At 43.8% G+C, this 57,671-nt stretch carries 56 protein-coding genes and 1 pseudogene (2 of these 57 running past the window's edge); 24 read left to right on the forward strand and 33 right to left on the reverse strand.

Annotation, left to right across the window (positions count from 1 at the left end; translation table 11 throughout):
- From MgSA37_RS04410 to MgSA37_RS04445, 7 genes are all read right to left on the reverse strand, one after another.
- Positions 1-1,063, reverse strand: partial view of a beta-L-arabinofuranosidase domain-containing protein gene (locus tag MgSA37_RS04410; RefSeq protein ID WP_096350029.1) — the 5' portion only. Its footprint begins 971 nt before the window's first position; only the first 1,063 of its 2,034 coding nucleotides appear in the window; its start codon is at positions 1,061-1,063; its stop codon lies off the left edge, out of view.
- Positions 1,064-1,432: 369 nt separating this feature from the next.
- On the reverse strand, positions 1,433-1,663 hold the full coding sequence (locus MgSA37_RS04420) for a hypothetical protein (RefSeq protein WP_096350031.1): 231 nt from the start codon (positions 1,661-1,663) through the stop codon (positions 1,433-1,435).
- 19 nt (positions 1,664-1,682) lie between these two features.
- Positions 1,683-2,171, reverse strand: a complete 489-nt coding sequence (locus MgSA37_RS04425; RefSeq protein ID WP_096350032.1) for a hypothetical protein — start codon at positions 2,169-2,171, stop codon at positions 1,683-1,685.
- 78 nt (positions 2,172-2,249) lie between these two features.
- Positions 2,250-2,495, reverse strand: a complete 246-nt coding sequence (locus MgSA37_RS04430; RefSeq protein WP_096350033.1) for a hypothetical protein — start codon at positions 2,493-2,495, stop codon at positions 2,250-2,252.
- Positions 2,492-3,235, reverse strand: a complete 744-nt coding sequence (locus MgSA37_RS04435) for a hypothetical protein (RefSeq protein WP_096350034.1) — start codon at positions 3,233-3,235, stop codon at positions 2,492-2,494. Before MgSA37_RS04435 ends, MgSA37_RS04430 begins: the two co-directional genes overlap by 4 nt.
- A gap of 188 nt (positions 3,236-3,423) precedes the next feature.
- Positions 3,424-4,578, reverse strand: a complete 1,155-nt coding sequence (locus MgSA37_RS04440; RefSeq protein WP_096350035.1) for a trans-sulfuration enzyme family protein — start codon at positions 4,576-4,578, stop codon at positions 3,424-3,426.
- Positions 4,579-4,580: 2 nt separating this feature from the next.
- Complete coding sequence (locus MgSA37_RS04445) at positions 4,581-5,915, reverse strand: APC family permease (RefSeq protein WP_096350036.1); 1,335 nt, start codon at positions 5,913-5,915, stop codon at positions 4,581-4,583.
- A gap of 96 nt (positions 5,916-6,011) precedes the next feature.
- On the opposite strand from MgSA37_RS04445, the gene MgSA37_RS04450 reads away from it, so the two are divergent.
- Positions 6,012-6,653, forward strand: a complete 642-nt coding sequence (locus MgSA37_RS04450; protein WP_157750430.1) for a hypothetical protein — start codon at positions 6,012-6,014, stop codon at positions 6,651-6,653.
- A gap of 224 nt (positions 6,654-6,877) precedes the next feature.
- Positions 6,878-8,773, forward strand: a complete 1,896-nt coding sequence (locus tag MgSA37_RS04455; RefSeq protein WP_096350038.1) for a DNA topoisomerase IV subunit B — start codon at positions 6,878-6,880, stop codon at positions 8,771-8,773.
- 117 nt (positions 8,774-8,890) lie between these two features.
- Here MgSA37_RS04455 and MgSA37_RS04460 read toward each other — a convergent pair whose 3' ends face one another.
- The 3 genes from MgSA37_RS04460 to MgSA37_RS04470 all read right to left on the reverse strand — a co-directional run bounded on the left by MgSA37_RS04460 (position 8,891) and on the right by MgSA37_RS04470 (position 9,763).
- Positions 8,891-9,190, reverse strand: a complete 300-nt coding sequence (locus MgSA37_RS04460) for a HigA family addiction module antitoxin (RefSeq protein ID WP_096350039.1) — start codon at positions 9,188-9,190, stop codon at positions 8,891-8,893.
- A 9-nt stretch (positions 9,191-9,199) separates the two neighbouring features.
- Positions 9,200-9,301 (reverse strand): type II toxin-antitoxin system RelE/ParE family toxin, encoded by a 102-nt coding sequence (locus MgSA37_RS29665; RefSeq protein ID WP_096350040.1) that lies wholly within the window; start codon positions 9,299-9,301, stop codon positions 9,200-9,202.
- A gap of 147 nt (positions 9,302-9,448) precedes the next feature.
- A complete protein-coding gene (locus MgSA37_RS04470) occupies positions 9,449-9,763 on the reverse strand; it encodes a hypothetical protein (RefSeq protein ID WP_096350041.1) in 315 nt (104 codons plus the stop codon).
- A 95-nt stretch (positions 9,764-9,858) separates the two neighbouring features.
- Here MgSA37_RS04470 and MgSA37_RS04475 point away from each other — a divergent pair, with 95 nt between their 5' ends.
- Positions 9,859-10,347, forward strand: coding sequence for a cytidine deaminase (locus MgSA37_RS04475; RefSeq protein ID WP_096350042.1), 489 nt, complete (start codon positions 9,859-9,861; stop codon positions 10,345-10,347).
- Complete coding sequence (locus MgSA37_RS04480; RefSeq protein ID WP_096350043.1) at positions 10,344-11,006, forward strand: GDSL-type esterase/lipase family protein; 663 nt, start codon at positions 10,344-10,346, stop codon at positions 11,004-11,006. Before MgSA37_RS04475 ends, MgSA37_RS04480 begins: the two co-directional genes overlap by 4 nt.
- A gap of 109 nt (positions 11,007-11,115) precedes the next feature.
- Here MgSA37_RS04480 and MgSA37_RS04485 read toward each other — a convergent pair whose 3' ends face one another.
- The gene (locus MgSA37_RS04485; RefSeq protein ID WP_157750432.1) at positions 11,116-11,544 is read right to left on the reverse strand and encodes a nuclear transport factor 2 family protein; all 429 of its coding nucleotides are present in this window, start codon (positions 11,542-11,544) and stop codon (positions 11,116-11,118) included.
- Between the two features lie 197 nt (positions 11,545-11,741).
- Here MgSA37_RS04485 and MgSA37_RS04490 point away from each other — a divergent pair, with 197 nt between their 5' ends.
- Entirely contained in the window at positions 11,742-12,248 is a 507-nt protein-coding gene (locus MgSA37_RS04490; protein ID WP_096350045.1) for a YdeI/OmpD-associated family protein, read from the forward strand.
- A 25-nt stretch (positions 12,249-12,273) separates the two neighbouring features.
- On the opposite strand, the gene MgSA37_RS04495 is transcribed toward MgSA37_RS04490, so the two are convergent.
- From MgSA37_RS04495 to MgSA37_RS28090, 3 genes are all read right to left on the reverse strand, one after another.
- Complete coding sequence (locus MgSA37_RS04495) at positions 12,274-12,693, reverse strand: type II toxin-antitoxin system VapC family toxin (protein ID WP_096350046.1); 420 nt, start codon at positions 12,691-12,693, stop codon at positions 12,274-12,276.
- Complete coding sequence (locus tag MgSA37_RS04500; RefSeq protein WP_096350047.1) at positions 12,683-12,919, reverse strand: DUF6364 family protein; 237 nt, start codon at positions 12,917-12,919, stop codon at positions 12,683-12,685. Before MgSA37_RS04500 ends, MgSA37_RS04495 begins: the two co-directional genes overlap by 11 nt.
- 79 nt (positions 12,920-12,998) lie before the next feature.
- On the reverse strand, positions 12,999-13,160 hold the full coding sequence (locus MgSA37_RS28090; RefSeq protein ID WP_157750434.1) for a hypothetical protein: 162 nt from the start codon (positions 13,158-13,160) through the stop codon (positions 12,999-13,001).
- A gap of 226 nt (positions 13,161-13,386) precedes the next feature.
- Between MgSA37_RS28090 and MgSA37_RS04510 the strand changes: the two genes are divergently transcribed.
- The gene (locus MgSA37_RS04510; RefSeq protein WP_096350049.1) at positions 13,387-16,248 is read left to right on the forward strand and encodes a DNA gyrase/topoisomerase IV subunit A; all 2,862 of its coding nucleotides are present in this window, start codon (positions 13,387-13,389) and stop codon (positions 16,246-16,248) included.
- 615 nt (positions 16,249-16,863) lie between these two features.
- Here MgSA37_RS04510 and MgSA37_RS04515 read toward each other — a convergent pair.
- Positions 16,864-18,258: a voltage-gated chloride channel family protein gene (locus MgSA37_RS04515; RefSeq protein WP_096350050.1), complete on the reverse strand. Its 1,395-nt coding sequence runs from the start codon at positions 18,256-18,258 to the stop codon at positions 16,864-16,866.
- Between the two features lie 802 nt (positions 18,259-19,060).
- Between MgSA37_RS04515 and MgSA37_RS04520 the strand changes: the two genes are divergently transcribed.
- From MgSA37_RS04520 to MgSA37_RS04540, 5 genes are all read left to right on the forward strand, one after another.
- The gene (locus tag MgSA37_RS04520; RefSeq protein WP_096350051.1) at positions 19,061-20,113 is read left to right on the forward strand and encodes a hypothetical protein; all 1,053 of its coding nucleotides are present in this window, start codon (positions 19,061-19,063) and stop codon (positions 20,111-20,113) included.
- 799 nt (positions 20,114-20,912) lie between these two features.
- The gene (locus MgSA37_RS04525) at positions 20,913-21,389 is read left to right on the forward strand and encodes a hypothetical protein (protein WP_157750435.1); all 477 of its coding nucleotides are present in this window, start codon (positions 20,913-20,915) and stop codon (positions 21,387-21,389) included.
- 330 nt (positions 21,390-21,719) lie between these two features.
- Positions 21,720-22,100 (forward strand): DUF2784 domain-containing protein, encoded by a 381-nt coding sequence (locus MgSA37_RS04530; protein ID WP_096350053.1) that lies wholly within the window; start codon positions 21,720-21,722, stop codon positions 22,098-22,100.
- Positions 22,101-22,202: 102 nt separating this feature from the next.
- Positions 22,203-23,210: a zinc-dependent alcohol dehydrogenase family protein gene (locus tag MgSA37_RS04535; RefSeq protein ID WP_197706083.1), complete on the forward strand. Its 1,008-nt coding sequence runs from the start codon at positions 22,203-22,205 to the stop codon at positions 23,208-23,210.
- Positions 23,211-23,285: 75 nt separating this feature from the next.
- The gene (locus tag MgSA37_RS04540) at positions 23,286-25,481 is read left to right on the forward strand and encodes an apurinic/apyrimidinic endonuclease family protein (RefSeq protein WP_197706084.1); all 2,196 of its coding nucleotides are present in this window, start codon (positions 23,286-23,288) and stop codon (positions 25,479-25,481) included.
- Positions 25,482-25,503: 22 nt separating this feature from the next.
- On the opposite strand, the gene MgSA37_RS04545 is transcribed toward MgSA37_RS04540, so the two are convergent.
- The 3 genes and pseudogenes from MgSA37_RS04545 to MgSA37_RS04555 form a co-directional block, all read right to left on the reverse strand.
- Entirely contained in the window at positions 25,504-25,878 is a 375-nt protein-coding gene (locus tag MgSA37_RS04545) for a transcriptional regulator (RefSeq protein WP_096350054.1), read from the reverse strand.
- 16 nt (positions 25,879-25,894) lie between these two features.
- A pseudogene (locus tag MgSA37_RS29010) lies at positions 25,895-26,071 on the reverse strand (type II toxin-antitoxin system HigB family toxin); the annotation flags it as partial.
- A gap of 299 nt (positions 26,072-26,370) precedes the next feature.
- Positions 26,371-26,988: a hypothetical protein gene (locus MgSA37_RS04555; RefSeq protein WP_096350055.1), complete on the reverse strand. Its 618-nt coding sequence runs from the start codon at positions 26,986-26,988 to the stop codon at positions 26,371-26,373.
- A 255-nt stretch (positions 26,989-27,243) separates the two neighbouring features.
- On the opposite strand from MgSA37_RS04555, the gene MgSA37_RS04560 reads away from it, so the two are divergent.
- On the forward strand, positions 27,244-29,076 hold the full coding sequence (locus MgSA37_RS04560; protein ID WP_096350056.1) for a glycoside hydrolase family 35 protein: 1,833 nt from the start codon (positions 27,244-27,246) through the stop codon (positions 29,074-29,076).
- A gap of 312 nt (positions 29,077-29,388) precedes the next feature.
- Positions 29,389-30,156 (forward strand): hypothetical protein, encoded by a 768-nt coding sequence (locus MgSA37_RS04565; RefSeq protein ID WP_096350057.1) that lies wholly within the window; start codon positions 29,389-29,391, stop codon positions 30,154-30,156.
- A 203-nt stretch (positions 30,157-30,359) separates the two neighbouring features.
- Here MgSA37_RS04565 and MgSA37_RS04570 read toward each other — a convergent pair whose 3' ends face one another.
- The gene (locus MgSA37_RS04570; RefSeq protein ID WP_096350058.1) at positions 30,360-30,695 is read right to left on the reverse strand and encodes a hypothetical protein; all 336 of its coding nucleotides are present in this window, start codon (positions 30,693-30,695) and stop codon (positions 30,360-30,362) included.
- 104 nt (positions 30,696-30,799) lie between these two features.
- A complete protein-coding gene (locus MgSA37_RS04575; RefSeq protein ID WP_096350059.1) occupies positions 30,800-31,666 on the reverse strand; it encodes an aldose 1-epimerase family protein in 867 nt (288 codons plus the stop codon).
- A 162-nt stretch (positions 31,667-31,828) separates the two neighbouring features.
- Between MgSA37_RS04575 and MgSA37_RS04580 the strand changes: the two genes are divergently transcribed.
- The 3 genes from MgSA37_RS04580 (at position 31,829) to MgSA37_RS04590 (ending at position 36,392) form a co-directional block, all read left to right on the forward strand.
- Complete coding sequence (locus MgSA37_RS04580; protein WP_096350060.1) at positions 31,829-32,683, forward strand: GH25 family lysozyme; 855 nt, start codon at positions 31,829-31,831, stop codon at positions 32,681-32,683.
- Between the two features lie 120 nt (positions 32,684-32,803).
- Positions 32,804-35,611 (forward strand): TonB-dependent receptor, encoded by a 2,808-nt coding sequence (locus MgSA37_RS04585; RefSeq protein ID WP_096350061.1) that lies wholly within the window; start codon positions 32,804-32,806, stop codon positions 35,609-35,611.
- A 4-nt stretch (positions 35,612-35,615) separates the two neighbouring features.
- Entirely contained in the window at positions 35,616-36,392 is a 777-nt protein-coding gene (locus tag MgSA37_RS04590) for a GLPGLI family protein (RefSeq protein ID WP_096350062.1), read from the forward strand.
- A 136-nt stretch (positions 36,393-36,528) separates the two neighbouring features.
- Here the strand turns inward: MgSA37_RS04590 and MgSA37_RS04595 are convergent, their stop codons facing one another.
- Positions 36,529-37,419, reverse strand: a complete 891-nt coding sequence (locus tag MgSA37_RS04595; RefSeq protein ID WP_232010782.1) for a phosphatidylinositol-specific phospholipase C/glycerophosphodiester phosphodiesterase family protein — start codon at positions 37,417-37,419, stop codon at positions 36,529-36,531.
- 187 nt (positions 37,420-37,606) lie between these two features.
- Between MgSA37_RS04595 and MgSA37_RS04600 the strand changes: the two genes are divergently transcribed.
- Positions 37,607-38,191 (forward strand): Crp/Fnr family transcriptional regulator, encoded by a 585-nt coding sequence (locus tag MgSA37_RS04600; RefSeq protein ID WP_197706085.1) that lies wholly within the window; start codon positions 37,607-37,609, stop codon positions 38,189-38,191.
- 64 nt (positions 38,192-38,255) lie between these two features.
- Here the strand turns inward: MgSA37_RS04600 and MgSA37_RS29670 are convergent, their stop codons facing one another.
- The 3 genes from MgSA37_RS29670 to MgSA37_RS29680 are packed head-to-tail and all read right to left on the reverse strand — an operon-like array spanning position 38,256 to position 38,632.
- Entirely contained in the window at positions 38,256-38,429 is a 174-nt protein-coding gene (locus MgSA37_RS29670) for a four helix bundle protein (protein WP_375782351.1), read from the reverse strand.
- Entirely contained in the window at positions 38,407-38,496 is a 90-nt protein-coding gene (locus tag MgSA37_RS29675) for a four helix bundle protein (RefSeq protein WP_197706141.1), read from the reverse strand. Before MgSA37_RS29675 ends, MgSA37_RS29670 begins: the two co-directional genes overlap by 23 nt.
- The gene (locus MgSA37_RS29680) at positions 38,489-38,632 is read right to left on the reverse strand and encodes a four helix bundle protein (RefSeq protein ID WP_197706087.1); all 144 of its coding nucleotides are present in this window, start codon (positions 38,630-38,632) and stop codon (positions 38,489-38,491) included. Before MgSA37_RS29680 ends, MgSA37_RS29675 begins: the two co-directional genes overlap by 8 nt.
- A gap of 192 nt (positions 38,633-38,824) precedes the next feature.
- On the opposite strand from MgSA37_RS29680, the gene MgSA37_RS04610 reads away from it, so the two are divergent.
- The 4 genes from MgSA37_RS04610 (at position 38,825) to MgSA37_RS04625 (ending at position 41,744) form a co-directional block, all read left to right on the forward strand.
- Positions 38,825-39,541 (forward strand): pirin family protein, encoded by a 717-nt coding sequence (locus tag MgSA37_RS04610; RefSeq protein WP_096350063.1) that lies wholly within the window; start codon positions 38,825-38,827, stop codon positions 39,539-39,541.
- 96 nt (positions 39,542-39,637) lie between these two features.
- Complete coding sequence (locus MgSA37_RS04615) at positions 39,638-39,946, forward strand: response regulator (RefSeq protein ID WP_096350064.1); 309 nt, start codon at positions 39,638-39,640, stop codon at positions 39,944-39,946.
- 360 nt (positions 39,947-40,306) lie between these two features.
- Positions 40,307-40,879: an HD domain-containing protein gene (locus MgSA37_RS04620; protein ID WP_157750436.1), complete on the forward strand. Its 573-nt coding sequence runs from the start codon at positions 40,307-40,309 to the stop codon at positions 40,877-40,879.
- Entirely contained in the window at positions 40,866-41,744 is an 879-nt protein-coding gene (locus MgSA37_RS04625) for a YitT family protein (RefSeq protein ID WP_096350066.1), read from the forward strand. The genes MgSA37_RS04620 and MgSA37_RS04625 overlap by 14 nt, the downstream gene beginning before the upstream one ends.
- 160 nt (positions 41,745-41,904) lie before the next feature.
- Here MgSA37_RS04625 and MgSA37_RS04630 read toward each other — a convergent pair whose 3' ends face one another.
- Genes MgSA37_RS04630 through MgSA37_RS04640 form a run of 3 tightly spaced genes read right to left on the reverse strand, consistent with a single transcriptional unit; the run spans position 41,905 to position 44,680 of the window.
- The gene (locus MgSA37_RS04630) at positions 41,905-42,951 is read right to left on the reverse strand and encodes an adenylate/guanylate cyclase domain-containing protein (protein ID WP_096350067.1); all 1,047 of its coding nucleotides are present in this window, start codon (positions 42,949-42,951) and stop codon (positions 41,905-41,907) included.
- Entirely contained in the window at positions 42,951-43,337 is a 387-nt protein-coding gene (locus MgSA37_RS04635; RefSeq protein WP_096350068.1) for a response regulator, read from the reverse strand. The genes MgSA37_RS04630 and MgSA37_RS04635 overlap by 1 nt, the downstream gene beginning before the upstream one ends.
- A gap of 17 nt (positions 43,338-43,354) precedes the next feature.
- Complete coding sequence (locus MgSA37_RS04640) at positions 43,355-44,680, reverse strand: sensor histidine kinase (protein ID WP_096350069.1); 1,326 nt, start codon at positions 44,678-44,680, stop codon at positions 43,355-43,357.
- 184 nt (positions 44,681-44,864) lie between these two features.
- Here MgSA37_RS04640 and MgSA37_RS04645 point away from each other — a divergent pair, with 184 nt between their 5' ends.
- Positions 44,865-45,236, forward strand: a complete 372-nt coding sequence (locus MgSA37_RS04645; protein WP_096350070.1) for a pentapeptide repeat-containing protein — start codon at positions 44,865-44,867, stop codon at positions 45,234-45,236.
- A 250-nt stretch (positions 45,237-45,486) separates the two neighbouring features.
- Positions 45,487-45,726: a hypothetical protein gene (locus MgSA37_RS04650; RefSeq protein ID WP_096350071.1), complete on the forward strand. Its 240-nt coding sequence runs from the start codon at positions 45,487-45,489 to the stop codon at positions 45,724-45,726.
- A gap of 77 nt (positions 45,727-45,803) precedes the next feature.
- Here the strand turns inward: MgSA37_RS04650 and MgSA37_RS28545 are convergent, their stop codons facing one another.
- From MgSA37_RS28545 to MgSA37_RS04675, 6 genes are all read right to left on the reverse strand, one after another.
- Positions 45,804-45,956: a hypothetical protein gene (locus MgSA37_RS28545; protein ID WP_172885291.1), complete on the reverse strand. Its 153-nt coding sequence runs from the start codon at positions 45,954-45,956 to the stop codon at positions 45,804-45,806.
- Positions 45,957-45,959: 3 nt separating this feature from the next.
- Entirely contained in the window at positions 45,960-46,388 is a 429-nt protein-coding gene (locus MgSA37_RS04655; protein WP_232010783.1) for a DUF5655 domain-containing protein, read from the reverse strand.
- A 107-nt stretch (positions 46,389-46,495) separates the two neighbouring features.
- Positions 46,496-48,973 (reverse strand): ABC transporter permease, encoded by a 2,478-nt coding sequence (locus MgSA37_RS04660; RefSeq protein WP_096350072.1) that lies wholly within the window; start codon positions 48,971-48,973, stop codon positions 46,496-46,498.
- 131 nt (positions 48,974-49,104) lie between these two features.
- Entirely contained in the window at positions 49,105-51,531 is a 2,427-nt protein-coding gene (locus tag MgSA37_RS04665; protein ID WP_096350073.1) for an ABC transporter permease, read from the reverse strand.
- 118 nt (positions 51,532-51,649) lie between these two features.
- Positions 51,650-54,088: an ABC transporter permease gene (locus MgSA37_RS04670; RefSeq protein ID WP_096350074.1), complete on the reverse strand. Its 2,439-nt coding sequence runs from the start codon at positions 54,086-54,088 to the stop codon at positions 51,650-51,652.
- A gap of 117 nt (positions 54,089-54,205) precedes the next feature.
- Positions 54,206-56,632, reverse strand: coding sequence for an ABC transporter permease (locus MgSA37_RS04675; RefSeq protein ID WP_096350075.1), 2,427 nt, complete (start codon positions 56,630-56,632; stop codon positions 54,206-54,208).
- A gap of 411 nt (positions 56,633-57,043) precedes the next feature.
- Between MgSA37_RS04675 and MgSA37_RS04680 the strand changes: the two genes are divergently transcribed.
- Positions 57,044-57,671, forward strand: the beginning of a protein-coding gene (locus tag MgSA37_RS04680) for a glycoside hydrolase family 30 protein (protein ID WP_232010784.1). Its footprint extends 794 nt past the window's final position; only the first 628 of its 1,422 coding nucleotides appear in the window; it begins with the start codon at positions 57,044-57,046; its stop codon lies off the right edge, out of view.

Here is a 57,671-nt window from a genome sequence, read left to right on the forward strand (position 1 = left end):
GTTCCAGCGCATCCATATAGCGGGTATCGCCGGTAATGGCCATAGCTTCTTCCATCGAGTACATGGTTTCCACCACCGCGCAAAGTTCGGTTCCCTGCGTGGGCAGGTTGCCGTGCAGGTCCTCATCTGCGGAGAAGGCGCCCATCGGTAGGCCATTCAGCGTCATGATATCGCCAAAGCCGGTTTTCATGGCATTTAAATAGGCGGGGTTGCCGGTACGCTGGTAATTAAGCGCGGGAGCTTTTATGGCCATGCCTACATTAACGCCATGGCGGTGCATCCAGTCTTTGTCATCCTGGTGCGCGGCGGCGTTGATGGCCCAATTACGGCCGGCAAACCATTCGCTCCATGCAAAACATTGTTTATCCAGCAGGTCAGCTAAAGCCAGCAGGCTTTTGTCCGCCGTTTTTTGGTACAGCCATTGGGCCACTAAAATATTTTCGCTGCCACGACTTTCGGCCCAATCGCTCCATTTATTGATGGGGCAAATTTTAAGCGCCCGCAATTCATAATGAAAATACGCCGTCATAAATTTAATCACCCTTGGGTCGTTCGTTGCCGTATAATATTGCTGCATGGCTTTTAGCATCACCATTTTAGGCCACCAGTCTTCGCCTTTCTGGCAATTGGCAAGGTTAATAACCGCGCCGCTGTCGCGCTCTGCTTTCGTAATGGGCCCAAAATAACCGGATGGACGCTGGTGATCGATGGTCCAGTTAATATATTTTAAAACTTTGGCTTTTAAGGTGGCATCATCAAGCTGCCAGGCAAGGGGTACGGCGCCATCCAGCCAGTAAGGGGTTTCTTCCCAGCCATCGCCTTTACCGCCCAGCCAGCCGTTATCGTTTTTTAGTTTCGCATACACTTCGTCAAGGTGGCCTGTGGTGCCATCACGCATGATCTCCAGTTGGTCATTCAGCCAGCCACGCGGGCGGATAGCGCCCAGGGGAATTTCGAAATAGAGCGGCTTTGTAAAATGATTAGATACAATACTTTTAGGGGGGCGGATGAAAGACGTTAATCCCATCAATATAATAATACCCAAAGATGTTTTTTTAAGCATTGATAATGTCGGTTTTAAATTATTAAGTCGCCCAGGCATATAGCATGTATTCCATCCGCCAAATGCCATTTCTTTTTATGTAAACATACAAGCCTCCGCCCCCGCATAAGCTGCCGCAGTCATAATCCTTATAGAAAATGCAAACAGTGCTATTTCGAAGGAATATCGGTTTACTAAAGCTACAAATTTGCCCTCCATAATGTTTGTTTATGTATTGCCAGGCGGAAAATTGATTTGAATCTGCAAATAATTTTCTGATGGTATCGATCTTTACAAATTTCGCGCCTGTTAACAGGCCAGGTTGCCATGTAAAAGATTGTAAGGTAGAAAGTTGCTCATTTATATATAATTTCTCCGCCCTTGTAAAGCTCAATTTTCCTGGTTTTTTTTGTTTTTGCCTAAGTATAAGTAATTGTTCTCGGATAAGCTATCTATCGCCTTTTTAATATTTTTAAGGGTAGCCCCGCCCAATGAATCGGTATAGGTTATCCCCTTGTCGTGAATTACAGATCTTATAAACTTTATTGATGCAGGGTCATTTTGGGCGTTTACAATGTGAACTGACAATAATAAAACAGTAAGCAAAATAAAATACTTCATATTTTTTATTTAAATAGAGCTACTCCTGCAACTCAACCGAAGTTATATAATAGGTATGAGCGCCGCTGGTAATGGTGTCTTTAAAGGTGATTTGTAATTTACCATTTGCAGTGCTTACAACGCCCGGTACCTTTTGTGGGTTACCCGGGTAAGTCATGTAAATATTATTCCCTTTTTGGCGCCAGGTAGATGCCAGAGGCAATAACCCGGGAATGCCATAATTTTGTGCGCCATCAGCTTTTATATGAGTAGGCGTGATAAAACAGGTGTCGATTCCCGAATAATTCTGGCTCGAGGTAGAATCAGCATAAAAAGTTAAAGTATTATACCCCATACATGGGTATTGGGTAACCGTTGCGTTTACGCCAATGCCAAAATTGGTTTGGTATGAGTATAAGGTCCAGTTGCCTATAACGCTATAAGTAACCGACTTGACAGTCTTTTTCTCCTTTTTACAGGTAATCAGGAAAAGCGAAACCAGCAGGCAGGGTAATAATGTCTTTATCATGGCTTTAATTGGTTTAACAGGCCACAATTTAAGTATTATTTATTTAGAAATGTAAGACGGTGTTTTTATTTAACAGGGCTACTTTTTGTATCCAATCACCTTTAAAAATATGATGCTTCTGTGCGGTATGCCCAGTGTTTTACCCGGGGTAACGTTAAGATAAAGTTTAAGGTACCCGTCTGTTATCCCCTTCATGGCCTCGGTCATAGGTTTTACAAATTCCGGCATCATGAACGTAATTGATTTGCGGAAGGCAATGATGCCTTTTTCATCAACAAATGCGGTGTACTCATACGAGAAATCATCATATGCATGATGGATCACAATATCATAAGTTGGCGAAAGATAGGTATCGTATGATTTGCCGCCATCAACTTCGTCGGGTACTGCCTCTTTTTTACTGTTACATACTTACTTTTAGAGACCAGCACAGCAGGTTGCGTACAGGCAAAAGCGCTGTCGGGAATTTTTCCGGCAAGCATTGTTTTGTCTTTAATATAGAGGGTGTCTTTACGGCTCGGCCTCCACAATTTCAGCGTATCCGAATGCAGTACATTTTTGATATAATCGTTGGTATAAAAGGTCATAAAAACGTGCACCTTTTCATCGTCTATAATATTATCGTGCACATGCAGTACCATAAATTGTATGCTGTCTTTTTTGATATAGGTAAGTTTTAGCCAGGCCCAGGCCACGTTAAAAATCGAATCATGGTCAAACATGACCGGCGCATTGAGAAAGCGATTTTTTTTAGGACTGAAGATGGTAACCGAGTCGACAGATGGAAAAGTGATCCGCCATTCAGGCACCAGTTGAAATCCAACAGGACTAAAAGAGAGCCCGTTATCAAAACGCCGTTTAACTTCTGTAAATGGAATTCCCTGAATGGTTTTGAGCAAATTTTTAGTGCGGTTTGCTGCAGCGGCCTTTATGGCTTTTTCATTTTCCCTGTCCGATTCCATTTTTCTGAACTTGCTATTGCACCGGGCGGCAAACATCAAAATAAACGTAAATAGCAGGACTAAACTTGTGGTGATATAGCGCGTAGCAGATGTTTTATGCATGTGTTATGGGCAGAGCGTTATTAAAAACGCTAAAATAGTGTTTTTGTTTGATTAGGGGCGATGGTAAGCAGTTGATTGGGTTGATTAAGTGAGTGGTTGATTGGGCTAAATTATGGATAGAACCCGATCAGTTTGATTAAGTGATTGGTAATTGAGTTTTTGGGATATCAACCTAATCAACCAATCAACTACCCCAGCGCCTGCTCCAAATCACTGATCAGGTAATCCGCATCCTCTAAACCCACATACATGCGGATCAGTTGGTGGCGTGGGTTGTCGGGGCTATAATCTGCAAGGGAAATCCCTGCAATGGAGGGGATGATCAAACTTTCGTGGCCGCCCCAGGATACCGCCATCAGGATATGCCGCAGCCTGTCGCAAAAAGCTTCAATTTTTTGTACCGATGATTCTTTTAGCGTAAAACTAAACATGCCGCCGCAGCCCTGCATTTGCCGGTGTGCCAGCTCGCTTTGTTTAAACGTTGGGTTAAACGGCCAGATCACTTTATCAACCGCCGGATGTTTGGCCAGCCATGCTGTAACCACTTTCGCGGTTTCAAAACTGCGCTGCATCCTCAATGGTAAAGTGCGCAAACCGCGGATGAGCAGCCAGGCCGAATGCGGCGACAAAGTGGGCCCGATGTTCATGAATTCATGATCGAAGATCCGTTTGATCACCGCTTTGCTTCCGGTTAATACGCCGGCCACCACATCTGAATGCCCGCCGATATATTTGGTAGCCGATTGCGCCACCAGGTCAATACCCAGCCTTATGGGTTGCTGGTAAAGCGGGCCGCAATAGCTGTTATCAATCATGGTAAGGATGCCTTTTTCCCTGGCGATTTTGGCTATTGCCGCCAGGTCCTGCAATTCATAACTGAATGTGTTCGGGCTTTCCAGGTAGATCAGTTTAGTTTGTGGCGTGATGGCGTTTTTAATATTTTCTACGTCAGAACCATCAACAAAGGTGGTATGGATGCCAAACTTTGGTAAAAAGTTATTGAAGAGTTTGATCGTCCAGCTATAGGGGTTTTCAACGGATACCACATGATCGCCCTGTTTAAGCAGCGCCAGGATAGGTACGCTTACCGCCGCAATGCCGCTGCTGAATACCAGCGCATCTTCGGCGCCATCCAATGCCGCAAGTTTTTGCCTTAATATGGTTAAGGTGGGGTTTTGCCCGCGCGAATACAACAGGGCATCATACTCTTCGGCCAAAGCCTGCCTGAAATCACTTACCGTTTTAAAAGTAAAATTGCTGGTTTGGATAATGGGCGGCGAAACGGCGTTGAAATAGTTTTCGCGTTCTTCACCAAGTTCGTTCAGTATGTAGGAGATGTCCATGTTTATTCTGTTTGCGTTTTTTTATTCCAGGTGCAGGCGTAATAAATGACCAGGCCTAAAGCATATGCCGCCAGGCAAATGAGCGCGGCATACGGATTTTCCCTGAAAGTGATAAAAATATTTATGGTTACAAACCAATACGAAATAATAAAGATGACCGGCACCAGCGGAAACCATTTGATGGTATAAATGCCGGTACCATCCAGGTGTTTTGTTTTCTTCCGCAGCAGGAAGATAGCTACCGCCGCCATAGATAAGCCTATCGTATCAAAAAACATTACATACTTTAACATCTCGCTAAATTTGGCTACAAAGAAGAGAATGATGATAATAGCAGCGATAAAAAAACTCATCCCAAATTCCTGCACCTGTGTTTTTGGGTTTACTTTTTTAAATATCGGGGGTAAAATACCATCTTCGGCCATGGCGTAGTATACACGGGGATTGGCCAGCACGTTTACATTCACATAAGCCAGTACCGATAAAAAGATCATAATTGAAGTGATCTTATAGCCCGTCGCCCCAAATATCACCCCGATCATTTTAGCAGCTAAAGCAGGTGTTTTTTGCAACCCGCCAATGCCAAGGATGTGGAAGTAAGCATAATTAATAGACAGGTAAAGGATTATAACCGTTATTATGCCAAACGTAACCGCTTTGGGGATATTGGTTTTGGCGTTAATAATATCGCCGCCAAAGTTGATGGTTTGCTGGTAGCCACCGTAGGTGAAAAATACTGCCACAAGGCTCAGCCCGAAAGCAGTGATTAAACTACCGGAGTGGGGTACAATTGCTGTTTCTACAGGAACATAATTGCTTTTAAATACCGTAGTACAGATCAGCACGATCATACTCATTTTAAAAATGATCAGTACGCTTTGCGTGCGTGCGCTCATTTTAATGCCTAAAAAATTGATAACATATAATATGGCGACAGAGGTTATGGTGATGATCTTGGTGCCAAAGTCGTTTTGCATGTTGGCAGGTAATAAAAAAGGTTTAATATAATCGGCCCCAATAAGCGCCACCGCCGCAACTGATGCTGCATTACTGATCACCAGTACCCAATTGATCATAAAAGCGATGGCAGGGTGATAACAATAACTGAATACCTTGTAAAAACCGCCCGTCGCCGGGAACCTGGCGCCGATCTCGGCAAAGGTGAGTGCACCGCATAAACTTACCAGGCCACCAAATATCCAGGCGCCAAAAAAAATATAAACGTTTCCCGCTTTATTGGCTACATCGCTTGGGGTGGCAAAAATGCCCATACCAATTACTAAACTGATGACGATCATCGTCAGGTCAAAGCGGTTGAGTTTCGGTTTTATGCTCATTTATTTATGTAAATGTTAACTTTCTAAATTTATATTTTAATTTTGTTAAACTTGGTAATCCTGGTTAATTTGACTAATCTGCATATAAAGGCACTTATGGCAACTATTGTGGGGCAATTTAAGCAAATATTATTTACAGCAATATGCTTGCTTGTAGCTTCCCCGGTATTTGCCCAGCTAAGGCACAACCAGGCAACAATGATTAAAAAGCTGGTGCCAAATGAACAAAAAGCAAATTTTTACCATTTAGCCACGCAAACCAACGTTGTTTTTGATTGGCCAAAGGGCTTCGCAGAAGTGCAGGCGCCCGATGATGAGGATTTCTCATTTGATTTTGCGCTTGAATTACCCGGGCAGGACTTTGAGGTGTGGTACCGGCTAAAACCTGAAAAAGAAGATTGGGCAAGGTTTAAAGATAACCCGCAGGCTGCAAATCCCGATTCAATTTATAAAGCAGTTGGCAAAGCCACTGCAGCAAGCTTTTGCGGTGATGAGAAATATTTTGAGCGGAATATACCGCACAGCGTTTTGGCCAGGAATAATGCTGATGCCGGCAAATCGTACCTGTTAACTTTGCTGGATCTGCCGCAAACCAAGCATTATAAATACGCGCTGCTCATCGTCCTTCAAAAAAATCATACCGGCTCCATCGTTGCGGTTTGCTTCACCAACGAAAAAGGCCCCGAGTTTTTTAAAAATGTAAACAGGGCTACCAACAGCCTCCGGTTTAAGCCCTGAATGATAATGTTGAAAAGTTAATACACAGGATGGATAACTTCCGGGTGTAAGTGCTATTTTTGCCATGATGGGGATGTCATTGAGTCATTAGGTCATTAAGTCATTGACATGTTTGATAAGAATACCAGAATGAACGTCTTTCCGGAACGAAAGCCAGATCGACCGGAGTTTCCCGCTAACCAATGACCTAATGACGCAATGACCCAATGACTAATTAAAGAAACATGGCTTTACCTGCAGATTATAGTGATGACAGTATCCGGTCGCTCGACTGGAAAGAACATATCCGTTTACGCCCCGGGATGTACATTGGTAAACTGGGCGACGGTTCAGCTTACGACGATGGCGTTTATGTGTTGCTGAAAGAGATTATTGATAACTCCATTGATGAGTTTGTGATGGGCGCCGGCAGAACCATCGAGGTTACCATGAGCGATCATAAGGTAACCGTACGTGATTACGGCCGCGGTATTCCCCTGGGTAAGGTGATCGATTGCGTATCCAAAATCAACACCGGTGGTAAATACGACAGCAAGGCCTTCCAAAAATCAGTTGGTTTAAATGGGGTGGGTACCAAGGCAGTTAATGCGCTTTCCAACTCGTTTATCGTGCAATCTTATCGTGATGGGCGAACCAAAGTGGCTGAATTTGAGAAAGGTGAGCTGATAAGGGACGAACCTGAAAAGGAAACCACCCAACGCAATGGCACGGCCATCAATTTCTTCCCTGATGATACTATATTCAGGCATTACCGCTTTATCCCGGAGTTTGTGGAGAATATGATATGGAACTACGTGTTCCTTAACTCGGGCCTCACCATTAATTTTAACGGCACAAAATATTTTTCGGAGCGAGGATTGCATGATTTGCTTTCACGCAATACCGATGCTGATTCCATGCGCTATCCCATCATCCATTTAAAGGGTGAGGATATTGAAGTAGCCATGACCCACGGCCAGCAATACGGCGAGGAGTATTACTCCTTTGTGAACGGCCAACATACCACACAGGGTGGTACCCACCAGGCGGCCTTCCGCGAAGCGGTGGTAAAAACCATCCGCGAGTTTTATAAAAAGGAATTTGATGCTTCGGATGTGCGGGCTTCTATTGTTGCAGCGATAGCGATAAAAGTGCAGGAACCGGTTTTTGAATCGCAAACCAAAACAAAACTGGGTTCACAAAATATCGGGCAGGATGGGCCTTCCGTACGCGGCTTCATCAATGATTTTATGAAGAAGGAACTGGACAACTATCTTCATAAAAACCCCGCTGTTGCTGATGCGCTGCTGAAAAGGATCTTACAATCCGAACGGGAGCGAAAAGACATTGCCGGCATTAAAAAACTGGCCAATGAGCGTGCTAAGAAAGCTTCGCTGCATAACCGCAAGCTGCGCGATTGCAAAGTGCATTTTGACGATACCCACGAACGGAAACAGGATACCACCCTATTCATTACCGAAGGTGACTCGGCCAGCGGGTCTATCACCAAATCGCGTGATGTAATGTGCCAGGCAGTATTCAGTTTAAAAGGTAAGCCGCTGAACTGTTACGGGTTGACCAAAAAAGTGGTTTACGAGAACGAGGAATTTAACCTGCTGCAGCACGCGCTGAATATCGAGGATGGTTTGGATGATCTGCGCTATAATAATATTGTGATAGCTACTGATGCCGACGTGGACGGCATGCACATCAGGCTGCTGCTGATGACTTTCTTCCTGCAATTCTTCCCCGACCTGGTAAAGGCCGGGCATGTTTTTATTTTGCAAACACCGCTTTTCCGGGTCCGCAATAAAAAGGAAACCATTTATTGTTACAGCGACGAAGAACGACGCAATGCCATAGCCAAATTAGGCGTGAAGCCTGAGATCACCCGGTTTAAAGGTTTGGGTGAAATATCTCCGGATGAGTTCGGCTTATTTATAGGCAAGGATATCCGCCTTGATCCCGTGATCCTGAAAGATGCCAATATAAAAGGCTTGCTGGAATATTATATGGGTAAAAATACCCCTGCCCGCCAGGTGCATATCGTTGGCAACCTTAGGGTGGAAAAAGATGATGAAAGCATTAATCCGCTGGTAGCCGAAGTGGTGGAAAGTGTGGCTTTGCCTGTAGCGGTGTAGGATTAGATGGGCTGCACCCATCTTTGACATATTTCGCCCTTTCAGGGCTGAGAATCAATTTTTCTGACCCTGAAAGGGTCTAACATACCAACACAGGGCGAAGTTCTGTGTTGGATGCTATGCCGAATGCTTATAATCAAAAGGCTTTAAATTAAGCTCCCTGGTTTTTTCGGCTGCAAGCTGTAAATTAAATTTAGTTTGCATGTTAGCCCAAATATCGGCAGTTCCCCCAAATACTTTTGCAATCCTGAAAGACATTTCAGGAGTTATGTCTGATTTTTCATGAATAATTTTATTCAGACTCTGGCGGGAAATCCCCAGCATTTCCGCAGCATCCGTCACGCTTATTTCATTTGCATAAATAACCTCTTCACGTAAAATTTCGCCGGGATGTATGTTTCTCATTTGTCTTTTCATGGCGTTTATTTAATGATAATCAATGTAGTCAAGATCGTAAGCGTGTTCCCCAACAAAACGAAAAATGATCCGGTAGTTTTTGTTTACTTTGATGCTCCGGTAATCCTTCAAGTCATCTTATTTAAAAAACCCATCGGATTCAACATTATAATAAGCTATTCTTATTTTCCCGTCCTCATCTTTGATCATATCAATTTCTTCCTTCGAATCGTATTTAGTGCGATGTATTTTATAAAGGAATTTATATTCCGCGGAATTTTATGTCCCCTTAACTATTTTTGTCTGCCAATCTATCAGGCTGTCACTAACCATCTCTCCAAGCCTTTTTTGCGACCCGGTAAGGATAGTATTTAGTTTTTCTTTAGAAGCTGCTTCATAAAACTTTTTGCTGAACAATTTATAAACGGCAGCAGTATCGTTTTTCTTTGAATATTCGAAAAATTTATCGGCTACCTTTTCCGCATCTTTTTTATCGGCATCCCTATTGGTATAACTGCTGGTAAAATTGCATCCGTATAAAACAGCGAATAGTAAAATGGCAATTGGCAGGGATAAGCGTTTTAGGGATTTCATTTGAAAGTAATTAGTGTTTTAGATTATCAAAAATATGATAATGGATGCAAATAATCTGTATCTTGTATCCCCTTATTTTTTAAAGGGGCTGAAAAATGACTGACCACGAAATAAAAATAAATTTCAAAGCGTATAACTCTATTGATGATCTTGATAAACCTGCCCATGATCTTTGCCTTGAAGCGGTAAAGGCTTTGAAGAACTCACATTCACCCTATTCAAAATTCAGGGTGGGGGCCGCATTGCTTTTGCAGAGCGGTAAAATATTGCATGGCAGCAACCAGGAAAATGTGGCCTATCCATCAGGTTTGTGCGCCGAGCGGGTGGCGTTATTCAACTGGGGCGCCAATTATCCGGATGACCCTATCATTGCCATGGCGGTAACGGCCCATACCGATGAATTTGAAATTTTGCAGCCGGTAGCTTCCTGCGGCTCCTGCCTGCAGGTTTTGGCCGAATATGAAAAAAAACAAGGCAAGCCGATAGAAATTATACTATTTTGCGCCAAAGGCCCCGTATGGGTAATGAAAGGTGTTGAAACCTTCCTGCCGTTTTTATTTTTTGAGAAAAGATTGATATCATGAAAATCAAAGTTCTATTATTTCTTTTGCTGGCATTTGCCGCGGGCGGAAAAGTTCAGGCACAAACCGGTTTTCCGTTTGATAATGAGATTCGGGCATTTAAACACCAGGACAGTATCAGCTTCCCGGCAAAAAATGGCATTTTATTTATCGGTAGCTCTTCCATTCGCCTTTGGGACGACCTGGAAAAGCGTTTCCCAAAAGCGCCAGTCATCAAACGTGGCGTTGGCGGCTGCGAACTTTGGCAGTTGGTTGATTATTACACCCCCTATATCCTGTTCCCTTATCATCCCCGCAAAATATTTATCTATGCAGGCGAAAATGATATAGCCGGAGGCAAAAACGGCAAATTTGTATTTGATAAGTTTCAGCAGCTTTTTGAAATGATCAACAAAAAGTTGCCGGATGCAACGGTTTATTATATGTCGGTAAAAATGAGCCCGAGCCGGGCAAAATATTTTAAAGAAGTTGCGGTAGCAAATGATCTGATCAAAACCTACCTGGCCAATAAACCAAACAGCGTTTTCATTGATCTGAACACCATATTGCTTAAAACGGATACCTCTATGCCCGATTCCTCCCTTTTTCGTGCCGACTACCTGCACCTCAATAGCAAAGGATACGACCGCTGGCAGCAGGTGCTGGAGCCTTATGTTCAGTGATTAGCGATTGGAGATTAGAGATTAGTTGGAAAGTTGTAATGTGGAAAATATTGCAGCTTCTTTCGGTCTTTCTGACTTAAACTAATCTCTAATCTCCAGTCTCTGATCTCTAACTCACGAATACACTGTAAACATTGGTGATCTTCCAGCCATTGGCGGTATGTGCTATGGTGACGTAATTGCTCCGGGTGAAGTTTTCGAATTTCATATCTACCTTCACAATGGCAATGCCGGCATTGTTTTCAACAACGGTGGTGCTGGTGGTACATTGCTGTTCAACGTTCTTGTTGCTTTGAAAATAGTCGAGCATTTGTTTTTTGCCGAAACTAAGCACCTGTTTACCCCGAACCATGTTAAATGCGGCCGACTGATCCAATACTTCGTTTAAACCGGCTAATTTACCCCTTGTCATGGCGTCAATATAGGTGTTGATCGCATAGTTTTTGGTGAATTTACTATTGTCGTTTGTGTTTGCTTTTACGGCACCGCAAAGTGCAAGCATGGCCAGGCCAAGCATCATTGTTTTTAAAGTTTTCATGATATTATAATTTAAATTGTTGTGTTGATTTATATACTTACAAGACACAAATACTAATTGATTAGTTACAATAAAAGCGTCTTTAATGCTATATTTAACAGTTTTTAACAAGTCTTAAGTCGTTAGTCTAAAATCCTGAGTCCATTGTGGCTTTTTTCTTGACTCAAGACTTGCGACTTTAGACTCAAGACTAAAAAATGATCGACTTTACCACCATTATGCTGCAGTTTGCGGAGCAGGGCGAAAAAACCGGCTGGACCTATATCGAGATCCCTGCTGATATCGCGCAGCAACTGAAACCCGGTACCAAAACCTCCTTCAGGGTGCGGGGTATGCTGGATAGTTGCGCGGTTAACGGGATGGCCCTAATGCCTATGGGCGGCGGTGATTTTATTATGGCGTTAAAAGCAGATGTACGAAAACGTCTCCATAAAAACGCGGGCGCTATGCTGCATGTAGTGATAGAAGAAGATACCGACTATAAGGTTGAGGTGCCCGACGACCTGCAGGAATGTTTTGATTTTGAACCCGAAGCGCTGGATTTTTTTAATAGCCTGCCCAAATCACACCGCGATTATTTTATCAAATGGATAGATGGCGCAAAAACCAATGAGACGCGCGCAAAGCGCATTGTAAATACAGTAAACGCCATGTTGCGCAAGTGGCGCTACAACGATATGATGCGGGCGATGAAGAAGGAATAGTTTTTTATGCTGTTTGGTAAAAGCCCTAAGTCAACACCCGGATAAACTCGGATGGTGTCAGCACAGGCAAAACCGAAATACTGTCTTTTTGCAGTTGCTTGTCCCTCGAAATAAAATAATCAATTTTATGATGTATGGCTGCGTAATACTGAAGGGCATCTTCAATATCATCTATCTTTGAATGTAAAGCAACCAATGCTATTTCATGGGGTGCATCAATAACAGCTATATCTGCCAGAAAACTGATCAGTAATGTTTTAGCCGTTTTGTTCCCATAAGCTTTTGCTATCCAATAACCCACTATGTGTAAAACAGAGGTGGTTATAAAGGCATTTACTTTTTTAGTGGCCACCATATTTAATACTGCTTCGGCTTCGTCGAAATCCGGGCGTTTCAATGTATAATCAAGTAATATATTGGCGTCCAGAAATATTTTAACCGCCATGTTTAGGATCGTTATAATATAAATCTTTAAGGTCTGCCTTCGGGTCGATATGATGTTCGCCTAATTCTTTCACCAGGTCGATAAAGTTTTTTCGTTTCACAGGTCTCGTAATCTCTTTTAAATAGCTTTCAACCAGTTCGGAGATACTCGTGTGATGCTTCTCCGCATATTGCTTCGTGCTTGCTATCAGGCTTTCTTCTATCGTTAAGTTTAAACGGCTTTTCATAAATCAAATATACGCATAAATTTAAAACATGCGCATGATGCTGCATTTGGTCGCTCAAAAAATATTACAGCAAAAAATATCAATCTTTTATGTCGGCTTTGGTATCTTCACTTTCTGAATCGGGAAGGTCAGCTAATTCATCATCTTCACTGACTTGAAATTTTAACCCCATACCCGTTAATATAGCCTGTACTTCAAGCATATCTTCTTCTTTATCTATTTGTATTTTCAGTTTTGTCATATTATCAAAATTAATAAAATGGCAGGAGTGGTCACAATTTAAGCGGTAAATTCTGGCCAAAGTATAAACCCGCCAACTCTTTTTAATCGGCACATCTGAAATCTGCACATCTGCACATCAAAATATGTTGAAATGTCTCCGGGTGTTTAAAAATCCCCTCATCTAAAATCCGCACATCTCCACTATAACCTTTATCTTTACCCATTCCTAATTTTTTTTATTTAGAATGAGTGACGATCTGAGCGAAAATCAATTGCCTGCTGACCAAGACGATAAACTGCATAACATAACTTCACTCGACGGCCTGTACGAAAACTGGTTCCTGGATTACGCTTCTTATGTCATCCTCGACCGCGCCGTTCCGCACATCAATGATGGTTTAAAGCCCGTGCAGCGCCGGATCCTGCACTCGCTGAAGGAAATGGACGACGGGCGCTTTAACAAAGCCGCCAACGTTATCGGTAATACCATGAAGTACCACCCGCATGGGGATGCCTCAATCGGTGACGCCATGGTGCAGATAGGCCAGAAGAACCTGCTGATTGATTGCCAGGGTAACTGGGGCGATCCGGTAACCGGCGACTCCGCGGCAGCGCCACGTTATATCGAGGCCCGGCTCTCCAAATTTGCGCTTGATGTTGTTTTTAACCCGGACACTACCGACTGGCAGGCCAGCTATGATGGCCGTAACCGCGAGCCGATCACACTTCCCGTTAAGTTCCCCTTATTGCTTGCACAAGGCGCCGAAGGTATTGCGGTGGGTTTGGCTACAAAGATCTTACCTCATAATTTTATTGAACTGCTGGATGCTTCTATTGATGTATTAAAAGGCATTACGCCCAACCTGATGCCCGATTTCCCTACCGGTGGCATGGCAGATGCATCGGCCTACAACGACGGGCAGCGCGGCGGCAGGGTGCGTATCCGGGCCAAGATAGTAGAACGCGATAAAAAGACTTTAGCCATTACCGAGATCCCTTTCAGCACCACCACAGGCGGGCTGATGGAAAGCATTGTCGCGGCTAACGAAAAGGGCAAGATCAAGATCAAAAAGATAGAGGATAACACCGCTAACACAGTAGAGATTATTGTACACCTGGCGCCGGGGATCTCGCCGGATGTTACCATTGATGCCCTGTATGCCTTTACCGATTGCGAGGTTTCCATATCGCCCAACACCTGCGTGATCCAGCACGATAAGCCCCGCTTTATGAGCGTGAACGATATGTTGAGCGAAAGCACGCATAACACCCGCAGGCTGCTGAAAATGGAACTGGAGATAAAGCTGAAGGAACTGATGGAGAAAATATTCTTCAGCTCGCTGCTTAAGATCTTTATCCAGGAGGGGATGTACAAGCACCCCGACTACGAAACTTCAACCAATTTTGATGTGGTGGTAGAGGTATTGAACCGCTTGTTTACTCCGTTTTTTCCGCAGTTTTACCGTACTATTGAGCCGGAAGATTATAAAAAGCTGATCGATAAACCGATGAGCAGTATCACCCGTTTCGACGTAAAGAAAACGGATGAACAGATCAAAAACCTTGAAGGCGAGATAAAAGAAGTAAAACATCACCTGAAACATTTAACCGATTATACCATTGCCTGGTTCCTTAAACTGAAGGAAAAGTATGGCAAGGGCCGCGAACGCAAAACCGAGCTGCGCACCTTTGATAGGGTTGAAGCGGCACAGGTGGCATTGGCTAACGTGAAGCTATACGTAAACCGTGATGACGGCTTTATCGGCACCGGGTTAAAGAAGGATGAATTTGTTTGCGATTGCTCGGATATCGACGAAATTATTGTTTTCAGGGCCGATGGCAAATGCATGATCTCCAAGGTGCAGGACAAAGTTTTTGTCGGTAAAGAGATCATCCATGTAGCCGTATTTAAAAAGAACGACGAGCGCACCGTTTATAACATGATCTATAAAGACGGGCAAAGCGGGGTAAGTTATATCAAGCGTTTCTCGGTAGTAGGCGTAACCCGCGATAAGGAATACGACCTGACCAAAGGCACCAAAGGTACGCGGGTGCAATATTTTACAGCCAACCCTAACGGCGAGGCCGAGATCGTTAACATCCAGCTAAAGCCGCATAGCAAGCTCAAAAAGCTGCAGTTTGATGAGGATTTTGCCGCTATCGCGATAAAAGGCCGTGCTTCGATGGGTAATATCGTTACCAAATATCCTGTCAAGAAAATTTTACTGAAATCAAAAGGCGTTTCCACCCTTGCCGGGCGGAAGATCTGGTATGATGATATTTTAAAACGATTGAATGCCGACGGCCGTGGTAAGTACCTGGGCGAATTTGACGGCGATGATAAGATCTTAACCGTTTTAAGCACCGGCATTTACGAGCTCACCAGTTTCGACCTGAACAATCACTTTGATGATAAGATGATCCTGATCGAAAAATATAACCCGGAGAAAGTTTATTCGGTAGTGCATTTTGAGGGAAAATCAAAAAACTACCTGGTAAAGCGCTTTGTGTTTGAGAACACTGCCATAGGCAAACAAACCAGCATCATCAGCGATGAAAACGGCTCAAAACTCATCATTATTTCCGGCGCAAAAAGCCCGGTAGTAAAAGTTGACCAGCTGCGGGGTAAAGAACAGGCCCCCGAAACCGTTGAAATTGAACTGGCTACCCTGATTGATGTTAAAGGCATGAAAGCCATGGGCAACCGCCTGAGCCAGCAATTGGTGAAAAAGGTAGAGCTGTTAGCCGCTGGTGAGGAAGAAGAACCGGAAGCGATAGTTGACGACCTTGAAGGAGATGATCCCGGAGAATTAGAAACCGATAGAGCAATCGTGGATGATTCGGAAGCAGCAGAAACTGAGGAAGCCGCGGAAGAAAAGCCTGCAGCACCGGAAGTAAAAGCGCCAAAGCCCAAAGCTGAGCCAATAAAACCTGTTGCGGAAAAACAAGTAGAACCTCCTGCGAAAGCGGTGGAACCTGTTAAAGAAGAACCGGGGGAGCCCGCCAAAGAAGAACCAGCGCCGGCTCCGCATAAAAAAGTAGATTTTGAGATCACCAACCCTGATGATATCGAAATTGACGATAAGGGCCAGTTAGGTTTGTTTTGAGATAGATAAATCAACGCTGGTTTGATTTAAGAATTGGATATCATGTCGTATGCTCCCATGAGTCAATGTCATTAAGTTAAGGGGGATTTATTTTCTCAGAGCACCTTTAGGTGCCTGATATTGGTAGAAAATATAAAAGAAGGGATAGCACGCCGTCGGGTCAATGTCGTTAAGTTATGCAAGATATGCTCTAAAATTATTTTTTGCCCTCTTTTTTGCAGGGCAAAAAAGAGGGCAGATCGAGCGCAGCGATGATCGGGTGAGTTAACCCCGGCGGACACTACCACCAATGCGGGGCGGCGAGTCTACTCACCCCGACTGCGCTACGCTGGTCGCCCCTCTCTTCCGCCAGCGGAAAAGAGAGGTAAGACAAATATTTCCCTTAACTTAATGACATTGCCCACAGGCGGACTAACGCTTTGTAGCACGTTATTCAAACGTTATTTTTGCTGCGTCAGTGGCTACCCAATTCGCGAAGGGTAGCCACTGACGTGGCAAATTATCCTTGTATTTGGTTTCTACAAAGCGGTAGCCCCGATGGGGCAAAGATTTTTCTTCTTGAATTTACATTAAACTACTGGTCGAACGGATCGTATACAATAATCTGTCCTTCCCTTATTTCTTTTTCTTCAATTGCAGGCGGTATTTCCGTAATTTCTGGTGCATGTAGCCCCGGCGTTTAAGCGCATCCGCCAGCGAGGCCTCATTGGAATAATTGGGGTCAAATATTTTAGGCACGGCAATGCGTTGCGAACTGTAAATGCCCGAATGTCCGCTAAAAAAATAAGCCGTAAAACAGGCGACTGCAAATAACAAAGCATATTCGCCGCCAAACAGTTCAACCCCCATAAAGGTGCAGGCCAGTGGGGTATTGGTGGCCCCGGCAAACACGGCGATGAAGCCCAAAGCGGCAAACAAACCTACCGGGGCATTTAGTAAACCGGCAAGGGTATTGCCTAAAGTAGCGCCGATGTAAAAGAGTGGGGTAACCTCGCCGCCTTTAAAACCTGTGCCGAGGGTAACGGTGGTATAAACCGTTTTCCACAGCCAGCTCCAGGTATCGGCCCCGCCAGCACTAAATGCAGAAGGGATGGTTACCGCGCCGGGATGCTCCGCATCAACCCCTAAACTTAAATAATCGTGCTTGCCGATAAGCAGCGTAAGGCCGATGATCGCCAGGCCGCCAAAAACCGGGATCATCCATTTATATTTAAAAAGTTTAAGGCAAACGTTTTTAATCTCGTTTACCATGCCTGCAAACAGGAAACTGGCCAAACCAAAAGCCGCCGAAGCTACAATTACCTTGCCCAGCAGCAGCATATCAAAATGCAGGTAGCCGTTAAGCGCATTGGTAGTGTGTGTAAAGGCAGCAATATGGTATTGCACATGGGTTACGTGCCAGGCGCCGACCGTTATATCAGCCACTACGGCGGCTATTAAAGCGGGCAAAAGGGCGTCGTACTGGATCCTGCCGATGGTTAACACTTCCATGGCAAACACCGCCCCGGTTAAGGGTGTACCAAACACCGCCCCGAAACCTGCCGCAATGCCGGCGATGAGCACCATGCGCATATCTTTCCCCTTCAGTTTAAACCAGCCGCCAAACATGGCCGCAATACTGCCGCCAATTTGCACCGCTGTCCCTTCGCGACCGGCAGAGCCACCAAACAGGTGGGTAATAATGGTAGTGCCTAAAATAACGGGCGCCATTTGTTTGGGCACGCCGCCGCCTTCTTCGTGGATCTGTTCGGTAATCAGGTTATTGCCTTTTTCGGACGATTTGCCAACCGACTGGTAAATAAAATGGATGAGCACCCCCGCCACCGGCAGCAAATACAACAGCCACGGATGACCGAACCTGAAATGGATAGCCGCGCTTAACAACCACAGGAAAAACGCCACCACGCTCCCAATTGCAATGGCTATGGGCACCACCAGGACGGTCCACCGGATGAGGTGTTTAAATATGGCGAAGTGTTCTTTTAAGGGGATGGAGTTGTTTTCAGTCATGTTTGATGCAGAAAGCCGGGGTACCCGGCCGGTGTATTTTTGTATGATTTTGTACGATTTGCATTTTTCACCTGCAAAATAATAAAATCAACAGCAATATTGAGGGGGTGTGATTGTTTTATTGTTTTATTGTTTTATTGTTGTATTGCTGTATTGTGGTATGGTGTGATACAGCGATACAGGGCGATACAAAAACGTTACAGCATGTCATCCAAACAAAAAAGTTGTCATTTCGACCGTAGGGAGAAATCTTAAACGCCATGCATCCGGACTATGCAGGGTGGTATTGTCAAGGTGTATAAGATTTCCCGCTCGCGCTCGAAATGACAAAGTGGGGGTGTTTGTATTGTTGTATCGTATACTGGCGATACAAAAACCATAAAATACATCAATGATGAACAGTAAGCGCGACGGGTGTCATGGTGAGGTTCTCGAACCAGGGTGCGGTGGGTTGACGAATGCCAGGTAGAAGATGATCCCGTATGCAAGGCGGTAATGCATTGGAGGGCTAAGGCCTTTGCGCGCTATGGTTCCCTTCGATTCACTCAGGGCAGGCTTCGCCTCACCATGACACCCATTTGTATTGCGTTGCATTGCCGCATCGTGCTATGCCGAAACAAGTTCGGCATTACATTCTTATCTATTTTCATCTCCGCAGATTCGGGCGGCGGACCTCTGCACTGCAATATGCCAAGGGAATCTTCTGAAAATATGGCCAACTCGCAGCTATTAAACTAAAATAGGCGCTTTGATGATTTTTAAAATTTGCCTATATTTACACCAAACTTTATCCAAATAAAATATGAATTTGAAACACTTTCATCATGTACTAATTTGCACAATATTTCTTTTTACAGCTTGTTCAAAAAAACAAACACCAAGCCCGGAAACTAAAACCCCAACAACTCCAATAACTGATACGGTTGTGTATGCAGCCGGCTATGTTAACAATAGTGCCGGTAATAAGGTAGCTACCTATTGGAAAAATGGCACTCCTGCTACGGTGGTAAATTCATCCTCTCCTTCATCGCTAACTTCCATAGCCGTTTCCGGCACTGATATTTATGTTGCCGGTTTTTATACTGCTGTTAACGGCTATCAGGTTGCTGCGGTTTGGAAGAATGGTGTTGTTACCAAACTTACCGATAGTGTAGCTAATTGCGGCGTTAATGCTATGACTGTGGTAGGAAACGATGTTTATTTAACCGGCTATATTTCTGACCCCAGCGGAAAGACAACTGCAACTTTCTGGAAAAATGGCGTAGAAACATTGCTTGACAGCAGTCCCAATAAATCATTTGGCCAGGGTATAGCAGTAAACGGAAGTGACATATATATTTCAGGTTACATAACCAATAATTCGGGCCTTTCTTTGGCGGTTTACTGGAAAAATGGCACGGTTACAGTTCTTGATTCTTCAACTGGTTCTGGGGCGCTGGTTATAGCAACATCCGGGAGCGACATATATGCAGCCGGTTACGCTGTTAACAATACCCCATTCTACCTGATGGCTACTATCTGGAAAAATGGCATCCTGCAGGCACTTGCCGGGGGGCCATCCTACTCTTATGTCTCCGGCATAGCCGTGCAAGGAAATGATGTTTATGTAATAGGTAATACTTATCCGCCCACAGGTAATACTAATACGGCACTTATCTGGAAAAATGGCAAAGAAACGCCGTTGACAGATGGTTCGTTATATTCATATGCTAACGGAATTACTCTTTTAGGCAGCGATGTATATATTGCCGGTGATTATTTAGGCGGAAATGCGGTGTATTGGAAGAATGGAGCGCCGGTAAAACTCGCTAACGCCAGATCTTCTGCAAATAGTATAGCTGTTGTTGTTCAATAAATGGATTTTCGTCCTCGCATGGTCACCTCAATGCTATTAAGTTAAGAAATTATGATTTTTTTGATTGCGCCGTCAGGTGCAAAATATTGGTAGAAAAATAGATAATAAACGAAAAGCGTGCCATCGGTACGCAACAATTGAAGCGGCATTAGCGCTAATGCATTGCGTTAGGTTCCGTACCTATGGCCAATGTCATTAAGTTAAGGAATTTTAATATCGAACACCCAATGCCGAATATTGAATAATGAAGTAAGAAACTTCGAAATTCGACATTCAAAATTCATTATTCGATATTAATTCCCTTCACTTTTTCCTTAACTTAATGACATTGACCTATGGCACGGGAATATCTGATTATTTTTTTCTACCAATATTAGCCCCCGATGGGGGCCGGTCACCTTAACTTAAAAGCATTAATGGTCACCTGAAAGAGACCCTGCGTAGCCGTCAAATAAATGGCAATATTAGGGGAGTGAATGTTTATTGTGAAATGGTGCGCCCGCAAAAACCTGCAAAATGCCTCACCATGACACCCCTTTTTGTTTTGCTGGATTGTTGTATCGTGCTGTATTGTTAGATTGTTGTATTGTTGGATTGTTGTATTGTGTGATACGGCGATACAGGGCGATACGCCTCTCCTGTCATCCCGATGTATATCGGGATCTCACATACCGGGCAGCTGTCAGGTGTGCCAACATGCATTGGCGGGTTATGTATCTGCGGGCTACCTATCAGTTGGCTACCTGTCCGTGGGGTGCTGAAACAAGTTCAGCATGACATTCTTTTTTTATTCATAACTTTGGATAAACCTTTCTTTAATGGACCTTTCATTCATTCCCAAACTAAAGTTAAACTTCAGTATTACCCAAACAACCAGTATCACACCAAAACAACAATTAGTTTATTAGTAGCAGAATTAGAGGACAGAGAATATAAGATACTTGATGAAACCAATAACAGCCTGGTATTTTATAGCAGCGCCTGGAGGCTCAGATGGAATTTCCAGCGTAATATTGCACTAAATGGCGGCAATGCCGATGTCGGGATTTCTCAAGACGGCAACGCCATAATTTTTAACTATTACGTTGACTTCTTCCCTTTGTCTCTATTGGCAACTTTTGCGGTAATTTTAAGTATTACCAACCGCGATTATTATGCGGCTTTGCTTGCTGTTTGCATTTGCATTTTAAATGGTGTAATATTAATTGTCCGGGCTAAATGGGCAGCTAAAAGAATATTAAAAAAAATACTCTTCCGTCCCCGCAGGGTCTCCTGAAAGGGACCCTGCGCAAGGAGATGTAAGAGCAACGCAGGGTCCTCTGCGAGAGACCCTGCGGCGACGCCCCCCTTTTGCTAAATCCCTTTTCTCGTCCGTTTATAAATTGACCCAAATTTGCTGTTTTTGTGAAGTTATTCTTTCATAAGTGCCTCATTTTCAATATTACGATGGTGTCCCAGGTGTCCCAGGTGTATTCTTGTATTCATGTGGTTCACCTGGTTTACCGTTGCCCGGCACTGTATCCTTGTATCGAACCATCCAACCATACAACCCTACAACCATCCAACATTAAAATAAAATCACTAATTTGTGATGCCAAAATAAACTATGGACCGCTTACTTGATGTGCTTTTAACCATTGTGCATTGCCTGATTATCGGGTTTAACCTGTTTGGCTGGGTGTGGAAACCGCTGCGCAGGGCACACCTTATTTGTATCGGCATTACGGCTGCCTGCTGGTTTATCCTTGGCATTTGGTATGGCATTGGCTATTGCCCCGTTACCGACTGGCAATGGCACATTAAAGAGCAACTGGGCGAACATCATCTGCCGGCCTCGTTTATCACTTATTATGCCGATAAGATCAGCGGCAGGCAAATTGATGAAACGCTGATCAGCAATATTACTGCGGCAAGCTTTTTTCTTGTAGCAGCTGTTTCGGTTTACCTGAATTTTATAAAAAAGAAAGCAACAAGTTCGACGCATTAACCCATGTTTTTTATCAATTGGGGTTGATTTCCTGTTGAGCGAAAAGAGGCAGGCCGACCGAATATTTTAGTATTTTTATGGTCATCTAACTATAAAAAATCAATGGAAAAACTACCGGAAAAAATGCGGGCAATGGTATTCGAAAAACCTGGTGAACCGCTGCACCTTAAAGAGGTGGCTATACCAAAGCCAGGCCCAAACCAGGTATTGGTTAAAGTAATAGCCTGCGGCGTTTGCCGTACCGACCTGCATATTCTGGATGGGGAACTGAATAAACCCAAACTGCCGCTAATACCGGGGCACGAAATTGTAGGTTCGGTAATCAAAACGGGCGACCAGGTTTCGGGGATAAACGCCGGCGATTTAGTGGGCGTACCCTGGGTAGGCTACACCTGCGGGCATTGTAAATACTGCAAAGCCGGGAAAGAGAATTTATGCGAAAATGGCGAATTTACAGGCTATACCGTAAACGGCGGCTATGCGGAATACACGGTTGCCGATTACCGGTATTGCTTTCATCTCCCGCTGGCGCATTCAGGGCCCGAAGCGGCGCCATTGCTTTGCGCCGGGCTCATCGGGTACCGCTCATACCGGATGGCCGATCCTTCGGCGGTTAATATAGGGATGTACGGCTTCGGAGCTGCAGCCCATATCCTTATCCAGGTGGCCAATCAGCAGGGAAAAAAAGTATTTGCATTTACCCGGCCCGGCGATACGGTTTCGCAGCAGTTTGCGCACAGCCTAGGCGCCTTTTGGGCAGGGGATACCAGCCAAACGCCGCCCGAACAACTGGATGCGGCTATCCTGTTTGCCCCGGCCGGCGACCTGGTGCCGAAAGCATTACAGGTGTCGGATAAAGGCGCGTCCATCATCTGCGGCGGCATTCATATGAGCGACATCCCGTCTTTTTCGTACGATTTGTTATGGGGCGAACGGATCATCCGCTCGGTTGCCAACCTGACCAGGAACGACGGGCGCGATTTTTTTGAACTATTGAAGAACATTAATGTAAAAACCGAAACAGAATTTTTTAAACTTGAGGATGCCAACCAGGCGCTTGATAAACTGCGAAAGGGCGATATTAACGGTGCTGCTGTTTTGATCCCGTAAAAGGCTGTCGACCTGAAGCATAAACTTTAAAAGAAAACCGCTAATTTGCCTTGCATATCCTTTTAAAAATAGAACATGAATTTAAAGACAATAGGCTTAGTATGCATGTTTACTGCCTTTTTTTGCCAGGGGGCAACTGCGCAGCCCTTGCCGGTATGGAACAATCCGACCCAAAAAACAAATACCGGCGACTGGCTCATTACCCAACCGGCGGCAAAGGCGCAGGTTTTTACCAGCAATAACGGCCGCGGGGTTATCCTGTACAATGGCCTGCTGAAACGGGTTTTCAGGATAAGCCCTAACGTGGCCTGTATTGACTATGAGAATTTAAGCAACGGCCGCCAGTTGCTGCGTTCGGTTAAAGCCGAAGCCCGGCTAACCATTAACGGGAAGGAGTACAACATAGGCGGCCTATATGGGCAAAAGGAAAACGCCTACATCCTGCCTTCGGGATTGGATAAACTGAAGCCCGGTAGCAACGATTTTCAGTTTGTTGATTATACTGTTAATTCCATCGAACCATACCTTGACTGGAAAACCAGGTTCTGGATCCCCGCCATGCCCAAAGCATCGGGCAAAATGATCTCGTTTAGGTACAAAGCCCAAGCGACCGAACTTGCCGGGCTGGAAGTAAAGATGAATTATGAGCTGTATGATGGGATCCCGCTGATAGAAAAATCGCTTACTATCGAAAATAAAGGCGGAAAGGTTTTTAAGATCAACCGCGTAGTGAACGAGGTATTGGGCATGGTGGAAGAGGAAAGCGCCGTAGTGGGCAAGCCGGAGGACATGAAAAAGAACCAGGGTATTTACTTTGAAACCAATTATGCCTTTAACAATGCCATGCGCTATGCCCTGAGCGACCAGGTTACCCACTGGAAGGTGGATACCGCCTATACTTCGCAGGTAAATTACGACCTGCAGACACCCTGCCTGTTGGAGATCTACCCGGAGCAGGGTCCGGGCGTGGAGTTACAACCCGGCGGGGTATTTAACTCCGTCCGCACCAATGAATTGCTGATGGATAGTTACGATAAGGAGCGGCGTGGGCTTATGGTTCGTAAGATGTATCGGGTCATTGCTCCCTGGACGACTGCCAACCCTATTTTTATGCATTTGGTTAGCAAAAATGATGAGGATGTGCGCAGGGCGGTCGACCAGTGTGCTGCCACCGGCTACGAGGCGGTGATCCTGAGTTTTGGCAGCCATTTAAACATGGAGGATACCAGCGCGGCCAATTTAAAACGATGGAAAGAACTGGCGGATTATGCCCATAGCAAGCGCATCCGGATAGGGGGCTATGATTTGTTTAGTTCGAGGAGGATCAGTGACACAGATGACGTTATCGACCCAAAAACCGGTAAACCCGGCGGTGCGCTGTTTGGCAATGCGCCATGCTTCGGCAGCAAATGGGGACTGGCTTTCAGGGATAAGATTAAAAAGTTTTTTAACGAAACTGATTTTGATATTTGGGAGAATGACGGCCCGTACCCCGGTGATCTGTGTGCCTCAACCACCCATCCCGGTCATAAAGGGTTGGATGATTCGCAATGGCAGCAAATGGAGATCCAAAAAGAGCTTTACCACTGGCTAAACAGGCGGGGCATCTACATTAACGCGCCCGACTGGTATTTTTTGGATGGTACCAATAAAATAGCCATCGGCTACCGCGAAGTGAATTTTTCGCTGCCGCGGGAGGATCAGAAGATCCTGAACCGGCAAAATATTTACGATGGCACCTGGGAAAAAACACCATCGATGGGCTGGGGCTTTGTACCGCTAACCCGTTACCAGGGCGGCGGCCCCGAAGCGGTGCTGGAACCCTTAAGCGGGCACCTGGATGATTACAAAGCCCTGATGATGGAATATTATGGGTCGGGCGTGCAGGCCTGTTACCGCGGCCCAAGGCTCTACGATACGGAACAAACCAAACAAACGGTAATAGGGGTGATCAGCTGGTACAAAAAATACCGGGAGATTCTGAATGCAGACATTATCCACCTGCGCCGTGCCGACGGCAGGGATTGGGACGGGATATTGCATGTAAACCCTCAGTTAAAAATAAAAGGATTGGCAATGCTGTATAATCCCACCAATAAAGCCATCACCAGGCATATCCAATTACCGCTTTATTATACGGGTTTAAAGCTTAGCGCAACCATCCGCCAATTGGAAGGCCCGGCAAAAGTATACCGGTTGAACAGGGATTATAGTGTTGGTATAGCCTGTACTATCCCGGCCAATGGGTATACCTGGTTAACGATAGAATAGGCGTGCAATAAATTTTAAGATTTTACAAATGCTGCAAAATAAAATCAGCATCTACTTTTAATTCGGTGTACACCGCTTTCAGGAAATCTACATCGGGCTTTTGTTTGCCGTTCAAAATGAGCGAGAGCTTTGCATCACTGATTTTTAGCTTTTTTGCAAGGCTTTTTTGTTTTAAGCGCATTTCGTACATCTTCATCTCAATCATCCCGGTAAGTGTTTTAGGCGCTTCAACTATATATTTTTGCTGTTCGTATTGCTGTGCAGCAAGTGCCAGTTGCCTTATTTCTTCCAGCTCCTCTTTCGAAACATTATTGCTTCCTTTAGCCATCAGGCCATCAATTTTAGCCATTACGGTAGTGTAATCGCTATCATCATTAATCACTTTATTATGTTCCATAATAATAACTGGCTCCTTAAACCTGTGAACAATCTTTTAATTTATCATATGCCGCATGGGTGCCAATAAAACGTACATAAACCGTTCTGAAATCAAAAAATATCATTGCAACCAACCTGTATGTATTTCCTCTTATATTAAAAACATATCTATCATTCCCCACTGCATCAACTGTGTTAAACATTTTCTTTACGTCATGGTAATTTTACCAATCGGCCATCAGAACTAACCGGTACCAGTTATTTAATGCATCTTCTGCATCGGCGTGAGCCTCAAAATAAGAACGAAGCGTACCATAACTTATCAAAATCATAGGTGGTAAAGTTTGACAAATATAAAATTTAGATTTATTAAAAACAATTTAGATTTTCTAAAAAATAGATATTGCATAAAACAGGTAAACCGTTTAACAGGTATAGTGTAATCAGGGTTCATAAAGTAATCGGGTTTAAATTCTTAGTTCTGCATTAAACCCTTTTATCTATGAATAGCTTAGCCCCTGATAGGTGTTTGCACCCGTGTAGTTGGCGTTGTTGCCGCCGTAGCCTGCTTGTTTTCAGTGGCTTTTAACGTTGCGTATACGCCCGAACTAACGCCCAGCAGAATGAGGTTATTGGCAGAAATAACGGGGATAACATGATCAGGGTTAAAATGACCGCTAAGGTTGATCAGTACATTGATGATAAACCAGATGCCAAAAACAAGGTTGAACACTACCGTTTGAAAACGATGTACATTTACCCCGTTTTTATCCGATAAAATATCGAGGAAGAAATTATCGCCCTGCATATCCTGTGCAAGCCCGCTTATATTAGGATTGGTTTGATCGCTTACATCAATTAAAGTAGCGCCAATGGTAGTTGCCGAACTGATGCCGAGCAGATAAAGTGTGGACGCATCGAATGTTGGCGCCGTCCCTTTTGAAATAATAATGATACTGATGAAGGACGTAAGTACAATGACCGTCCACCAGGCTAATTGTACCCGCGAGAAACTGTAAGGGCGGGGCAAAGCAGTCCCATTATCGCGCAGCATAAAATAATACCGGTCGAAAATAAAAACTAAAGCAAACAGGACAATAAATGTTGCCCAAAAAATTAAATAGTTCATACGTTGTGATTTTAAAGAAAGGTTAAAGAAGCGGCCTACTCTATGTTCCGTTTTCGGCTCCCCGGTTTTTTAGGTTTGTTTTCTGATTATTAGCGTTTTAACTGGTTTTAAATATAAAGCTACAAAAAATATAACGGCTAATGCAACTGTCTTTTTAAGAAAATTTTGCCCTTGTTTTGGGTGGATGAGCGCCGGTATGCCTATATTTAAAGCGTTTATGAAGGCATTGCCTTTTATTAATACGAACTGATGCTCATGAAAAAACTATTCTGCTCTTTCTTCGCTATAACCTTACTGATTAACATCTGCGTTGCTCAAAAAGCCAAACATACTTTTGCTTTGGGCGATTCCACCTTTTTGCTGGACGGGAAACCGCTGCAGTTGATCTCGGGCGAGATGCATTGCACCCGGATACCCCGCGCTTACTGGCGCGCGCGCATGAAAATGGCCAAAGCAATGGGCCTCAACACCATCGGCACCTATGTTTTCTGGAATGCCGAAGAGCCGGAAGAAGGTAAATTTGATTTTACCGGTAATAACGATATCGCCGAATTTGTCCGCATCGCCAAAGAAGAAGGCTTGTGGGTAGTACTGCGCCCAAGCCCTTATGCCTGTGCCGAATGGGAATTTGGCGGCTATCCGTGGTGGTTATTAAAGGATAAAACCTTAAAAGTACGCAGCAAGGATCCTAAGTTTTTAAAGTATTACCACGATTATATCATGCAGCTGGGCAAACAACTTTCGCCCTTGCTGGTAACCAATGGCGGTAATATTTTGATGGTGCAGATAGAAAATGAATACGGCTCGTATAGTGATGACAAAGATTACCTGGACATCAACCGTAAGATCTTCAGGGAAGGCGGCTTTAGCGGTCTGCTATTTACCTGCGACGGGCCTTCGCAAATGCCGCGGGGTTATTTGCCCGGTTATTTGCCTGCTGTTAATGGCGAGGATAACCCGAAAGCGGTAAAAACACTTATCAACAAATACCATAATGGCAAGGGGCCATATTATATTGCCGAATGGTACCCGGGCTGGTTTGACAGCTGGGGCAGTGCGCACAACCACAGCAATGCCGACGAAGACGCCAGAAAGCTGGATACAGTTTTGGCGGCTGGTATTTCCATCAATTTATACATGTTTCATGGCGGTACTACCAGGGGTTTTATGAATGGCGCCAATATGAGCAGGACGGAACCTTATTCGCCCCAAACTTCCAGCTATGATTACGATGCCCCGGTGGATGAAGCCGGAAATGCGACGGCTAAGTTTTATAAGTTCAGGTCGGTAATAGAAAAGCATTTGCCTGCTGGTGTAAAACTGCCGCCGGTACCGAAAAAAATCAAGACGATCGCCATTAATAATATTGTATTGAACAGCCAATCTGCCTTATTCAGTAACCTGGGCAAACCTGTAATTGCGGAACACCCATTATGCTTTGAAGATTTGAACCAGGGATATGGCTTCGTTTTATATCGAACCACGTTAAAAAGCGCTGTTAATGGCTTGCTTAAAATTAAGCAACTGCGTGATTATGCTACCATCTACCTTAATGGTAAACGGGTGAGTATTTTAGACAGACGGTTGCGGCAGGACTCTGTACAAATTACAAGTACCGAACCCAACACGGTTTTGGATATTTTGGTTGAAAATAACGGCCGTATCAACTATGGTCCTTATTTAACCGACAACCGCCAGGGCATCACAGAAAAAGTAACTTTAAATAACGACGAGTTAACAGGTTGGAAGATGTATAAATTCCCCTTCGGCACAACAACCGGGTTTAAATATGCTGCCAATAAGGATACTCATGAATTGCAGCCAGCCTTATACAAAGGCTCATTCACCCTTACCAAAACCGGCGATACCTTTTTGGATCTGCATGGCTTCGGCAAAGGCTTTGTGTTTTTAAACGGGCATAACCTGGGCAAATACTGGTTCATAGGGCCGCAGCAAACTTTGTATATCCCTGCATCATGGCTTAAAAAAGGAGTTAATCAGATGGTTGTTTTTGATCAGTTGAAAGGCGGGCATAAAACTATCAAAGCGCTGGATCATCCCGTTTTAAACGAGGGGGTGAAACAATGATTTTTTGGCGGAGTTGGATGATTCAAATTGTCGTTACCTTGGCTAATTGCTTAGCAAACGGAACCTTCGGAATTTGGCTAAAGCCCTTTTGTCGGTACTTTTCTTTATCCATCGGTTAAAACCGACGGCAATGAATGAGCGAAAAATCTTTTTCATTGCCGTCCCTTTTAAGGGACGGTCGAGTAAATAAAGAAGGAATGGCTTTAGCCAAAAATTGCAGACCAAATCATAATTTGATTTTCGACCGCATTCTAATTAACGCAATTATTTTTATATTTTTGGGTTAGGCTTAAACAACAACAGTAAGGAATAATGTATTTCCAAAACTATTACTATATCATTGTAGGGCTGCAAATATTTTGCGGCATCCATAGTTACCGCAGGGGGACTTTGAGCCGATGGGTATTTTTGATAGCTTTTTTACCCCTCATTGGAAGTTTATATTACCTGTACAGCGAGGTAATCAATAATAAAAGTACGTTCCGGCCACTCAATAAACCCACCATTGATATCGGCGCTACAATAAACCCCGGCGGCCGCATCAAAAAACTGGAAGAAGAATTGCAATTCACCAACACCTTCGCCAATAAAGTAAAACTGGCGGATGCCTACCTTGCCGCCGGGCAAACGGACAAGGCCATCGACCTATACAGATCGAGCCTGACAGGCGCTTTTGATGAAAACGAGCACGTAATGGCGCAATTGATCATTGCCTATTATGCGCAGCAGCGCTATGAGGAAGTGATCCCGCTGGCGAAGAAATTATATAAACTGCCGCAGTTTGCCCGGTCAAAAGCGCACCTGCTTTTTGCAAAATCGCTGGAGAATTTAGGGAAGACCGAAGAAGCTGAGGCTGAGTTTAAAGCCATGAAGGGCCGTTACTCCTATTTCGAACAGCGCTATGAATACGGGCTGTTTTTAATGCGGCAGGAGCGGGATGATGATGCCTGGCAGATTTTTACCGATATGCTTGCCGAAGAACCCCATCTTGGTTCGGTAGAGAAAAAGAGTAACCGGGTTTGGCTTGGCAAAGCCAGGGACGAATTACGAAAAATTACGCCAACACAAAAAGCTGTTTAAATTTTTCCCGGGTATATTTCAGTTTGATAATAAAAGCTGATATTCCACTTTATTATCCGGGAGTGAATTATTTGTCAACACCCTGAATTATTTCGCCAGCTTCAGTTTTCTTTTTTTTTACCTGCGAGGATGCCATTCATATAAAATTCAAATAAACAAAAAAGGCGCTTTGAAGCGCCTTTGAATAACTTTTTGTAATACTATTATCCAAGTATTAAGATCAGCAATAAAATAATGATGATGATAGCGCCTACTGAAAGGTATATACCGCCGCCCATTGCTCTTGCTTCGCGTTTATCGGCCTTAAGTTCGGTACGTAATTCTTTACGATCCTCTCTTGAAAGCTGCGATTTGTCCATTGCTTTGATTTCGGCAACGCGGGCATTAATTTCTTGTATGCGGGCCTGCTTTTGTTCAGTTGTCATGGCGGCAATAGCCTCTTTGCTTAAATTGTTATCAGTAAGTGTAGCCGCCTGGCTTGAGAATGCAGCTAACATTAATACAAAGGTTGCTGCGATCAGGTAAATTTTCTTTTTCATGGTTTAATTTTAAAATTCAATTATCAAAAGTGATTATAACAAAATAATATTAAATCACCGAAAAATGTTTTAATAAACTAAAATTAATAACTCAGGCAGATTGTTTAGATACTGATAAAATAAGCCGCTTCAAAAACATGACCGGGTTTTAAGCGCTGTATATCTTCTTTCCGGCTGATGTCTGCATGTTTGCCAACGGTGTCAGCACAGCCCAGCCAGGGTTCGATGCATACAAAATCGCCAGGTTTTTTGGCCCAGATACCCAGGTAATTAAAATGCGGAAATTCTACCGAAACTGATTCACTGTGTTTGTCGCTTTTGATGCTGATTTCACGCGACGTAAGGTCCTTAAAAACAAGCGCATCCTGTTCAAACAGGTCCCTGGTTAAATAAACCCTGTTTCCGGGGGAGGGTATAGGCGATGTTTCGCCCGTAAAAAAGCCTTCGGGCGATAAGCGGTGGGCGGTTAATTTTTGTTCGGTTTCAAACTCCAGGTAATAGTCTTCATAGTTTTCGCCGGGGTTAAAGGGTACTTTGAAAGCGGGGTGGCCTCCAACGGAAAAAAAGATGTCTTTTTTATCATGGCTGATCAGCTTATAAGTTATCCGGAGGGCGTTTTCTATCAACGTATATAAAACCTGGAAATCAAATTTGTAGGGATACAAATGGATTGTTTTTTCGGAACTGGGGAGTGAGAATACAGCATGTTCCTCGTCGCTTTCAAGCAAAATAAATTCCATGTTGCGCGCAAAACCATGGCGCTCCATCTTAAATACAGCCCCATCTACCAATAATTCATTATTGATGAGCCCGCCAACTACCGGGAAAAGATTTGGCGCATGCCGCCCCCAAACAGCGGGATCGGCCTGCCATAAGTGTTCATTTTGTGTTTCTTTGTTGATGATAGAAGTTAGCTCCGCCCCGATCGCGTTGATCGTTACCTTTAGGAATTCATTTTCAAGTATGGCCATTGGTGATATTTGTTTTGAAAAAACGGTCTAAATTATGAATTTGTTTTTAATCGGGATGAATCAATAAATGGCCTTAAAACCAATAAGCCGGTAAATACTTTGGTTGTATGCTTTTAAGCATTTGCAGGCCAAAGTCAAATTTCATTTTAGTACTTTTGTTTTGTGGCCGCCCGGAAAAAAACAACTACTTCAGCCAAACGTAAAAACAATGCCGGCAAAAAGCCAGGGGTAACAAAATGGAAAGCGGTTGCGGCTCTATTTATTTTGTTATTGCTGTTATCCCCCTTTTATTATGGATACGTTTTTAAAACAGGCGCTGCTGCGTGGCGCTGGTTTAAAGACCTTGGCGGCAAAACCAATTACCGCACTTATAAAAGTTTTCGCATCCGCATTCCATCAAACTACAAAATACATGGTATCGATGTTTCCTACTACCAGGGCAGGATTGACTGGCAGCGCGTAAAAAAGATGCAGGAAGACAGTGTACACGTCAGCTTTGCATTTATCAAGGCCACGGAAGGTGTTTTAAAAGTCGACCCTTATTTTCAGCGCAACTGGCGCGAATGCAACAAGGCCGGCATCGCCTGTGGCCCCTACCAGTATTTTCGGCCTAAATTTAGTGGCAAGTGGCAGGCAGGCTTATTTTTACAAACAGTAAAACTGCAAAAAGGCAACTTACCGCCTGTGGTAGATGTTGAACGTTTGGATGGTATAACGCCCGAAAAAATGCGGCAGGAGCTGGATGAATTTATCAAAGAAATAACGCTGAAAACGAAAGTTACGCCCATTATTTATACCGGTTTAACCTTTTACCAGGAAAACCTTGCCGGCTTTTACGATGATTACCCCTTGTGGATCTCCAGTTTTGATCATCCCGTGCTAACCATTGGCGCAAATACTAACTGGAAATTCTGGCAACACTCCGAAAGGGCCAGGGTAAATGGTATTGTCAGCGTGGTAGATTTTGACCTTTTCAGGGGGGATAGCCTTGCATTTCAAAAAATGCTGATCAAATAGATGCTCTTGATACCAAAATAGCGGCCAGATTGTACTTTTAAATAAAAAAAAAGTTAATAAATGTTAAAGAATTTGAAAAACTAAAATTTTAGTTATATTTTAGGTGCACAAACCTTAAATATGAAATTCACATTTACATTATTACCTTTTATCATACTCTTTTCACTTCGTTTGTCGGCGCAAAGCGTTTATTCCGTAAAAGGGGACATTGTTGACACTACCGAAAATGCCAAACTGGTAAATGCGTCCATCAGTGTTTTAAATGCCAAAGATTCAACGCTGGTAAGCTTTACAAGGGCAGGAACCGGCGGTGCATTTGCTATCGGAAACTTACACAAGGGTAAATTTATACTGCTGGTAAGTTATCCTACCTATGCCGATTACGTCGACCGGTTCAGCCTCGACTCTGCCAAAAGCGCCCAGGATTTTGGTAAACTAAACATGCTCCTGAAGGCCCGGTTATTGCGCGACGTGATTATAAAAGGCACCCGCTCGGCCATGAAAATAAAAGGCGATACAACCGAATACAATGCAGGCGCCTTTAAAGTACAGCCCAACGCAAAAGTTGAAGACCTGCTAAAACAATTACCCGGCATTGAAGTGGACAAGGACGGCAAAATAACCGCCCAGGGCCAATCAGTAGGCAAAGTATTGGTGGACGGGGAAGAGTTTTTTGGCGATGACCCGACATTGGTAACCAAGAACATCCGGGCGGATATGGTGGATAAGGTGCAGTTGTATGATAAAAAAAGCGACCAGGCCACTTTTACAGGTATTGATGACGGCCAAAAAACAAAGACGATCAACATTAAATTAAAAGAGGATAAAAAGAACGGCTATTTCGGCAAAGTGGATGCCGGCGCTGCCACCAACGATTATTACGAAGGCCAGTTCCTGTTCAATAAATTTAAAGCAAAGGAAAAATTTTCTGCCTATTTTACCGTAGGCAATAACGGCAAAACCGGGCTTGGTTGGGACGATAACCAGAAATATGGTGGTTCAGGCGGCCTGGAGTTTGGCGATAACGGCGAAATGTATTTTACCGGCGGCGGCAATGGCGATGGGCTCGATTCCTTCAGCGGGCAATATAATGGCCAAGGTACACCAATAGCCAGGAATGGCGGCCTGCATTATGATACCAAGTGGAACGCCGATAAAGAATCTATTAACGTCAATTACAAGATCGGTTCGCTCGAGGTAAATGGCACGAGCAATACTTTAACGCAAAAGTACCTGTCAGATACTACTTATAAGGGCAATACGAGCCAAACGTTCGATAATTTTATGTTCAGGCAAAAACTGGACCTTACTTACCAGATCAAACTTGATACCACTTCGAACCTGAAAATAATGGCCGATGGTACGTTGAAAAACACGCATGCCCGGAGTAATTATTTTTCGACCAATACCCGGGGCAGTGTTATAGACACGCTGGTAAATACGAATAGCCGAAACATAGATAATAAAGACAATACGCAAATATTTGATGCCAGCGCTTTTTACACCAAAAAGTTAAAGAAAAAGGGCCGTACGTTTTCATTCCTGGCCAGCATGTCGCAAAATGAAACTACTTCAAACGGCTACCTTAAATCAACTACCAATTTATATGATCCTGTAATTTTGAAAAAGCTGGACACGTCAGAAATTATCGATCAGTATAAAACTGCCGATACGAAAAGTATCTCTTTTAAAACAAATCTTACCTATACCGAACCGCTCGCCAAAGACTTTTCGATCATATTTAACTACGGGCTCAGCGTAAACAACGGAACATCAAACCTGGCATCGTTTAACCAGGCCGCCCCGGGCGTTTATACCTTAAAGGTTGATTCCCTGAGCGATAATTATAAGCTGAATGAATTAGCAAACCAGGTAGGGGCTGTTTTCAATATCAAAAAAAATAAACTGGTATTTAACTTCGGTACAAAGGTATCAAACGTTAACTTTAATCAAACGGACGAAGTAACAGGTGATATGCTCAAGAGGAGTTTTGTGAACTGGATGCCGCAGGCCAATTTGTCGTACCGTTTTACGCAGCAGCAAAGTATCAACTTGTTTTACAATGGTAATACCGTGCAACCTACTATAGGCCAGATACAACCTATTGCGGTGAATACAGATCCGCTGAATATTACGGTAGGTAATCCTAACCTTACCCCTTCATTTACCAACCGGTTTTTCTTTTACTACAATTCATACAAAGTTTTAAGCGGGCAGTCCATCTTCCTTAATGGCAATTATAGCTTTACTACCAACCCAATTGTAAGCAATGTAGTAACAGATACCACAGGTAAAAGCGTTAGCCAATACATTAATGTAAAAAATAAAAAGCTGTCCAATTATAACATGAATGCCTATTTTGACAGGAAGCTTGCTAAACTTGATGTTAATATTGGGCTTGGTTTGTCATTAAACGGCAGCGACTCCTACAACTTTTCAAACAGCGCGCTCGACCTTATCAAATCAAATACATATTCGGCTCAATTCAGGGTTTCAAAATACAAGGAAAAGAAATATGAGTTTAACCTGAGCGCCGGGCCAAATTATACCTTCAGCGGATCGTCTCTTTTGCCCCAAATTAATAACAATGGCCGTGGTTTTAACGCCGACTATTACTTCAATGTTTACCTGCCGGGCAAATTCCAGGTAGGATCTGATGGCAATTATCAAAACCGCGGTAAAACCGAAACGTTTAATACGGTTTACAACCGCACGCTGATTAACGCTTCCATCAGCAAGACATTTTTGAAGGCTGATAATTTAAAAATATCGGCATCAGCTAATGACCTGCTGAACCAGAACTCAGGTTTCGACAGGAGTTCAAGCGGGAACATGATCACTCAAAACACCTATACCACTATAAAAAGATACTTTATGCTTTCCGTTGTTTGGGATTTTAACAAAATGGGCGGGATCACAAAAAAATAAGAATATGAAGAAAATTACATTTTACATGCTGGCACTGCTGACTTTAAATGCCAGTATTTCTTTTGGACAAAACGCGCACTTTGCAAAATCGGGCGTGATAGAATTTGAAAAGACGATCAATATGTTTGCGCTTTTTAAAAAGGACATTAATAAGGACAATGAAAGCTACATGCTGCCGGCCTTTGAATCCTACAAAAAAAATCAGCCGCAGTTTAAAAAGCTGCAAAGCACTTTAAGTTTTTCGGATAATAAAACTTTATTTACCCCGGTGGAAGATGAAGCCGGCAATGGCGCTTTTTGGGGCGATGACGCAATGGTAAAACAAAATAATACCACCTTTACCGACCTGGCCACCGGTACTTTTATCAGCCATAAAAATGTTTTTGAGGAAACCTTCCTGGTGAAGGATACAACACGCAAGATCCACTGGAAAATTACCGACGAAACCAGGGTGATTGCCGGTTATACCTGCCGCAGGGCGAACGCCCTTATATTGGATTCAGTTTACGTGGTTGCTTTTTATACGATCGAGATCCCTGTTTCGGGCGGCCCGGAGTCATTTACAGGTTTGCCGGGCATGATCCTTGGTGTAGCTTTGCCGCATGAAAATATTACCTGGTTTGCCACCAAGGTAACCGAATCAACACTTGATGAAAAGGCCCTGGCGCCACCCAAAAAAGGGAAACCGGTTAACAGTAAACAGCTGAAGGAGACCCTGAACGGCGCAATGAAAGATTGGGGCAATTACGCACAGGCGTCGCTGAAGGCATTTTCCTTATGATGGACACGGATTTCATAAATAGGTTCGTATGTTCACGAAAAGAAATGTGCACGAGTGTTTATAATAGAAATCCGAACCAATTTTACCAATAAAGCGAATTAGCGTAAATTCGAACCCATTCGTGAAAGTCGTGTTATTAAAAATTTAACACGCTTAAATCTTTATTGGGGGTTGACGAAGCGTCATTGCTGGCGATGATGCTTTTATGATCATTCAAAAAGTTTTTGAGCGTTACCAGTTTATCCGTATTGATGAGGTCGACACCGCATTTTAACAGTTCGGTCCAAACCTCTTTATTTTCAGGCGAAGCCCAGAGCCTTACTTTTTCACCGTATTTATGGGCAATTGCCACGTAAGCACACAGCTTTTTCTGCTCATCATAGGGCATTGCACCTTTTCCATCCCATTTAAGCAGTTTGGAGTATTTGCAGCTTGCCATCTGGTAAACGTTTGCGCCAAGGGTATCCACATTTGCCCTGCGCAAATCTTCATCAATAAACGCATACCGGTTTTGTTCGCTTTGTATCATTTGATATGGTTTATGACCCGATAACACAACAGTAACTGCTCCCTGGTGAAGGCTGCCATGGTTGTATCCTGATAATATATCTTTATATTTTTCGAGCAGCACCATCAGGGCCGAATAAGTACTGTCGGATCCTGATTTTATATCGATCATTAAGATGATCGGATTAGTAAATCCGGTGTAAACCTGGCCCTTGTTGCCGGCTATCCTGTCCGCCAATGGCTTAAGGTAAAGCGCTTCCAGGGTCCGGTGTCTTTTAAAATAAGGGTCGATATGGGCAACAATCAGTTTACCGCGCCTCAAAAAAACGTCAGCTTCAATATTGGTATAGCCGTTGTTTAGCGCGTCAAAAAGGGGGTGTTTGTGCCTGTAGTCGTTATGTGCAAAACCATTGATCAATGGAATGGACTGTGCGTGCACAGATTGAAGGGCGAAAAGGAGTAAAACAACCAGGGCTGTTTTTAGTGGCCTTTTGTTGTGTATTGCTTGCGGGGCTTTCAAGTAATTATTATAAATTTATTGACGCAAATTTACCCTTGCGGGTTGTTTTTAAATTTAAACGCCGGTTATCAAATAGTTAAATTATTGCTTATTAACATTAAGTCTTCTCTAACACTTTAGGGTTGTGTCATCGAAATGTTACAAAGATGCAATGTAGTCATTGAAACGTAAATTACAAATAAATGTTATGCCCATTGACCTTTTACTTAATAATATTTCGAAATATATTCATCTGACAGAAGAAGAGCGATCCATTTTTGTGGATTACCTTCAATTTAAAAATTTTAAGCGGAAACAATTTTTAATGCACGAAGGCGAAGTGTGTAAATATTCAGCATTTGTAACCTCCGGCTGCCTGCGGGGATATACCGTTGATAAAAATGGAATTGAGCATGTATTGAGCTTTGCCCCGCCTGATTGGTGGATGGGCGACATGTACAGCCTGATATCGCAAAAGCCCGGGATCCTGAATATTGAAGCGCTGGAGGATACCGAAACCATCACGCTATCAAAAACGAACCAGGAAAAACTTTATATTGCGGTGCCCAAATTCGAGCGTTTCTTTCGCATTCTAACTGAAAATGCCCTGGTAGCCAACCAGCAGCGGATTATTGATAACCTGAGCCTGACTGCCGAAGAACGTTACGGCCTTTTCTGCAAACGCTACCCCACCCTTATTGATCATTTGCCGCACAAACAGATCGCCAGCTATATAGGCGTTACTCCTGAGTTTTTCAGCAGGATGCGGAGTGGGATGTTACGTAGGGGTTGATTAAGTTGATTGAGTTGATTGAGTTGATTGAGTTGTATTATGTTAACTAATCAAATAAACTTCGTCAACTTGTTTCATCATTCTTTTTTCTTTTGATGAATTGAATATAGCCATTCAATAACTTGAGGCAATGATCATGATCTTGTTCAAATAATTTGAAAGTTTCGGTTGTGACATATTTTTCATCTAATGCAACAATTAAGTGGTCCAATGTTTCAGAAAGGGATCCCCTGGGCAATTATGCAAAATCTGATATTATCAAGATAATGATACCGGCCATGCCCCTCAGCAATATTATTACCTATCCGATCTTGAGCATCTGATGAGTTGGTCTGTTAACCTGAATTTTTCTTCTGAAGGAAAATTTTTGGTTAAGTTGGAGACGGAATTTCTAATTTTTCGAGCCTGCTTCCAGGTCTCAAGTTCTGTAAAAGAAGCCATTGTGATTTCGGGATCAGACTATTTATCTAACAACTAAATATAGCGAATTTCCAAACTCAATCAACTTAATCTAACTTATTCAACCAATCAACCCAATCAACCCAATCAACAGCTTTTCTTAACCTACATCATCTTTCCCGCAATAAATCATGCCGTACATTTGTAATATAAATTAACAGGAGAAAAATTAAAATGGCACAAACAATATTACATAAAGCCGAAACCCGCGGGCACGCTAACCACGGCTGGCTGAACAGTTATCATAGTTTTAGCTTTGCAAGTTATTACAATCCCGAAAGGATGCATTTTGGCGCTTTAAGGGTGTTGAACGATGACACTGTTGATGCCGGCAAAGGCTTTGGTACCCATCCGCATGATAACATGGAAATTATTTCCATCCCGTTGGAGGGCGACCTGGAACATAAGGACAGCATGAACAATGTGGCGGTTATAAAAAACGGCGATATACAGGTGATGAGCGCCGGCACAGGTATTTATCACAGCGAATACAATAAGGACAGGGAGCAGCGGGTTAAGTTTCTGCAGATCTGGGTTTTTCCGAATAAAAAGAACGTTGAACCGCGGTATGACCAGATCACGTTAAATGCGGAAGACAGGCATAATAAATTACAACAAATATTGTCGCCAAATGCAGGTGACGAAGGCGTATGGATCCACCAGGATGCATGGTTCCACCTGGGTAAATTTGATAAAGGCGTAAGCACGGATTATCAGCTTAAATTAAAAGGCAACGGTGTTTATGTTTTTGTACTTAATGGTGATGTTAAAATAAACGACCAGCAATTGCACACCCGTGATGGCTTTGGTATTTGGGATACCGATAGCTTTAGCATCACCGCCGAAACGGATGCGGAGTTTTTACTGATGGAAGTACCAATGGCGTTTTAAAGCCTCACCCCAAACCCCTCTCCGGTAGAGAGGGGCTTTAGAGAATAATGTAAAACAAAAAAGTCTCCCCTACCGGGGGAGATTTAGAGGGGGCTTATGATACAAATACTAACTATTGGCCGGCATCCCGAAATATTGCAAACGGTGGTGCGGCTTGTCAACAATAACCCGGATTGGCATTGTACCGGTGTGATGAGCGATGAGGATGCGATGGCTGCCTTTACCTCACAAGCCTTTGACCTTGTTCTTTTAGGTGGCGGCATCGAAAAACAAAGCGAGGAAAAACTTTGTAATGCTTTCAAAGCCCACAAGCCGGGTATTATAATCCTTCAGCATTATGGCGGCGGCAGCGGTTTGCTGGCTGCCGAGATATACGAAGGATTACGCGGCGTTAAATTAGGCTGATTTCGCATCATTTCGTCGCCACTATATATCAATGATATATGGATTAGTGTAAGCCTGTGAGCACAATACACATAGCAATTAAACATCCGGTTGCCCCAATCATAAAGGAATACGCTAAAACTAAATCTAATTTTTTCATGGCCTTAATTTTTAATTTATCAAATTTTGTTACCTGTTGATTAATAACACAAATTTGACTGAATAGCCCAAAGGGGGTTTAATTAAAAATGGCGAAACTGAAAAATAAAGTGGTAAAGCAAACCTTTATGTGAAAACCAGACCGGGTAAACAAAACATTTGATATATTAGCGACTCAATCGTTATCATTTGAGGCAGTTTCAGCAGATAAAAAAACTTATTTTGGGTAAACTGGAAAAAGAGTTACCCGCACGTTTAACCTATCATAACCTTCATCATACCCTTGACGTTTTGCAGGCCGCTGAAAGAATTGCCGTTGAAGAAGCTATCCCTGAAAATGATAAAGAGTTGCTATTAACAGCGGCATTATTTCACGATACAGGTTTTTTAAAAAAACGCGAGGGGCATGAAGCCGAATCATGTAATATTGCACAATATTATTTGCCATCATACGGGTACACTCCGGCTGAAATTGAGCGGGTTTGCAGCATGATAATGGCAACCCGGATACCACAATCGCCAGGGGATAAAATGGGCCGGATACTATGTGATGCCGACCTGGATTACCTTGGCAGGGATGATTTTTTTATGTTGAGCGCCAGGCTGTTTAACGAACTGAAAAACGAGGGCCTGGTTAAGAATGAAGAGGAGTGGAACAGGGAGCAGGCAGATTTTATGGGCGCGCACCAATATTTTAGTGCGAGCCGGGTAAAGTTGAGGCAGCCTGTGAAAGCACATTATATTGAATTGATAAAATCAAAAATCACAAACCAGCTTTTTAATGAAAACCAGTGATCAGCCTGCGATAGCGGTATTAAAAGATATAGGATATATAACCGCCGGAATTTTAATTTGCGGTTTTGCCTTAAAAAGCTTTTTGGTACCCAACAGTTTTTTCGACGGCGGGGTTACAGGTATTTCCCTGCTGATCTCAGAGCTGTACCATATCAATATCGCTTACGTAATTATTCCGGCCAATATCCCCTTTATTATTATGGGGATCTTCCAGGTAAACGGCAGGTTTGCCTGGAAAACGCTGGCGGCAATTATTGGCGTGGGTATTTGCCTGCAGTTTATACCCTATCCGCAGGATATAACCCACGATAAATTGCTGGTATGTATTTTTGGTGGCGTATTTATGGGCACCGGCATCGGCCTGGCCATTCGCGGGGGATGCGCACTGGATGGCATTGAAGTGCTGGCTTTATTCACCCTTAAACGAAGTAGTTTTACCATCAGCGAAATTATTTTAGGCATTAACGTCCTGATCTTTTCAGTGGCCGCTTTTAAACTCGGCTTGCCCACCGCTCTTTATTCTGTAATGACCTATTATGCTGCTTCGCATACCATCAATTTTGTTATTGAGGGGCTGGAAGAATATACTGGCTTCACCATTATCTCGGGCAAAAGCGAAGAAATTAAAGAAAAGCTGGTGCTTGAAATGGGGCGGGGTATAACCATTTACAAAGGGGAACGCGGTTACCTGAAGGAGAGTTTTGATGTACACCACCCGGTGGATATTATTTTTACGGTAGTAACCCGCCTGGAAGTAAGGCGCTTAAGAAATTTGGTATATAGCGTAGACCCTAATGCTTTTATGTTTACCAGCACCATTAAAGAGGCTGCCGGCGGCGTGCTGAAAAAGCGGGCGAGACATTAGAAGGAGTTTATAGTCCATAGTCCATAGACCATAGTAGAGTAGAAATAATACGAACGTTTTTGCCATGGACTATCGACCATCGTCCACGGACCATAGTAGAAATAATACGAACGTTTTTTGCCATGGACAATGGTCCATCGACTATGGACTACACCATCAACTATTCCAAAACCTCATAGATCACCACGGGCTTCGCTTTATTTTTCAACGTTACCTCGCCAATTTTTTCGCATTTGAAAGATTCTTTGGCTTTCTCGTAAACTTCTTCGCTGATGATGATTTGGTTGGCCTTTGCTGTTGACTGTAGTCGCTGTGCCAGGTTAACCGCGTCGCCAATCACTGTATAATCAAGCCGTTTTAATGATGTGGCGCCGATATTGCCGGACACCATTTCGCCCGAGTTGATGCCGATAGAAACCTGCGGCCTGAAAATCTTATCCCCGCTAATGATCTCCTCCACCGATTTAAGTTGCTCTTTGATGGAAAGTGCCGCGTCAATAGCCCGGTCCAGGTGGTAGTTGCCCCTGAAAACGGCCATTACGGCATCCCCCATAAATTTGTCAACATGCCCCTTTTGTGCCAGGATCTCTTTCACAATTTTATCAAAAAGGCTATTGATGATGTTAACGACCGTATTTGCCGGCACGTTTTCAGTAATAGCAGTAAAGCCGCAAATATCAACAAACATTACCGTTGCTTCCAGTACCTCATTCGCGGCCAGGTTATTCTCAAACTCCTTATGTGTCATAAAATTGAGCACATTCTCATCCACGTACATTTTCAGGATATTGTTTTCCTTGATGGCTTTAATAGTTTCGCGCACCTGGGTTACATGGTTTACTGTTTTCTCCATAGTGAGGTCGAGGTCCTCAAAATCAACAGGCTTGCATACAAAGTCAAATGCGCCGCCATTCATGGCCATGCGGATATTGTGCATATCGCCATAAGCCGAAACCATTACCGCCCTTACTATCGGGTTGGCATCAGGCAGCTTGCTCAATAATACCAAACCATCCATAACTGGCATATTAATATCACTTAATATAATATCCAGGTCGGGGTGCTCGGCAATGCGTTGCAGCGCCTCTTCACCATTTTGCGCAAACACAAATTCATAAACATTTTCCCTGATCTTACGGCGAAATTTTTGTTTGATCAGCAACTCCAGGTCTGCCTCGTCGTCAACTACTAAAATCTTGGCCATCATTAATCGTGAATAAAAGTGTTTAATTTTTCCTTTAAAAGGGTAAAATCAAGTGGCTTGGTTAAAAACTCGTTGGCGCCTTTTTCCATCGCCTGGTGCCGGTTCTCATCATCGCCATAAGCCGTGATCATCATTACCACCGGCGGCGGTTTTTCATACGACTGCCTGATGCGCGACAATAACTCGATACCCGTCATCCCGGGCATGTTGATATCCGACAAAATAAGGATCACTTCAGAGTGGTGCTCGTCCAGGTAGCCAAGCGCTTCTTCGCCCGACAAGGCAAAGGCAAAATCGAATTCACCGTTTTTTATTTCCTTGCGGAAACGTTGGATAAATAATGGCTGTACATCAGCCTCGTCATCAACAACTAAAATTTTTGTGTGCATTATCGTCTCAGCTTAAATTAAACCGGTATGGTGACTGTGAATTTTGTGAATTCGCCTTCTTTGGTATCAATATTTATAGTGCCGCCATGGCCTTTTACAACGATATCATGGCTTAATGACAGGCCCAGCCCGGTGCCCTGCCCGGTAGGTTTGGTCGTAAAAAAGGGCTGCATTATTTTTTCTTTTACGCTGTCGGGTATGCCGGTACCGTTATCCTGCACAGCAATTTCAATGCTTTGGCTGCCCTTAGCGCCAGGCGCCGTAATTGACTTTGTACTCAGCGTAATGGTGGGTTTATAACCGGCGCCGGCATTTTTTTGCTTTTCCTGCACTGCATAAAACGCGTTGGTAAATAAATTGAGCAATACTCTTCCGACGTCCTGCGGAACAACATTTGCCATAGGCAATGTTTCGTCCAGATGCGTAATCATTTCAGCATTGAAGGATTTATCCTTGGCCCTTAGTCCATGATAAGCCAGCCGCAGGTATTCGTCGGCTAATTTATTGATATCGGTAGCCTCCTTGGTATTGCTGCTGGCGCGGCTGTGCTGCAGCATGCCCTTTACAATGCCGTCGGCCCGTTTGCCATGGTGGATGATTTTTTCGAGATTTTGTTTGATATCGGCAGCAATGGCAATGGCTTCGTCCGTATCGCCTTTGGCTAATTCCTGCTCCATCTCATCTACCAGTTCTATGCTAACTTCGGAGAAGTTATTTACAAAATTCAACGGGTTTTGTATTTCATGGGCGATACCTGCTGTGAGTTCGCCTAATGAAGCGAGTTTTTCCGATTGGATGAGTTGTTGCTGGGTAGTTTGCAGCAGTTCTAGGGTTTGCTGTAATTCGTTTTTTTGTTGGGTAAGCTCGGCGGTGCGTTCGGCAACCAGTTTGTCAAGCATGATATTTTGCTGATTGGCTAAATTAAGCTCCTCGCGCTGCTTTTTAGTAGTGGCCCAACGGGCAAATATCCAAACGAAACCAGCGATTATGGCGAATTCAAAAAAGTTGTCGTATTTGTCGTAAAATTTGGGGGCGACCACCTCTGTTAGCCCGGCTAAGATACTGGCCGCGCCTAAAGGCAGATGCGCCTTTATAAACGAGTTGAATGGCTGAAAATCGGCTTCGCTATTGGCAAACCATATAGCTCCTAAAAGCAATGCACCACCCAATATGGATGGCCAACCACTGTGCAAATAAATTACAGCAGGGATACAAATCCCTACAACTATCCACGATGCGAGCGTAAGTTGCGACATCCACTTAGCCCTTGCAGTTGAAAATGCAAGTGATTTTTGTATGCGTTTTACCAGTAAAAATGCGGCGAGGTAGGAAAAAAACTCCATACTGTTATATGTCTTATTTTATTGGTTAAAGGTATCCATTTCAAACAAATGATTTACCGGGACGGGAATTTAAGCTAAATGCGGCTGATTACAAAACATTGGCATAAAATCACCCTTATTTTGGCATTTTAATGCTTGTAACCAACAATAATGCTAATTAGTTTTGATAATAAAACTCTACAAAATGGAAAATAATAATGATGTTGTTACGATTACTGAAGCTATAAAAGTGATTAGCGTAAAGCGCGCGATGATCGATCATTCAACGTTTGAAGACGTGAGCGCGAAAAATTTAAAAATTACAGATGCAAACCTGAGTGATATGGAAATTGAGGGTGCGCAACTCGGAGGCGCCTATATTCATAACATCGGCATGCCACCCGCAGGTCATCCGTTTTATGATCCTGACGCAAGGCAAAGGCCACTCAAATTTGAGGATTGCGATCTGAACGGATCCAGCATTGTCAATTGTAACCTTAGTGGTGTTAACATTATTGGCTGCAATATAAAAGGCCTGATGATAAATGGAATAGCTGTTGAAGACTTGCTTAAGTAATAAATAAAAAAGATGGCTTCTGTTCATTTAATGCCTTTAAAGGAGGATCGCTGCCTGACGAACAACTTATCGTTTTTTCTCAATATTTTCCTGTTGGGCCTTCTTTTGACTTTAATAAGTTAACTCATTTTCCGGCTGAATTAAATTTGTAAAATACCAAGAAGATGGTATTTTCCGGGCCTGGTATTGCGCCGTACTTTGTGGTAAACAAAGTTTTAGAGAGCATTATACACGCTAATACCTGTTTACGATGGAAGACCTTACTATTCCTCCAAACCTGCAAATTGCAGAAAAGGCATTTGTTACAGACAAACCCTATCTCCGTTGCCCAAAATGTACTGCTGCTTTCCATTACCGCATCAGGCGCAACTGGTTTTTAAAATACGTTTTATTTTTTTTGCCTGTTAAAATATACTTCTGCGCCCATTGTGTAAAAAAACGTTATGTGCTGTTATCTGACAGAGGCGAAACCAGGTATAAACCGGTTTGAAAAATAATTCATTCATGTTCATCTATCGTTATGAAAAAGTCATCTCTTTTATGCCCCCTCTGCGGCGGGCCTTTTCATCATAAGGTTAGGCGCAATTGGTTATTGAGGTACGCATTATATTTTTTGCAGGTGAAAATATATTTCTGCAAACGCTGCGAAAAAAATGTGTACGTGTTGGTTAAAAACCAGCCGGTGTTGTCTGATAAACCAGCCTGGTAGTAAATGATCATATTTCAAATACCGTTTTCAAAAGCTATCTTCATATACATCCTTACCTCGTCATTGATATCCTCTTTAAAGTAAATCCGTAAATGATGGTTATAATCATCGCTGCCCGGCACCGGTTTTATTTTATTGAAGCATAAATTATCCTGGTAAGCCTGTTTGAACGGAAAAACCACATCGATGAAATTTTTGCCCAACTGTATAATGTAGGCAAAGCGTTTACGCGAGCCTATTGAAATCATCGATTTGGTTGGATGTATTTTTACATCGCCAATGTGCCGGTATTCGTTTATAAAATGATCAAATAGATCCAGCGTATACTGGCTTTTGCCAATAAAGAAATCAGCCAACTCCTTATCCCGGCACGAATGCACCTGGTTGGTGTTTACAAATTGCTGGTTACATAAGGGGCAGGTCCACATGTTTTTTTTGGTCATTAAGTCATTTGGTCATTGGCGCTTTGCCGATGTTCGCATAAAGTAAAAATGCGTTAAGTTAGCCAAAAAAACTAATGACTCAATGACCCAATGACTTAATGACGACCTTACTCCGTTTTTAAACTTTTAACCGGGTTTGCCATTGCAGCCCTGATGCTTTGGAAACTAATGGTGATAGCCGCCAATAAAAAAGCAATAAGCATGGGGAGGGCAAAATACCAGGCATTAAAGCTGATACGGAATTTATATGCTTGCAGCCATTGATCGCTGCCCCAGTAAGCCAGGGGGAATGCAATAACAGCGGCGATAGCGATCAGACCGATAAAATCTTTTGAGATAAGCAGCAGGATATTGGATACGGATGCCCCCAATACCTTGCGGATACCGATTTCTTTGATGCGCTGGGTGATGGTGGTGAGCGTTAATCCGAACAAACCCAGGCAAGCAACAAAAACAGCAAAGCCCGAAAACAAGGTAAATACCTGCCCGAAATGCTGCTCGGCTTTATACTGCTGGTTGAAAAAGTCATCTAAAAAGAAATATTCAAAAGCTGATTCCGGGTAAATGCTTTTGTAGGTTTTTTCTACCTGTGCAATGGCCTGCGGTAGATTGCTGCTTTTTAATTTCAGTTCGTAATGGGTAACGCTGCCCGGGTCGCTTAGCCTGAACACAATAGGCGTGAAGTCGTCTTTCAACGAGGTTTGATGAAAGTTTTGGATCACGCCCACAATTTCATTCTGAAAAACCCGCCCCCTGCCGTTCTTCGTTTCTACCAGTTTGCCGATGGCGTCTTTAGGATTTTTAAAGCCAAGCGAAGTGACGGCAGCTTCATTCAGCATCATGGCCGGTGTTTTACGGTTCCAGCTATCTGCTGTAAATTTATCACCCGCAACGAGCTTTATGCCGAATTGATCGATGAATTTGCTGCCAATTTCAAAGGTGGAAAGCCTCAGGCTTTTTTCGCCGGGCGTTTGCGCGTGGCTGGTGTACGCCATGATATAGTCGATGATCTGTCCGGGTATGCTGGATGACGAGGTGATGCCTTGCACCTGCGGGTTTAGCGATAATTCTGTTTGAAAGGTGCTGTCCTTTGCCCTGTATTTCAGGTTATCCAGGTCGGTAGCCCTTACATTTTGCGGCGCTACCACAATGAGGGTCTGTTTCATATCCATCCCTTTATTTTGGTTTTTCATGTAATTCACCTGCCGGTAAACCACCAATGTGCCAATCATAAAGACAATAGTAGCAGCAAACTGGAAAATCACCAATGCTTTGCGCAACGTGATGCTTTGCGCCGAATTCGTAAATTTTCCTTTTAATACCTGTACGGGTTTATAGCTGGAGAGTATAAGTGCCGGGTAGATGGCGGATAACAGTACGCCAGATACTAATATGGTAACAAATGCGATTAAAAATGAAAAGCCCTTCCATAAATCAAAGTTTAAATCTACCCCGCACAATTTACTAAACCAGGGCATGGCCAGTGATACAAAAAATGCGGCTATTGCCAAACTAATGATATTCAGCAGGAATGACTCAAACAAAAATTGTTTGATCAGTTGCACCCGCTGCGACCCCAATACTTTTCGGATGCCTACTTCTTTGGCCCTTTCTATCACTTTTGCCGTGGTTAGGTTTAAGTAATTTACATAGGCAATTATTAATATCAACGCGGCGATAATACCCAGGTACCAAACCATGCTGCCATTGCCGCCGGGGCTGATCTCGTCTGTCAGGTTTGAATACAAATGGATCTCCCTGAGTGGCTGTAGTGTGAGTGAGATATGGGTTAAATCACTTTTGCCCTGTGTGTTGCTGTTATTATTGGTTTTGCTGACCTGGCTGATGCTGCTTTTTAAAAAAGCCGAGAGTTTGGCTTCAAAAGCTTTCGGGTTTGTATTTGGCGATAGTTGAATGTAGGTATAACTGTCCGGGTAACTCCAGTTACCTGCCTTTTGGTCTCCGGAAAATACAAAATCAAATTGCAGCTGTGAGTTTGCAGGTACGTTTTTACATATCCCCGTAACGGTGGCCGTGATATTGGTGCCCGAGTTTTGTTCCTGTAAATTAATCGTTTTGCCAATGGCATCCTGCCCGGGAAAATATTTTTTGGCTGTTGCTTCAGTAATAACCACGGTGTTTGGATTTTGAAGCGCACCAGGCGATCCCTCAGTCATCGGAAATGAGAATTGCCGTAAAAAAGACGGGTCTGCGACATAAATACTTTTTTCGTTAAAAGCCACCAATGAGCCGTTTGGCTGGCGCGAAGTGGCTAATCCTGTCATTTTTACGATCCTGGTCATTTCCCGTACTTCCGGAAATTGGGATTTCAAAGCCGGGCCGACGGCAGAATAGGTCCGTGGCAGATTTTCAATTAAATTACCCTGGCTGTAGTTTTGATGTTTAATGCGGTAAATGCTGCCGGCATTAACATGGAAATTATCATAGCTTCGCTCAAAGCTGATGTATTGTACAATCAGCAGGCAAGCCGCCATCCCGATGGCAAGGCCAAGGATATTAACAAGCGAAAATGTTTTCTGGCGGATTAAGATGCGCCAGGCAATTTTGAAATGGATCTTTATCATGATTGGTTCATCAGTTCACTGGTTCATTTGTTTAGTGGCGCTGTTTGCAGTCACTTGCTTCGCGTCATTGGCTCATTAAGTTATTTTTTCTTCCGGACTTTCCCGACTTTCTTCCAATCTCCAATCTCTGATCACTCACTCCTCAAACTCTCCACCGGGTTGGTTAGTGCGGCCCTTACCGCTTTGTATCCTACGGTTATCCACGCAATGGAAACCGAAGCCAATATTGCCAGCAAAAAAATGCCGGGACCGATAGTTATTTTGTAGGTGTAACCCTGTAAAAACCATTTGTTCATACCAAACCAGCCTAAGGGCGCAGAGATGGCAAAGGCGATGATAATAAGCACGGTAAACTCCTTTGAGAACAGGTAAACGATGTTGCCTACAGAAGCGCCAAGGGTTTTTCGGATGCCGACCTCTTTAATACGCTGTACCACCATAAATGAAATGAGGCCATATAAGCCAAGGCAGGATATAAAAATGGAAATGCCGGCAAATATTTTATACAGTTGCGAAAGCTGGTCCTCGCTTTTATAAAAGTCAGCTATTTTTTTATCAAGAAACTGGTATTCGTATATGCCATCGGGGAAAGACTGGTTCCAGATTCTTTCTATGCCTGCCAGCGTTTGGTTAACGTTTTGTGGCGATATTTTGATATTGATCCTTTGATAAACGGCGTTCCATGAGCCCATCAGCACCGGCGGAATGGCATCTTTAAGCGACCGGACGTTGAAATCCTTAATTACTCCCACGATCTGGAAATTTTTATGAGGATCGTCCCATAATTTAATGTACTTGCCAATCGCTTTTTCCGGGTCGGTAACGCCCAGTTTAGCCAGCATAGTTTCATTTACTACCCAACCGGATAAGGTATCACTTGTTTTATAAGGGCCACCGGCTACAAATTTAAGGCCGTACAGTTTAAAATAATTGGCATCGGCCCATTTTAAAGAAGCATTAAATTTTGTTTGTTGCGGGGCATTGTTGTACTTGAAATCGCTGCCCCAGCCGTTATTGTCCGACGGGCTGGCGAAGCTGTAACTTACTTCTGTAATACCCGGTTGCTGCAACAGCTCATCACGCATTGTTTTCAGCTTGCTGCGGCTAAGGCTATCACCCGGGAAGGACACATTAACAATGGCGTCCTTGTTAAAACCTAATGATTTATTGTGAAAATATTGCATTTGGTAAACCACCACCAGCGTGCCGATAACCAGCACCTGCGCAATGCAAAACTGGAAAACCACCAGTACCTGCCGCAGCGAAATGCCGGTAGCCCTGCGCGACATCACCCTGTTTTTTAGCGCAGTTATGGGGTTAAAACCCGATATTACTGCGGCTGGGTATAACCCCGAAAGCAGCGTAACCAGCACCATGGTGCCGGCTAAAAACAGCCATAAAACAGGTTCAGCCAAAAAGGCGCTACTCAGTTTTATATCCAGCAACTGGTTTAAAAATGGAAGTGCCGCCTGCGCCACGCCGATAGCCAGTAACACCGCAAAAAGTGTGATCAGGAATGTTTCTGTAATAAACTGAACGGCAAGCTGTTTTCGGTTGCTGCCCAATACCTTGCGTATACCCACTTCTTTTGAGCGGTTAACCGCCTGCGCGGTAGCCAGGTTAATAAAGTTAACGCAGGCGATGATCAGCAGAAAAAGCCCGATCAGGCTGATAACATCTATCAACTGTTTACTGAAGGTATGGCCGCTATAAACGCCGGTTTCAGTACTGTAATGCATGTCAGCCAAAGGCTGAAGGGTGAAAACCTGCGAAGTATTGTAAGGCGCCGGCTTGCGGCGTTTGGCCATGGCAACCAAATCAGCATTAAATTTGCTTACCGGCATATTGCCGGGTAAAACAACAAAGCAGCTATTGTCGCCAAAAGTACTTACCCAGTCCTTCAGGTTACTGTAATTATCGGAGCCGGGCTGGCGGTCGGTAGCAAATGAAATCAATAGGCGTATCGGGAAATCAGTATTGGCGGGCGAGTTTTTTACGATGCCGGTTACTTTCAGGTCGGTTTTGTTTTCGTACCGCACAATTTTGCCCATGGCCTTGTGCCAGTCGCCGAAAAAGCGGTTCCCCTCATCTTCCGAAAGTACCACGGTATTGGGTTCGGCCAAAGCCGTTTTCTTATTGCCCGCCAGCCAGCCAAAATTAAAAATGCTGTAAAACTGCGGCTCGCAATAATAGGCATCATCCTCCTTGAACTTCTTTTTAGTTCCGTCTGCATTCTGTATCGAATAATGCGAGCCATCATTGCGAAGGATCCCGGCTACTTGCTTCAATTCAGGGAAATCAATCCTCAAGCCTTCGGCAACAGGCAACGGCAGCCCGCTTTCCAGGTGGTTGCCGTCAGGGTCTTTTGAAAGCGTGCATACCCTATAAATATGGTCCTTGTTGGCATGGAAGTTGTCAAAGCTCGTCTCGTACTGAACAACCAGGAAAATCAACAGGCAGGCTGCAATGCCGATTGACAAACCTGCAATATTAATAGTAGCATAGCTTTTGTTCCGGCGCAAACTGCGCCAAGCGGTTTTAAAATAGTTTTTTATCATGGATAAATCAATTATTGAATTAGTGATTTAGTGAATTATTGAATTTTTAATAGTCATTTGCTTCGCGTCATTGGGTCATTTGCGTCATTTTTTTGGACTTCTACCCTCCAGTCTCTGATCACTCCGATTTCAGGCTCCTCACCGGGTTCATCAGTGCTGCTTTTATGGATTGAAAGCTAACAGTAATGAGCGCGATCAATACGGCCCCAAGGCCGGCAGTGGCGAAAATCCACCACTGAAGGGGCACGGCATAGGCAAACCCCTGCAGCCACTTGTTCATTCCCCACCAGGCTATGGGCGAGGCGATGATGATGGCCAGCGCCACCAGTTTTACAAAATCCAACGATAACAGCGTTGTGATACCGCTTACACTGGCGCCCAGCACCTTGCGGATGCCGATCTCCCTGCTGCGCTGCTCGGCCATAAATGCTGACAGGGCAAACAGGCCCAGGCAGGCAATAATGATTGCCAATACGGCAAACGTGGTAAAAATATGGCCCATGCGTGTTACGTCGGCATACATATTGGCGAAGCTTTCGTCCATAAAGGAATAACGGATCGGCTGGTTGGGCGCAAATGTTTTCCAGGTGGCGGCAATAGCCTGCAGTGTGTTTTTGACATTCGTGCCGCTGATTTTTACGCTAACCATAGATGGGCTAAGGCCGAAGTGAAGCGCAAGCGGGCCGATCTTGTCGTGCATCGATTCAAAATTGAAATCCTGCACCACGCCGATCACTGTGAACGTATAGCCCTGCGTAATGCGCGCGCCAATAGGGTGTTTAAGATTGAGTTTTTTGGCAAGCGTTTGATTGATAATAAGAGTTTTACCGGCAGTGTCGTCGGACATATCGTACGAAAAATTGCGGCCTTCAACCAGTTTCATTCCCAGGGTTTTAAGGTAGGTGTCATCAATTTGCCAAAACTGGCCGCCTACACCTGCATCCAGTTTGGTTCTGCCATCAATAAAAAAGGTATTGCCATTGCGTTTGGTGCCGCCTGCAATGGGCAGGTAATCGCTGATGGAAACGCTTTTTACCGCTGCTATTTTTTGAAGTTCGTTTTTAAAGGTTTTCACGTTTTTATCGCCCAGCGTATTGGCGCCCTGCACTATAACAACCTGGTCCTTATCAAACCCAACTTTTTGGTTAAGGATGTAGTGCATCTGGTTATAAATAACCATGGTGCCAATGATGAGCATAATGGACGCTGTAAATTGGAAGACTACCAGGCTGTTACGCAATACCGAGCCTTTGCTGCCGGTGCTGATAGCGCCTTTTAGCACCTGGACCGGCTTAAATGCCGACAGGTAAAACGCGGGGTATAAGCCCGCAATGATGCCGATGACAAAAGCCGAAAGTAAGATCACCGGCAGCAGCCACCACTGCCCCCACGGTATGGATAGTGACTTGGAAGACAGTGTGTTAAAATATGGAAGTAACAACCACGCCAGCCCTAACCCCATGATAAAAGATAGACAGCTATACAGCAGCGATTCGGTTAAAAACTGTTTGATCAAACTGCTGCGGTACGAGCCTACTACTTTTCGCAGGCCCACTTCCTTAGCCCGGTTGGCTGATTTTGCAGTGGCCAGGTTAACAAAATTGATACAGGCAATAATAAGGATAAATGCCGCTACGCCACCGAATAGCCATACAAAGCGGACGTCGCCATGGGAAAGCCCGTCCGGGATATCGTACGAATAAAGGTTGATATCGCTCACGGGCTGCAACACCAGTTTAAACTTGGCGGCCTCCTGCTCGGCGTTTTTCATGCCGCCCTTTTTAAATTCAGGCAGTAAATAGTTCCGCACAACATCTCTCGTAATTTTCAGCCCAAATTCCTTCGCGTTGGTGCCAGGCTTCAGCAGCACATAACTGGGGTAATTGTAATCGCCCCAATTTGTTTGTTCGCCCTTCCAAAATTCCTTACCGGCCAAGGTTACCAAAAAGTCGTATTGGAGGTGGGATGTCGCGGGAAAGTTCTCCATCACGCCGCCAACGGTATAAGGTTGGGTTTTGTCGTTGTTAAAGTACATCACCTTGCCTACAGGATTTTGACCGGGGAAATACTTGTCGGCTTTTCTCCTGGACATTACAAAAGTACGCGGGCTGGCCAGGGCATGTGTGCGATCGCCATAAACCATGGGCAGCTTTAATATATCCAGCATGCTTTGATCAGCAAAAGTGATACCTTCCTCGTAGCTGTTTTCCTGCTGGTCGGCCCGGCGCAGTTCGGCAGTGCCCGCGCCCATCAAAGTGTTGGGCATCAGCCGGCCCGATGCTTTTATTTGCGGAAAATCATTTTTTAGGGCCCTGGCCAGCGGCGCCGGCCATTCGACACCTTTATTAACGGTGCCGTTATTTGTATAAATACCAACAACGCGGAAAATACGGTCAGTATCCGGGTACGATTTATCGTAACTCATCTCGTTACGGATATATAAGGCAATTAACAAACAAGCCGCGATGCTGAACGCAAAGCCCCCGATCTTGATAGCCGCATACATTTTTTGTTTGCGCAATTGCCTGTAAGCGATTTTGAAATAGTTTTTAATCATGATTACACCGATTTATATTTGATTACACCGATTTTATTGTACTCATTATATCGCCGACTGCCTGACACTTAATTTCGGCGCACAACTCACCATTCTCAACTCATGCTTCACCACTGCCTACTCACTCTTAAGGCTCTTCACCGGGTTCATCAGCGCTGCTTTTATGGATTGGAAGCTAACAGTAATAAAGGCAATACATATGGCTATACCACCTGCCGCTACAAAGAACCACCAGTTAAAATCAGCCCTGTAAGCAAAGCCCTGCAGCCATTTGTTCATAGCATACCAGGCTAAGGGCGAAGAAATAAGTATGGCTATGCAAACCAGTTTGATGAAATCCTTTGACAGCATGCGTGTGATGCTTGAAATACTGGCTCCCAATACTTTGCGGATACCAATTTCTTTGGTACGCTGCTCGGCTGCGTAGGCTGCAAGGCCAAAAAGACCCAAACACGCAATTACAATGGCTAAAATGGTAAACGTAACAAAAACCGTCCCGATGTTTTGTTCTGACTGGTACAGCGCATTAAAATCCTGATCCATAAATGAATATTGGAAATGTGCAGGACTGAGCCCTTTCCAGGCGTTTTGTGCCTGCCTTAGCAGTGCCGGCAGGTTGGCTGTTTGAACTTTCACGCTTAAAGCACCTTCGTCATCACCTAATTGCATGATCACGGGTGAAATATTATCGTGGAGGGAGCTGAAATTGAAGTCTTTTACGACGCCGATTATGGTATAGGGTTTAAAGGTTGGAATTGTCCCGCCTGACGATTTATAGATGATTTTATTTACCGGGTCAGTAAAGCCAAGGAATTTGGCTGCAGAAGAATTGATAACCAGCGAATTGGAATCGGTTGACATTTGACTTGAAAAATTGCGCCCGGCGGCCATTTTCATACCTAAAGTGTTCACATAATCTTCGTCGACATTCCAGGTTTGCGGGAATATGGCTTGTTTTGGATCAGCCTGCGCCTGTTTGTAAAATATAGCTGTGCTTCGGTTGGGGGCAGTGGGCAAAAAGCCGGTAAGGGTTGCATTTTCAACCCCTGCTATTTGTTTAATTTCCTGTTTAAATGCTTTTGCATGACCGCCCAATTCAAATGCGTTATCAATAACCAATACCTGGCTGCGGCTATAGCCCAGGTCGCGGTTTTGGATATAGTGCAGCTGGTTATAAATTACCAGCGTGCCAATGATTAAGAAAATGGATATGGAAAACTGAAACACTACCAGGAAACTGCGCATCAGGCCGCCCTTAAAACCATTTGATATCTTCCCCTTAAGCACATCGATTGGCTGAAAGGCCGATAAAAAGAATGCAGGATACAAACCGGCCAAAAAGCCGATAAAAAGAACGGCAACTAACGATGAGGGCAGTAGCCAGATCAATGTGTGGGAATTAACCACTATATTTTTGCCGGATAGTTGATTGAAGCCAGGTAATAAAAACAGCGCAAGCAATATGGCAATGACCACCGCCACCAGCGTAATCAAAATTGATTCAGAAAGGAATTGTGCGATAAGATATTTACGCGGCGATCCCAAAACTTTCCTTACGCCCACTTCGCGGGCACGATTTGAGGAGCGCGCGGTTGAAAGGTTCATGAAATTTACGCACGCGATGAGCAGGATAAATATCGCGATAGCAGAAAAAATATACACATACTGGCTGGTGCCGTTAATCCCCAGCTCGCCGGTTTGGCTGGAGTGCAGGTGAATATCCGTTAGCGGCATCATATTCAACCTGAAAAAGCTGCCGCTTTTTTCAAATTTATCATAACTCATCTTCAACTCAGCCTGCATCTGGTCTCCGCTATAGTTACGCAGCAGCTTAGCAAATTGAGCCTCTGTCTTTTTGTAATCAGCGCCTTTTCGCATCAGCACATAGGTGTTGAAATCACTGCGCAACCACTCGGTTGACCGGCTCTCGGGGTTGGATGACATGGACACCAGGAAATCGGCATGAAAATGCGATTGTTCGGGAATATTCTTAATCACCGCAGTAACCTTAATAGGCCTTTCCAAATTTCCGTCAATGATTAGGTTTTCACCGACAACATCTGTTCTGCCAAAATATTTTTTTGCGGTAGCTTCGGTAATCACTACGGTATTAGGTTCGGTTAAGGCTGTTTTTTTATCGCCATAAATTATCGGCAGTGTAAAAACATCAAAAACTGAAGGGTCGGCAAAAACGGCGCTGTATTCCAAAAAACGCTCGGCGCCTTTGTTTACATGCATCCCGCCAATATTTTTAAGCCTTACGGTGTTTTCAACATCCGGAAAAACGGTTTTTAACGTTTGTGCCAGCGGCGCCATGCAAACTGCATATTGCACCCGGTTATTGCCCAACTTTAAATCTTCATTTACCCGGTAAATACGATCGGCATTTGCGTTATAACGATCATAACTTAACTCATCAAACACGTAAAAAACGATGAGCAAACAAGTGGCAAGCCCCAAAGCAAGCCCCAGCACATTTATAGCAGTAAACCCCTTGTTTTTTTGCAGGGAACGAAAGGCAGTTTTAAGGTAGTTTTTTATCATGGTTGGTTCATTAGTTCATTAGTTCATTGGTGTTTAGCTTGTGCAACTTTTTGCCTTTAACCAATATCGAAATAATAGTTAAGTAACATTCATGCCGTTGTGTTAATTTATTGATTTACAGGAGTTTAATATGAATTTAGCTTTGCTCCCTGTTGCAATTTCGTACGGTAAGTGTACGGTTTTGTTACAGTGGTTTTAAGTTGTAAGTGTTATAAGGAATTGAAAAGGTTGTGGTTAATACACGAAATTCAACCCTTTTACAACCTTTACAACCTGTTACAACATTTCTAACTAAATTCAACTAAAATGAATAAATTTGAATCTTGTAAACCATTATACCTGGTATAATTATCTCACGCCTTAAATTATGAAAAAAAATCATCCCTGATAAGCCTTGCTTTTGCAGGTTTATTGCTGTTGGTTGCCGGTGCTGCTAATGCACAAAAGGCAGCTGCCTATTCAGCTAAAAACAAAACGGTAAAAGTATATGTTACCGCCGAAAACTCTGATAAGCGCTTAACACAAACCGAAACCCTGCATTTTACTGATAAACCGCAACCGGTGGAAACCGAAGTGGCGGTGTTTGTTGATCCATCCAAAAAATTCCAAACCATGCTGGGGATCGGCGGCGCTTTGACAGATGCATCTGCCGAGACTTTTTACAAGTTGCCAAAGGATAAGCAACAGGAATTGCTTACAGCCTATTATGATAAAACCAGGGGTATAGGCTATACCCTTGGCCGCACCAATATCCAGAGCTGCGATTTCTCCAGCGGAACCTATAGTTACGTTAAAGAGAATGACGCCGCTTTAAAAACATTTGATGTGAGCCATGATAAACAATACCGCATCCCTTTTATTAAAGAAGTAATAAAAGCGGCAGGTGGTAAGCTTACTTTGTTTGCATCACCATGGAGCCCGCCGGGATGGATGAAAACCAATAACGATGTTTTACATGGCGGCAAACTAAAACCTGAATTTGACCAGAGCTGGGCAAACTTTTATGTGAAATTTATTAAAACCTACGAGAAGCTTGGGA

The sequence above is a fragment of the Mucilaginibacter gotjawali genome (genome assembly GCF_002355435.1).
In the GTDB taxonomy this organism is placed as follows: domain Bacteria; phylum Bacteroidota; class Bacteroidia; order Sphingobacteriales; family Sphingobacteriaceae; genus Mucilaginibacter; species Mucilaginibacter gotjawali.

Coding starts and splice junctions, on each gene's coding strand:
- MgSA37_RS04485 (WP_157750432.1), bottom strand. CDS start 11,544: ATGAAAACTTTAAAAACAATGATGCTTGGCCTGGCCATGCTTGCACTT.
- MgSA37_RS04475 (WP_096350042.1), top strand. CDS start 9,859: ATGACTGACCACGAAATAAAAATAAATTTCAAAGCGTATAACTCTATT.
- MgSA37_RS04590 (WP_096350062.1), top strand. CDS start 35,616: ATGAAGAAAATTACATTTTACATGCTGGCACTGCTGACTTTAAATGCC.
- MgSA37_RS04640 (WP_096350069.1), bottom strand. CDS start 44,680: ATGGAGTTTTTTTCCTACCTCGCCGCATTTTTACTGGTAAAACGCATA.
- MgSA37_RS04625 (WP_096350066.1), top strand. CDS start 40,866: ATGAAAACCAGTGATCAGCCTGCGATAGCGGTATTAAAAGATATAGGA.
- MgSA37_RS04500 (WP_096350047.1), bottom strand. CDS start 12,919: ATGAAAAGCCGTTTAAACTTAACGATAGAAGAAAGCCTGATAGCAAGC.
- MgSA37_RS04585 (WP_096350061.1), top strand. CDS start 32,804: ATGAAATTCACATTTACATTATTACCTTTTATCATACTCTTTTCACTT.
- MgSA37_RS04670 (WP_096350074.1), bottom strand. CDS start 54,088: ATGATTAAAAACTATTTCAAAATCGCTTACAGGCAATTGCGCAAACAA.
- MgSA37_RS04535 (WP_197706083.1), top strand. CDS start 22,203: ATGGAAAAACTACCGGAAAAAATGCGGGCAATGGTATTCGAAAAACCT.
- MgSA37_RS04615 (WP_096350064.1), top strand. CDS start 39,638: ATGATACAAATACTAACTATTGGCCGGCATCCCGAAATATTGCAAACG.
- MgSA37_RS04555 (WP_096350055.1), bottom strand. CDS start 26,988: ATGAACTATTTAATTTTTTGGGCAACATTTATTGTCCTGTTTGCTTTA.
- MgSA37_RS04440 (WP_096350035.1), bottom strand. CDS start 4,578: ATGGACATCTCCTACATACTGAACGAACTTGGTGAAGAACGCGAAAAC.
- MgSA37_RS04675 (WP_096350075.1), bottom strand. CDS start 56,632: ATGATAAAAAACTACCTTAAAACTGCCTTTCGTTCCCTGCAAAAAAAC.
- MgSA37_RS04575 (WP_096350059.1), bottom strand. CDS start 31,666: ATGGCCATACTTGAAAATGAATTCCTAAAGGTAACGATCAACGCGATC.
- MgSA37_RS04545 (WP_096350054.1), bottom strand. CDS start 25,878: ATGGAACATAATAAAGTGATTAATGATGATAGCGATTACACTACCGTA.
- MgSA37_RS04540 (WP_197706084.1), top strand. CDS start 23,286: ATGAATTTAAAGACAATAGGCTTAGTATGCATGTTTACTGCCTTTTTT.
- MgSA37_RS04570 (WP_096350058.1), bottom strand. CDS start 30,695: ATGAAAAAGAAAATTTACCTGATCGCAGCAACCTTTGTATTAATGTTA.
- MgSA37_RS04565 (WP_096350057.1), top strand. CDS start 29,389: ATGTATTTCCAAAACTATTACTATATCATTGTAGGGCTGCAAATATTT.
- MgSA37_RS28545 (WP_172885291.1), bottom strand. CDS start 45,956: ATGATCATTTACTACCAGGCTGGTTTATCAGACAACACCGGCTGGTTT.
- MgSA37_RS04610 (WP_096350063.1), top strand. CDS start 38,825: ATGGCACAAACAATATTACATAAAGCCGAAACCCGCGGGCACGCTAAC.
- MgSA37_RS04630 (WP_096350067.1), bottom strand. CDS start 42,951: ATGATGGCCAAGATTTTAGTAGTTGACGACGAGGCAGACCTGGAGTTG.
- MgSA37_RS04655 (WP_232010783.1), bottom strand. CDS start 46,388: ATGACCAAAAAAAACATGTGGACCTGCCCCTTATGTAACCAGCAATTT.
- MgSA37_RS04435 (WP_096350034.1), bottom strand. CDS start 3,235: ATGCATAAAACATCTGCTACGCGCTATATCACCACAAGTTTAGTCCTG.
- MgSA37_RS04480 (WP_096350043.1), top strand. CDS start 10,344: ATGAAAATCAAAGTTCTATTATTTCTTTTGCTGGCATTTGCCGCGGGC.
- MgSA37_RS04420 (WP_096350031.1), bottom strand. CDS start 1,663: ATGAAGTATTTTATTTTGCTTACTGTTTTATTATTGTCAGTTCACATT.
- MgSA37_RS04635 (WP_096350068.1), bottom strand. CDS start 43,337: ATGCACACAAAAATTTTAGTTGTTGATGACGAGGCTGATGTACAGCCA.
- MgSA37_RS04645 (WP_096350070.1), top strand. CDS start 44,865: ATGGAAAATAATAATGATGTTGTTACGATTACTGAAGCTATAAAAGTG.
- MgSA37_RS29680 (WP_197706087.1), bottom strand. CDS start 38,632: ATGGCTTCTTTTACAGAACTTGAGACCTGGAAGCAGGCTCGAAAAATT.
- MgSA37_RS04425 (WP_096350032.1), bottom strand. CDS start 2,171: ATGATAAAGACATTATTACCCTGCCTGCTGGTTTCGCTTTTCCTGATT.
- MgSA37_RS04515 (WP_096350050.1), bottom strand. CDS start 18,258: ATGACTGAAAACAACTCCATCCCCTTAAAAGAACACTTCGCCATATTT.
- MgSA37_RS04665 (WP_096350073.1), bottom strand. CDS start 51,531: ATGATAAAAAACTATTTTAAAACCGCTTGGCGCAGTTTGCGCCGGAAC.
- MgSA37_RS04530 (WP_096350053.1), top strand. CDS start 21,720: ATGGACCGCTTACTTGATGTGCTTTTAACCATTGTGCATTGCCTGATT.
- MgSA37_RS04510 (WP_096350049.1), top strand. CDS start 13,387: ATGAGTGACGATCTGAGCGAAAATCAATTGCCTGCTGACCAAGACGAT.
- MgSA37_RS04445 (WP_096350036.1), bottom strand. CDS start 5,915: ATGAGCATAAAACCGAAACTCAACCGCTTTGACCTGACGATGATCGTC.
- MgSA37_RS04660 (WP_096350072.1), bottom strand. CDS start 48,973: ATGATAAAGATCCATTTCAAAATTGCCTGGCGCATCTTAATCCGCCAG.
- MgSA37_RS04460 (WP_096350039.1), bottom strand. CDS start 9,190: ATGAAAAGACAAATGAGAAACATACATCCCGGCGAAATTTTACGTGAA.
- MgSA37_RS04650 (WP_096350071.1), top strand. CDS start 45,487: ATGGAAGACCTTACTATTCCTCCAAACCTGCAAATTGCAGAAAAGGCA.
- MgSA37_RS04495 (WP_096350046.1), bottom strand. CDS start 12,693: ATGGCGGTTAAAATATTTCTGGACGCCAATATATTACTTGATTATACA.
- MgSA37_RS04450 (WP_157750430.1), top strand. CDS start 6,012: ATGGCAACTATTGTGGGGCAATTTAAGCAAATATTATTTACAGCAATA.
- MgSA37_RS28090 (WP_157750434.1), bottom strand. CDS start 13,160: ATGACAAAACTGAAAATACAAATAGATAAAGAAGAAGATATGCTTGAA.
- MgSA37_RS04470 (WP_096350041.1), bottom strand. CDS start 9,763: ATGAAATCCCTAAAACGCTTATCCCTGCCAATTGCCATTTTACTATTC.
- MgSA37_RS04455 (WP_096350038.1), top strand. CDS start 6,878: ATGGCTTTACCTGCAGATTATAGTGATGACAGTATCCGGTCGCTCGAC.
- MgSA37_RS04600 (WP_197706085.1), top strand. CDS start 37,607: ATGCCCATTGACCTTTTACTTAATAATATTTCGAAATATATTCATCTG.
- MgSA37_RS04490 (WP_096350045.1), top strand. CDS start 11,742: ATGATCGACTTTACCACCATTATGCTGCAGTTTGCGGAGCAGGGCGAA.
- MgSA37_RS04560 (WP_096350056.1), top strand. CDS start 27,244: ATGAAAAAACTATTCTGCTCTTTCTTCGCTATAACCTTACTGATTAAC.
- MgSA37_RS04520 (WP_096350051.1), top strand. CDS start 19,061: ATGAATTTGAAACACTTTCATCATGTACTAATTTGCACAATATTTCTT.